This window comes from Thermorhabdus hydrogeniformans, assembly GCF_049310025.1.
In the GTDB taxonomy this organism is placed as follows: Bacteria; Bacillota; Thermosediminibacteria; order Thermosediminibacterales; family Tepidanaerobacteraceae; genus JBJYKD01.
The window spans coordinates 1-45,251 of sequence record NZ_JBJYKD010000026.1; the positions used below are offsets into that span (position 1 = coordinate 1).

The 45,251-nt window shown below is 51.8% G+C and carries 47 protein-coding genes and 2 riboswitches; of the genes, 2 read left to right on the forward strand and 45 right to left on the reverse strand.

The features are described from left to right. Positions 1 to 744: 744 nt before the first annotated feature. From dapA to dapB, 4 genes are all read right to left on the reverse strand, one after another. A complete protein-coding gene (dapA, locus tag ACKX14_RS11910; protein ID WP_422447912.1) occupies positions 745 to 1,629 on the reverse strand; it encodes a 4-hydroxy-tetrahydrodipicolinate synthase in 885 nt (294 codons plus the stop codon). 118 nt (positions 1,630 to 1,747) lie between these two features. Further along, positions 1,748 to 2,971 (reverse strand): aspartate kinase, encoded by a 1,224-nt coding sequence (gene dapG / locus ACKX14_RS11915; protein WP_422447914.1) that lies wholly within the window; start codon positions 2,969 to 2,971, stop codon positions 1,748 to 1,750. A 12-nt stretch (positions 2,972 to 2,983) separates the two neighbouring features. Continuing rightward, complete coding sequence (locus ACKX14_RS11920; RefSeq protein WP_422447916.1) at positions 2,984 to 3,991, reverse strand: aspartate-semialdehyde dehydrogenase; 1,008 nt, start codon at positions 3,989 to 3,991, stop codon at positions 2,984 to 2,986. A 78-nt stretch (positions 3,992 to 4,069) separates the two neighbouring features. After that, positions 4,070 to 4,879, reverse strand: coding sequence for a 4-hydroxy-tetrahydrodipicolinate reductase (gene dapB, locus ACKX14_RS11925; protein ID WP_422447918.1), 810 nt, complete (start codon positions 4,877 to 4,879; stop codon positions 4,070 to 4,072). 171 nt (positions 4,880 to 5,050) lie between these two features. Next, a riboswitch (Lysine riboswitch) is annotated at positions 5,051 to 5,225 on the reverse strand. Between the two features lie 150 nt (positions 5,226 to 5,375). Next, a riboswitch (cobalamin riboswitch) is annotated at positions 5,376 to 5,549 on the forward strand. A 94-nt stretch (positions 5,550 to 5,643) separates the two neighbouring features. Here dapB and ACKX14_RS11930 point away from each other — a divergent pair. Continuing rightward, positions 5,644 to 6,144 carry an ECF transporter S component gene (locus tag ACKX14_RS11930; RefSeq protein ID WP_422447920.1) on the forward strand — a complete coding sequence of 167 codons (501 nt, stop codon included), beginning with the start codon at positions 5,644 to 5,646 and terminating at the stop codon, positions 6,142 to 6,144. A gap of 58 nt (positions 6,145 to 6,202) precedes the next feature. Then, positions 6,203 to 6,943 (forward strand): alpha-ribazole kinase, encoded by a 741-nt coding sequence (locus tag ACKX14_RS11935; protein WP_422447922.1) that lies wholly within the window; start codon positions 6,203 to 6,205, stop codon positions 6,941 to 6,943. 55 nt (positions 6,944 to 6,998) lie between these two features. Here ACKX14_RS11935 and ACKX14_RS11940 read toward each other — a convergent pair whose 3' ends face one another. The 41 genes from ACKX14_RS11940 to ACKX14_RS12140 form a co-directional block, all read right to left on the reverse strand. Continuing rightward, positions 6,999 to 7,931: a hypothetical protein gene (locus ACKX14_RS11940; protein WP_422447924.1), complete on the reverse strand. Its 933-nt coding sequence runs from the start codon at positions 7,929 to 7,931 to the stop codon at positions 6,999 to 7,001. Positions 7,932 to 8,013: 82 nt separating this feature from the next. Continuing rightward, on the reverse strand, positions 8,014 to 8,436 hold the full coding sequence (gene fabZ / locus ACKX14_RS11945; RefSeq protein ID WP_422447997.1) for a 3-hydroxyacyl-ACP dehydratase FabZ: 423 nt from the start codon (positions 8,434 to 8,436) through the stop codon (positions 8,014 to 8,016). 28 nt (positions 8,437 to 8,464) lie between these two features. Continuing rightward, positions 8,465 to 9,544 carry a phosphodiester glycosidase family protein gene (locus ACKX14_RS11950; protein WP_422447926.1) on the reverse strand — a complete coding sequence of 360 codons (1,080 nt, stop codon included), beginning with the start codon at positions 9,542 to 9,544 and terminating at the stop codon, positions 8,465 to 8,467. Positions 9,545 to 9,617: 73 nt separating this feature from the next. Next, on the reverse strand, positions 9,618 to 9,932 hold the full coding sequence (locus ACKX14_RS11955; RefSeq protein ID WP_422447928.1) for a rod-binding protein: 315 nt from the start codon (positions 9,930 to 9,932) through the stop codon (positions 9,618 to 9,620). Positions 9,933 to 9,949: 17 nt separating this feature from the next. After that, the gene (gene flgG / locus ACKX14_RS11960) at positions 9,950 to 10,756 is read right to left on the reverse strand and encodes a flagellar basal-body rod protein FlgG (RefSeq protein WP_422447930.1); all 807 of its coding nucleotides are present in this window, start codon (positions 10,754 to 10,756) and stop codon (positions 9,950 to 9,952) included. An 84-nt stretch (positions 10,757 to 10,840) separates the two neighbouring features. Next, positions 10,841 to 11,608 (reverse strand): flagellar basal-body rod protein FlgF, encoded by a 768-nt coding sequence (flgF, locus tag ACKX14_RS11965; protein WP_422447932.1) that lies wholly within the window; start codon positions 11,606 to 11,608, stop codon positions 10,841 to 10,843. Between the two features lie 33 nt (positions 11,609 to 11,641). Next, positions 11,642 to 12,643, reverse strand: a complete 1,002-nt coding sequence (gene mreB, locus ACKX14_RS11970) for a rod shape-determining protein MreB (protein WP_422447934.1) — start codon at positions 12,641 to 12,643, stop codon at positions 11,642 to 11,644. Positions 12,644 to 12,738: 95 nt separating this feature from the next. Continuing rightward, positions 12,739 to 12,987 carry a sporulation transcriptional regulator SpoIIID gene (gene spoIIID, locus ACKX14_RS11975; RefSeq protein WP_422447936.1) on the reverse strand — a complete coding sequence of 83 codons (249 nt, stop codon included), beginning with the start codon at positions 12,985 to 12,987 and terminating at the stop codon, positions 12,739 to 12,741. A 193-nt stretch (positions 12,988 to 13,180) separates the two neighbouring features. Continuing rightward, complete coding sequence (locus ACKX14_RS11980; protein ID WP_422447938.1) at positions 13,181 to 14,623, reverse strand: PIG-L deacetylase family protein; 1,443 nt, start codon at positions 14,621 to 14,623, stop codon at positions 13,181 to 13,183. Positions 14,624 to 14,769: 146 nt separating this feature from the next. Further along, the gene (locus ACKX14_RS11985; protein ID WP_422447940.1) at positions 14,770 to 15,798 is read right to left on the reverse strand and encodes an ABC transporter permease; all 1,029 of its coding nucleotides are present in this window, start codon (positions 15,796 to 15,798) and stop codon (positions 14,770 to 14,772) included. Continuing rightward, positions 15,776 to 16,744, reverse strand: a complete 969-nt coding sequence (locus ACKX14_RS11990) for an ABC transporter ATP-binding protein (protein WP_422447942.1) — start codon at positions 16,742 to 16,744, stop codon at positions 15,776 to 15,778. Before ACKX14_RS11990 ends, ACKX14_RS11985 begins: the two co-directional genes overlap by 23 nt. 2 nt (positions 16,745 to 16,746) lie before the next feature. Further along, positions 16,747 to 17,925, reverse strand: coding sequence for a COG1470 family protein (locus ACKX14_RS11995; RefSeq protein ID WP_422447943.1), 1,179 nt, complete (start codon positions 17,923 to 17,925; stop codon positions 16,747 to 16,749). Positions 17,926 to 18,097: 172 nt separating this feature from the next. Then, on the reverse strand, positions 18,098 to 19,060 hold the full coding sequence (locus ACKX14_RS12000) for a peptidoglycan DD-metalloendopeptidase family protein (RefSeq protein ID WP_422447945.1): 963 nt from the start codon (positions 19,058 to 19,060) through the stop codon (positions 18,098 to 18,100). A 111-nt stretch (positions 19,061 to 19,171) separates the two neighbouring features. Beyond that, a complete protein-coding gene (gene spoIID, locus ACKX14_RS12005) occupies positions 19,172 to 20,182 on the reverse strand; it encodes a stage II sporulation protein D (protein WP_422447947.1) in 1,011 nt (336 codons plus the stop codon). Positions 20,183 to 20,287: 105 nt separating this feature from the next. Continuing rightward, positions 20,288 to 21,538: a UDP-N-acetylglucosamine 1-carboxyvinyltransferase gene (gene murA, locus ACKX14_RS12010; protein ID WP_422447949.1), complete on the reverse strand. Its 1,251-nt coding sequence runs from the start codon at positions 21,536 to 21,538 to the stop codon at positions 20,288 to 20,290. 24 nt (positions 21,539 to 21,562) lie between these two features. Continuing rightward, positions 21,563 to 22,309, reverse strand: coding sequence for a YwmB family TATA-box binding protein (locus ACKX14_RS12015; RefSeq protein WP_422447951.1), 747 nt, complete (start codon positions 22,307 to 22,309; stop codon positions 21,563 to 21,565). Between the two features lie 51 nt (positions 22,310 to 22,360). Beyond that, positions 22,361 to 22,630, reverse strand: a complete 270-nt coding sequence (locus ACKX14_RS12020; RefSeq protein WP_422447953.1) for a FoF1 ATP synthase subunit delta/epsilon — start codon at positions 22,628 to 22,630, stop codon at positions 22,361 to 22,363. Next, complete coding sequence (gene atpD, locus ACKX14_RS12025; RefSeq protein ID WP_422447955.1) at positions 22,620 to 24,110, reverse strand: F0F1 ATP synthase subunit beta; 1,491 nt, start codon at positions 24,108 to 24,110, stop codon at positions 22,620 to 22,622. Before atpD ends, ACKX14_RS12020 begins: the two co-directional genes overlap by 11 nt. A gap of 14 nt (positions 24,111 to 24,124) precedes the next feature. Continuing rightward, positions 24,125 to 24,937 (reverse strand): ATP synthase F1 subunit gamma, encoded by an 813-nt coding sequence (gene atpG, locus ACKX14_RS12030; RefSeq protein WP_422447957.1) that lies wholly within the window; start codon positions 24,935 to 24,937, stop codon positions 24,125 to 24,127. A 208-nt stretch (positions 24,938 to 25,145) separates the two neighbouring features. Then, positions 25,146 to 26,762, reverse strand: a complete 1,617-nt coding sequence (atpA, locus tag ACKX14_RS12035; RefSeq protein WP_422447959.1) for a F0F1 ATP synthase subunit alpha — start codon at positions 26,760 to 26,762, stop codon at positions 25,146 to 25,148. 20 nt (positions 26,763 to 26,782) lie between these two features. Beyond that, positions 26,783 to 27,310: a F0F1 ATP synthase subunit delta gene (locus ACKX14_RS12040; protein WP_422447961.1), complete on the reverse strand. Its 528-nt coding sequence runs from the start codon at positions 27,308 to 27,310 to the stop codon at positions 26,783 to 26,785. Next, positions 27,298 to 27,825, reverse strand: a complete 528-nt coding sequence (gene atpF, locus ACKX14_RS12045) for a F0F1 ATP synthase subunit B (protein WP_422447962.1) — start codon at positions 27,823 to 27,825, stop codon at positions 27,298 to 27,300. Before atpF ends, ACKX14_RS12040 begins: the two co-directional genes overlap by 13 nt. Before the next feature lie 16 nt (positions 27,826 to 27,841). Beyond that, on the reverse strand, positions 27,842 to 28,108 hold the full coding sequence (gene atpE, locus ACKX14_RS12050) for an ATP synthase F0 subunit C (protein ID WP_422447963.1): 267 nt from the start codon (positions 28,106 to 28,108) through the stop codon (positions 27,842 to 27,844). Between the two features lie 81 nt (positions 28,109 to 28,189). Further along, positions 28,190 to 28,858 carry a F0F1 ATP synthase subunit A gene (gene atpB / locus ACKX14_RS12055; RefSeq protein WP_422447964.1) on the reverse strand — a complete coding sequence of 223 codons (669 nt, stop codon included), beginning with the start codon at positions 28,856 to 28,858 and terminating at the stop codon, positions 28,190 to 28,192. Beyond that, positions 28,828 to 29,220, reverse strand: a complete 393-nt coding sequence (locus tag ACKX14_RS12060) for a hypothetical protein (protein WP_422447966.1) — start codon at positions 29,218 to 29,220, stop codon at positions 28,828 to 28,830. The genes atpB and ACKX14_RS12060 overlap by 31 nt, the downstream gene beginning before the upstream one ends. 267 nt (positions 29,221 to 29,487) lie before the next feature. Then, complete coding sequence (locus ACKX14_RS12065) at positions 29,488 to 29,859, reverse strand: LysM peptidoglycan-binding domain-containing protein (protein ID WP_422447968.1); 372 nt, start codon at positions 29,857 to 29,859, stop codon at positions 29,488 to 29,490. Between the two features lie 348 nt (positions 29,860 to 30,207). After that, positions 30,208 to 30,834, reverse strand: a complete 627-nt coding sequence (locus ACKX14_RS12070) for a V-type ATP synthase subunit D (RefSeq protein WP_422447970.1) — start codon at positions 30,832 to 30,834, stop codon at positions 30,208 to 30,210. A 2-nt stretch (positions 30,835 to 30,836) separates the two neighbouring features. Continuing rightward, positions 30,837 to 32,219: a V-type ATP synthase subunit B gene (locus ACKX14_RS12075; RefSeq protein ID WP_422447972.1), complete on the reverse strand. Its 1,383-nt coding sequence runs from the start codon at positions 32,217 to 32,219 to the stop codon at positions 30,837 to 30,839. After that, a complete protein-coding gene (locus tag ACKX14_RS12080) occupies positions 32,212 to 33,984 on the reverse strand; it encodes an ATP synthase subunit A (protein WP_422447974.1) in 1,773 nt (590 codons plus the stop codon). The genes ACKX14_RS12075 and ACKX14_RS12080 overlap by 8 nt, the downstream gene beginning before the upstream one ends. Then, positions 33,981 to 34,316 carry a V-type ATP synthase subunit F gene (locus ACKX14_RS12085; RefSeq protein WP_422447976.1) on the reverse strand — a complete coding sequence of 112 codons (336 nt, stop codon included), beginning with the start codon at positions 34,314 to 34,316 and terminating at the stop codon, positions 33,981 to 33,983. The genes ACKX14_RS12080 and ACKX14_RS12085 overlap by 4 nt, the downstream gene beginning before the upstream one ends. Beyond that, positions 34,303 to 35,307 carry a V-type ATP synthase subunit C gene (locus ACKX14_RS12090; RefSeq protein ID WP_422447978.1) on the reverse strand — a complete coding sequence of 335 codons (1,005 nt, stop codon included), beginning with the start codon at positions 35,305 to 35,307 and terminating at the stop codon, positions 34,303 to 34,305. The genes ACKX14_RS12085 and ACKX14_RS12090 overlap by 14 nt, the downstream gene beginning before the upstream one ends. Before the next feature lie 4 nt (positions 35,308 to 35,311). Then, on the reverse strand, positions 35,312 to 35,914 hold the full coding sequence (locus ACKX14_RS12095) for a V-type ATP synthase subunit E (RefSeq protein ID WP_422447980.1): 603 nt from the start codon (positions 35,912 to 35,914) through the stop codon (positions 35,312 to 35,314). A gap of 13 nt (positions 35,915 to 35,927) precedes the next feature. Then, positions 35,928 to 36,407, reverse strand: coding sequence for a V-type ATP synthase subunit K (locus ACKX14_RS12100; RefSeq protein WP_422447982.1), 480 nt, complete (start codon positions 36,405 to 36,407; stop codon positions 35,928 to 35,930). A 74-nt stretch (positions 36,408 to 36,481) separates the two neighbouring features. Beyond that, complete coding sequence (locus ACKX14_RS12105; protein ID WP_422447984.1) at positions 36,482 to 38,416, reverse strand: V-type ATP synthase subunit I; 1,935 nt, start codon at positions 38,414 to 38,416, stop codon at positions 36,482 to 36,484. Beyond that, the gene (locus ACKX14_RS12110) at positions 38,403 to 38,726 is read right to left on the reverse strand and encodes a hypothetical protein (RefSeq protein WP_422447986.1); all 324 of its coding nucleotides are present in this window, start codon (positions 38,724 to 38,726) and stop codon (positions 38,403 to 38,405) included. Before ACKX14_RS12110 ends, ACKX14_RS12105 begins: the two co-directional genes overlap by 14 nt. A 126-nt stretch (positions 38,727 to 38,852) precedes the next feature. Further along, entirely contained in the window at positions 38,853 to 39,074 is a 222-nt protein-coding gene (locus tag ACKX14_RS12115) for an AtpZ/AtpI family protein (RefSeq protein WP_422447988.1), read from the reverse strand. 200 nt (positions 39,075 to 39,274) lie between these two features. Continuing rightward, on the reverse strand, positions 39,275 to 40,150 hold the full coding sequence (locus ACKX14_RS12120) for a copper amine oxidase N-terminal domain-containing protein (protein WP_422447990.1): 876 nt from the start codon (positions 40,148 to 40,150) through the stop codon (positions 39,275 to 39,277). Between the two features lie 379 nt (positions 40,151 to 40,529). After that, a complete protein-coding gene (locus tag ACKX14_RS12125) occupies positions 40,530 to 41,621 on the reverse strand; it encodes an anti-sigma factor domain-containing protein (RefSeq protein WP_422447991.1) in 1,092 nt (363 codons plus the stop codon). Positions 41,622 to 41,626: 5 nt separating this feature from the next. Continuing rightward, entirely contained in the window at positions 41,627 to 42,331 is a 705-nt protein-coding gene (gene sigI / locus ACKX14_RS12130) for an RNA polymerase sigma factor SigI (RefSeq protein WP_422447993.1), read from the reverse strand. 192 nt (positions 42,332 to 42,523) lie between these two features. After that, complete coding sequence (locus tag ACKX14_RS12135) at positions 42,524 to 43,780, reverse strand: uracil-xanthine permease family protein (protein ID WP_422447995.1); 1,257 nt, start codon at positions 43,778 to 43,780, stop codon at positions 42,524 to 42,526. A 679-nt stretch (positions 43,781 to 44,459) separates the two neighbouring features. Next, positions 44,460 to 45,215: an SIS domain-containing protein gene (locus tag ACKX14_RS12140; protein WP_422447999.1), complete on the reverse strand. Its 756-nt coding sequence runs from the start codon at positions 45,213 to 45,215 to the stop codon at positions 44,460 to 44,462. Between the last annotated feature and the right edge of the window lie 36 nt (positions 45,216 to 45,251).

Sequence of the window (45,251 nt, forward strand, 5' to 3'; positions counted from 1 at the left end):
TTTTCTTCAGTTTTATTTAATTTTCTTTGCTGTTTTATGGTTGACAAATGAATTTTTTATTTATGCAACGCTAGTGATCAAAAATAATAGCATTACACAGTTTTTATGTCAACATAATGTTAAATTTGTCCGTGTCAAGATGGATTATCAAGTCCTATTTTTTATATAAAAAACGCCCTCTGACAAAATTATTCATAATTGACCTTATTTGCAGCATTATAAAGCTCCCTTACTCAATGTTAAGGGATGGCTTCGCCCGAACTTCGTTGGCCCTTGACCTCTCACTTATTCGCTTTACGTAGTGGCTGTAAGGTCAATCAGGTAATGTAATATTAACTTTTTCTTTGGAAATAGGTATTACTTTATTGGATTCATAGTGTGTTGGCAGTATCATGACTGCTGTAGCGTCATTGGTGAAATCCATTGCGATGCTGATGTTGTTTTTCAAGCTCAAACGGAACTTAAATATTACTGTTTAAAATGTGGGTGTGTCTCCTTTTTCAGAGAGGATAAGGCTCTGTAGGGATACAGTCTGAGCGCTTGATTGAAGGATCATACCCTTAAATCTTCTCCCTTTCTCTCTGGGGGAGAAGGCACAGCTAACGGTCGCCGCTACCAGCCCCACGTCAGACTTTTTCTGTAAAAGCCCGCCCGTGCCGGGCGCACGTACAATCCGGCCAGTGATATTGTCACCGGCCGGATATTTAAATTTCAGCCTCTGTTTACCAGGGGCTTTTTACGGGCTCATTTGAGTATGCCCTGTTCTATTAACACCTTGCGGAGCTTTTCCGCCTCATGTTCCGCCAGCTCACAGAGCGGGGGCCTCAATTTACCCGTTTTGAAGCCAAGCATACCGAGCGCCGCCTTTACCGGGATGGGGTTCGTGGTCATGAACAGCGCCTTAAAAATCGGGAACAGGCGCCCATGAATTTCCGCCGCTTCTTTCACCCTGCCCTCCTCATAGGCAATTATCATTTCGCGCATTTCTCTTCCGACGATGTGGGAGGCGACACTCACCACACCGCGGCCGCCCAGGGATAATATGGGCAGGGTCAATGAATCATCCCCGCTGTATATGGCGAAATCGGGCCCGGTGTTTTTCCTGATGGTCGTAACCTGGTCCATATTGCCGCTTGCTTCCTTGACTGCCACAATGTTCTTTATCTCCGCCAGCCTTGCCACCGTGGCGGCCTCCAGGTTGCAGCCGGTCCTGGAGGGCACGTTGTAGAGCATGATGGGCAGTGAGGTTTCCCTTGCCACCGCCGCAAAGTGCCGGTACAGCCCCTCCTGGGTGGGTTTGTTGTAATAGGGCACCACCAGCAATACCCCGTCCACCCCAATTTTCTCCGCCGCCCTGGTCAGTTCTATAGTCTCTTTTGTGTTGTAATTGCCGGTCCCCGCTATGACCCGGGCCCTGCCATTTACCGCGCGGACCACGGTTTTAAACAATTCCAGTTTCTCTTCCTTCGAGAGGGTAGGCGACTCTCCGGTGGTCCCGGCCACCACCAGGGTATCGCTGCCGTTTTCGGCAAGATGGACCGCCAGCCTCCCGGCTTCCTCGAAATTCACTTCGAGATCATCGTCAAAAGGGGTCACCATAGCCGTTATGACTCTACCGAAATCAACCAATTTTTCCACCATCCCTTTAATATAATTTTATATTTTATCTTCATAATGATTTTTCTGAAAACCCTCCGCCGGCGGCGGACTGCCGCCTGCCGCCGCTAGGTTTTACAAAAAACATGTCTTATTTACCCAGATTAAATTTCCTGTGCAGTGCCTGCACCGCCTTTTCCATTTTGGCCTCTTCCACCAGGCACCATATGGTGGTGTAGGAATCCGCGGATTCCAGAATCTCAATCCCCTCTTCCGCCAGGGCCTCCACGATGTTTGCCATGACTCCAGGGACGCCCGTCATCCCCGCTCCCACAACGGCCACTTTGGCGCAGCCCTTTTTCACGGCCACCGGTATCTTCATGTCCTCGATTATCCGGACCGCCCGCGAGCTGACTTCATCTTTTACGGTAAACACCATTGCTTCGGGAGAAATGTTGATGAAGTCGATGCTTATGTCGGCCCGGGCCAGGGCCTTCAGCATTTTGACCTGCAGTGTTTTGTCTTCAAGCGCGCCGGTATTTATCCTGAGCTGAGTCAAACCGGGAATCTGGGTTATGCCGGTAATTACCCTCCCGTTTAATATTGTGGCCCCTCCCTCCTTAAACACCCCGGCGCCTGTAACCACCGTCCCCGGTTCATCGTTGAAAGTGCATTTTATCTTCAGCGGGATGTTTTTTTGCATGGCAATTTCCACAGCCCTGGGATGCACCACCCTGGCGCCTTCATGGGCCAGCTGGCAGATTTCATTGTATGTAACAGTATCAAGGGTTCTGGCATCGCTCACTATCCTGGGGTCCGCCGTCTTGATGCCGTCTACATCCGTATAGATTTCCACCGCCTCCGCATCCAGGGCCACTCCCAGTGCCGCGGCCGTGGTGTCGCTCCCGCCCCGGCCAATAGTGGTGATCTCGCCGTCCTCGGTTATTCCCTGGAAGCCGGCCACCACCACGATCTTATCCTCCTCAAGGTGCGTCAGTATCCTGCCGGGGTCCACCCTGCGTATGGTCGCATTTCCGAACCGGTTGTCGGTGATAATGCCCGCCTGGGCCCCGGTTAAAAAGATGGCCTTGAATCCTGCGGCCTGCAGGGAACCGGTTAAAACGGTGCCGGAAATGATTTCCCCGCAGGAGAGGATAAGGTCCATCTCCCTCGGAGATACATTTGAACCCGAAGCTTCCAGAAGACCCTTCAGGGTATCGGTGGCATAAGGGGCGCCCCGCCTCCCCATGGCGGAAACCACGACCACCAGCCGGTAACCCTGCTTTCGGGCATTAATTATTTTTTCTATCACCCGCCGCCTCGCTTCGGGTGTGGCCACCGATGTTCCTCCAAATTTCTGTACCAGAATCTTCATTTTTGCCCCCACCTATATCAACCCGTAATTCAATAACAATTCGGCTATCTGGACCGCATTGGTGGCGGCGCCCTTCCTCAACTGGTCCGCCACAACCCACATGCACAGCCCGCTGGGGCAGGATATGTCCTCCCTGATGCGGCCTACGAATACCTCGTCGCGATTGGAGCAATCCGCAGGCATTGGATAAATCGCCTTTCCGGGGTCGTCCATCACGACCACCCCCGGCGCCCTGCTCAGTATCTCCCTGGCCTCCGCCGGGGAAAGCTTTCTTTCGGTCTCAATGGTAACGGCTTCGGAATGGCTTCTCAGCACCGGCACCCTGACGGCTGTGGCGCTAATGAGAATGCTGTCGTCGTGGAACATCTTCCTGGTCTCATATACCATTTTCATTTCTTCCTTTGTGTAGGAGTTTTCCATAAAAACATCTATGTGAGGTATAAGGTTAAAAGCTATCCGGTGCGGAAAAACCTTTGGCGGCATCATGTCACCGGCCAGCACCGCACCGGTCTGTTCTATCAGCTCGTCCATCGCTTCCTGGCCCGCGCCGGATACGGCCTGATAAGTCGAAACAATCACCCGCTTAATCCTCGCGGCATCGTGGAGCGGCTTTAAAGCCACCACCATCTGAATGGTGGAACAGTTGGGGTTGGCGATGATGCCCCGGTGCCACCTGACGTCGTCGGGGTTTACTTCCGGCACCACCAGCGGCACCTGGGGATCCAGGCGGAAATTGCTGCTGTTGTCGATGACCACGGCGCCGCGCTTTACGGCTTCGCCTGCGAATTTTAAACTGGCCTCTCCTCCGGCAAACAGCGCGAGGTCCACGCCGTTAAAGGATTCCGGGGTTGTTTCTTCGATTTCGTATTCCCTGTCACCGAATTTTATCTTTTTCCCGGCCGAGCGCCTGGTGGCCAGCAATTTTAAATTTCCTACGGGGAACCGGCGCTCTTTGAGCACTTCCAGGATGGTATTCCCCACAGCGCCCACCCCGACTACAGCTACGTTCAATTTCTTCATTTCTCATATCCCTCCAGAAGTTGTTGCATCAATTTATTTTATTATAAATACCTGAAAAAGGTGCTTGCCAAAAGACCGTCAGAACTCCATCAAGTTTTCCAGCCCGATAACCACCCCTTGAAGCTCCCGGACTTTCCTTACGGCCAGGAGAACACCGGGTACAAACGACACCCGGCTGGTGGAATCGTGCCTTATGCTCAATATCTGACCCAATCCGCCGAATATCACTTCCTGGTGGGCTATCAGCCCCGGAAGCCTGACGCTGTGGATTCTTACGCCATTCAGGCTTCCTCCGCGGACGTTGGGTAATTTCTCCAGCTCGGGCCTTTTGGCCTCTTCCACATGCCCCCGTTCGCGGTTAATTAGTTCCGCCGTCATCAGTGAAGTCCCCGATGGGGCGTCGAGTTTGCCGTCATGGTGAAGTTCGATGATCTCAACATCCGGGAAGTACCTGGCGGCCATTCTGGCCATCAGCATCATTAAAACCGCGCCAATGGCAAAATTGGGCGCCAGGAAAGCACCGGTACGGTTTTGCTCACACCAGGCCCGCAGTTTTTCAATATCCGACGGAGCCAGTCCGGTGGTACCTATAACAGGCCTCACTCCGTTGAAAACGGCCACCCGCGCGTTTTCCAGGGCAGCCTGGCTGTTGGTGAAATCTACCATTACCTCGGCATCGGTTCTTTTGATAACCTGTTCCAGGTCTTTTTCCACAATTATTCCTGTTTGTTTTTTCCCCACCAGTTCTCCCAGGTCTTGCCCCGTGCCCGCCACGTCTACGGCGCCCACCAGTTCCATATCCTCCTGTTCCAGAATGGCGGAAGAAATTTCCCTCCCGACCCTCCCGGCCGCGCCTGTCACGATGACTTTAATTTTACCCGCAACCATGACACTCATCCTTTCCAAGTTTTTTATATATTTATATGCAGACCGGTAAACAAACAGCAGCCCATTTTCCGCGATCAGGCGATTTTGTTCCGAATAAAAAATCATAAAATTAAAACGATTATGGCACCAGAGCTCATAACCGTTTTACACAAATTAAAAAAATTCCCACGGTTGTGAGATAGCGCTCCACCAAATAACACTCTGGTGACAGTGCCGCACCTCTTAAATGCGACCCCAGCCCGGGAACGCGGGAATTCCCGGACTTCGGCGAACGCCCCTTTCCCGCCGGATCATCGCCCCCAACTCACCGGCGGTACTCTTGGCTATCGCAACCTCTACCTCACCCCTCTGCCGACAGGGGTATTAATTTTTATTATATTATCATTAACTTCCATGCCATGTCAAGCTTTTTCTCGGCTCTTTTTTTTAATATTGCAATGATTTTCTTATTTGTTGACACAACCGACAGCTTTTTTATATAATAATATCAGTAAAATTGCAGCAACCCTCTCGAGGTGCCCCCTTGGGGGAGAATAGGGAAGACCGGTGAAAGTCCGGCGCGGTCCCGCCACTGTAAAGGGGAGCGGCTTAATGTATCCACTGGGAAACCGGGAAGGATTAAGCGGCTGTGAACCTGAGCCAGGAGACCTGCCTTGAGAGGTTTTGATTCCGGGGATGATGGTAAAGTCCGCGGTCTAATGCATGTTAGACTGCGGGCTTTTTCATTTGTGTTAAAAACAATAAATACAGGAGGGTTCAGGATCATGCAAAAAACAAAAAATCTGGTTTTGACGGGAATGTTTATTGCCCTAAGCGCCGCGGGGGCCGCCATCAAGTTGCCAAGCCCCACGGGGACGGTTGCCTTCGATTCGGCCCCGGGGTTTCTGGCCGCCCTTTTTCTGGGCCCCGGATACGGTGCAGTCACCGCCGCCCTGGGGCACCTTTTTACCGGTTTTTTAGCCGGATTTCCCTTGACCCTGCCCCTGCACTTGATTATTGCCCTGGAGATGGCCGTTTTCGCCTGGGTGTACGGCCGGCTCAAAAGATTCAGCCTTCCACTGGCGGTGGTCGCAGCCACGCTTCTAAACGGGATAGTGGCGCCGGCCAGTTTTATCCCGCTGCCGCAGTTTGGCTTTGGTTTTTTTGCCGCCATGGTTATTCCGCTGCTCTCGGCTTCTTTTGCCAACGTGGCCTTGGCCGCCCTGGTTTACAGGGCCGTGGCGGCGGTTTTCAAACCGGATGAAGCATCTCTGTCAAATAGATAGATGTGAAACCACTTTCTACGCAAAGATAAAACCATAGATTACACTGGAGGGGAAAAAGTTGGCAGAAAACAAAATCCTGCCCTCAAACCGGGATGTGTGCATTGTAGATATTCCGGGGGACTTCTATCTCACGATAGCATGCGATTCCGCGGGGGGGATTGGTGAGAAGCGGAGGGATGTGGTGAAGGTACCGGCATCCGTGGTGGGGAGGTTCACCTGCCGGGTGGCCCTGATGGAAACCCTGGCCGTTGGGGCCGCCCCAAAGGCGGTGGCGGCCGCCGTATGCTGCGAGCCGTCACCCACCGGGGAAAAAATCTTGGCGGGAATCAGGGAGGAATTGTGCGAAGCCGGCCTGGACCTGCCCGTGGTCATCAGCACAGAAAAAAACATCCTCACCTGTCAGACAGGCCTCGGCGTCACGGTAACCGGAATAGCAAAAAAAAGCGACCTGCGCGTGAACAGAACGCGGGCCGGAGACAGGCTTTACTGTGTCGGGATGCCCAGGGTGGGAGACGAGGTAAAATTAAACGACTCCCGGATCGCCGACACAAATCTGGTAAGAAAGCTTTCCCAGATTCCATGCATACATGACATAATTCCCGTTGGTTCCAAAGGCATAAAAGGCGAAGCGGAGCTCCTGGTGTCACATCTGGGTCTTTCACTGACCTGGCAGGATAATGTGCCGCTGGACATAAAAAAATCCGCCGGCCCGGCCACATGCGTCCTGGTTACCAGCTCCGAGGATTTAAAACTTACGTGTTCCCAGCCGGTATACTTATTGGGCGTCATTGATGTTTGAAGGCCATAAGCTCCCATCGGCCTGCACCCATCTACCTGCGGGTTTAAAACTGCTGTTACTGCTGCATTTCCATGGACTTTATCGCATCCTGGATATTCTTTTCCGCGATTTGAGCCTTGATTTTTATTAGGTTCGGGTCCTTTTCGGCAAGGGCCTGTTGGAATTCTTTCAATGAAAATTCCACCTTTCCGGCGGTATCCATATTTTTAAGCTGAGCCTTAACTATTTCCCAGCCGGCAAGAGCTTTGGCCATTGCCGACGACGCCTCGCTTTCCTCGTTGTTCAAAGCCCTGTACAGCGCGTTTCTTATATTGTAGAGGATATTTTTGGCTTCGGGGGGCGACTTGGTTTTGAACAGTTTTTCAAAGGAGACGGTTTTTTCGTAGAGGTCGTTAGCGGAAAGCAATCCCTGATATAAATCCTGCCGGGTAAGGGTCATGGTGAGCCGGTTGAGGTTGGCGCTGAAGGCGCCCACCATGTCGGGGGTGGCTCCGTTTTTCATGGCTTCGGGCTGGAAGCTGTTCCACTGAGAGTGTATCTGGGTGACGGCCTGTTCAAATTTGGCCCAGTCGGGTTCCGACTCCTGTCCCGCCTGCCCCTGCATGCCGCCCTGGCCGCTCTGCTGGCCACCCTCCTGACCCCCTCCCTGACCTTTGCCCTGAGATTGCCCGCCTTTCTGTCCGCCCTGCCCACCGCTTTGCCGGTCGCCCTGCTGCCCCTGACCCGCCTGCCCGGCTCCCCTCCCCTGAGACGTGGGAGAGGGGGCGGCCTTTTTCAAATACTCTTTTTCAAAATCCTTAACAAGCTTTTCCACATCTGCCTGGAGTTTTTGCAGGGCTTGAGACTCCTTCTTTTCGGAACCGGAACCTCTGGAAGGGGATTTTGCCGGCTTCCTTGAACATCCGCCGGTTACTGCAAAACTCGAAACTGCAAGCATCAACGCCAGCAGATATATGAAAAATATCCTTAAGGCTTTTTGACAGTTCATATAATCACCCCTGACGTTCACCTTAAGAATATTTTTCCCCTTCCATGCGTCTTTATCCGTTGACCCAGACCCTTTTATTTATTTACTTGAGGGCAAACATGAGCTCCCCTTCAGCCGCAAGTTCCCCATCCACGGTGGCCCTGGCCCTGCCTTTACCCACCGGGCCTTTGACTCTGGTAAGTTCCACCTCCAGAGTCAGGCAGTCACCGGGAACCACCTGCCTTTTAAATCTCATGCCGTCGATACCGGCAAAAAGGGCTATTTTACCCCTGTTTTCCTCAAGGCTCAGTATGGCGCAGGCACCTACCTGAGCCAGAGCTTCCACTATAAGGACACCGGGCATGACCGGCTTTCCCGGGAAATGTCCCTGAAAAAAAGCCTCCCCCGCCGAGACGTTTTTAATCCCCACCGCCCGTTTGCCTTTCTCCAGCTCCAGAATCCTGTCTACCAGCAAAAAGGGGTAACGGTGCGGTATTATTTTCTGAATTTCTTCAATACCGAGCAACACTCATCTTCCTCTCCATTTAAGTCTCTCAATTCCACAGCCTTCCCTTAATAACGACACCGGTGCCTATGGGCCTCGGGAAACCCAGCGACGGCCTGTTCACAATCCTGCCGCCGTAGTACATGGTGGCCGAAGCGCCGCCGTCCAGGGCCGCCGCCTGCCTCACCCCCATCCCGAGCAAAAAAGCGGACAGCCGCTGCAGGCTTACGCCCCTGCCCGGCCCGGTGCCTTCGACGGTTACAAAAATCACCCTGCCGTCCTCCGATAACCCGACGGCGCTGCGGGCCACCGGAATGGTCGTAAGCCCTATCCTTTTCTCCCACCGCTTTATCGTCACCTTCCCGTCTTTTATCATGTAAGGCCCCGTCTCAAAGGCGTTTTTCATATCTTCTGCCGAGACCCCCGGCGGATAATCCACCGCAACACCCGATTTTAACGGCACGTCTATTTTTATTTTTGGCAAAATAAGGTTTTTTAAAAAAGATTTTTCGCCGATATACAGAACTTTGCCGCCGGACGGTATTTCCGTAAAAGACCCTTTGACCACACCCCGCACTCTATTTTCGCTAATTATCACATTATACCCGAGGGGCTTTTGCCGGGTGGTGGAACCGTAACGGTGAGTATACAGAACAGCTTCCGTGGAACCGCCGGAACGGTTGAGGCCGTCTAAATAAAATCTTTCCCCGTTTATCTCCACGTAAGCCCTGGCCTTTACCGGCAAAAGCCTGGGCCTGCCCCGTCTGTCGATGAAAAACACCGGGTCTTCCCCCGTGGGCATGGTTATCCACTCGCCGTCTATGACCACCTGGCCCACAGGCTGGCCGTAAGAGTGGAAAAAACCCCCGTTTATCGCCGCAATGGCCCCTGACCTTTCAGCCATTTCTTCCAGGGTTTCAAAGCCAAAGACCTGGTCGAGGGAGAGCACGGGTTTAATGGTAAACTCGGGGCTGGCAGGGTCTATAGTAATTACGTAGGCCTTTTCCCGCCCGGAGCCGGCGGCGATTTCCATTTCTTCAAAGTTGAGAGCGTCCCCGGACACATATCCCCTGGTCATGAGGTTGGCCAGGAGTGCGGCCATCAAAAAAACGGTCTTTAATTTAATCACCCTCCCGCCAGCGCGTCTTTTATAAACGCCGAGGACGGACTTTTTTAAGCCCGCCCTCTTGAAAAAATTAAATTTAGATGTATTTTGACAGCTGCGTGTAAAGCTGGTCCGCCAGACCTATCCCGCCGCCCCTGGCCAGTTCCACGGACAGGGCTTCGTCGTGCATGGACTGGATTATGTCGTAGGATACTCCCTGCTCAAAAAAACCGTTACGGGGAACAGTATCCCTCATTTTCTTTAAGAGGTAGTTCATAAAAATGGCCTCGAATTCCCTGCAAACCTCTTTCAAGGCTTCCCTGGAATTCGCTGCGCCGCCCGGCCGCTGTGCCTCATAGGCAGCAAGTTTATACGCTCCGGGAATACCCGTATCGCGACTCAACATATCCATAATAATCCAGCGCTCCTCTACCTGCGGAGATTGTTGGCTTCACCCAGCATTTCGTCTGCGGTCTGGATGGCCTTGGTATTTATCTCGTAAGCCCTCTGGGCTGTTATGAGGTTAACCATTTCCTCCACCACCTGGACGTTGGACATCTCCAGGAATCCCTGCAGTATGGAGCCGTATCCCGGTTCGCTCGGATCCTGTTTCAGCTGGTATTCGCCTGAAGCCGCCGTCTGTTCGAAAAGGTTGTTTCCGGCGGCCAGCAGTCCTTCCGGGTTGAGGAACTTGACAATGCCCACCATGCCCAGCTCCTGAATGTTGCCGTTCTCGTCTTTGCCGGTGATGAGCCCGTCGCCCGATATGGTTATGTCGCTGTAACCTTCGGGTATGGTTATGTAATCTTCGTCGGCGCTGAGCACATAGTATCCCTCCGAAGTCACCAGGTTCCTGTCGGTGCCGTCAATGGCCACCTTGAAGGAGCCGTCCCGGGTGAAGGCCCTGGTGCCGTCAGGCCTTTCCACCATGAAAAACCCCTCGCCGTCTATGGCAAGGTCGAAGGTATTGCCCGTCTGCTGGAGATTGCCTTCGGTAAAGGTCCTGGCAGTGGCGGCCGGCCTCACGCCGTGCCCCACCTGGATTCCCACCGGGGTCCCCAGCCCCATCTGGTAGACGTCGGGCCTCCTCAGTGTTTCATAAAGAAGGTCTTTAAATTCCACGCGGCTTTTTTTAAAGCCGGAGGTGTTGACATTCGCCAGGTTGTTTGAAATGGTATCCACATTGAGCTGCTGCGCCAGCATGCCAGAACTGGCGCTCCAAAGCGCCCGCATCATAATACATCCCTCCTTGAATTTAGGACGCCGCCTCGGTCGTTCGGCGGCAGAGGGCCCCCGCGATGCGGTCCGGCCCTTTGAACATTATATTCGAGCAATGTCGTTTACGGCCTTGCCCAGGGTTTCGTCGGCGGCCTGAACCGCCTTCTGGTTGGCTTCATAAGCCCTGAAAGCCGTTATGAGGTCCACCATTTCGGATACGGAGTTGACGTTGGAGCCTTCCAGTGCGCCCTGGATGATCCGGGCCTGCGCCGGCAGCGGCTGAGCCGCGGAGACGTACAGGTTGTCCCCCTGCTTGGCCGGAGGCGCCTGCTGCGGAAAGGCCACCACCACAAGCCTTGCCACAAAGTTTCCGTCAGAAAATATCTCTCCCCGTTCGTTTATCGTAATATCACCGCTGCGGCCCAGTGCAATGGGGCCGTTTTCCCCCAGAACATAATAGCCCTCCCTGGTAACAAGAAATCCATCCCTGTCCAGGGTGAAACTGCCGTCCCGGGTGTAGCGCACGCCTTCCCCCGTCAGGACTTCGAAGAACCCTTCGCCCTCGATGGCAAGATCCAGCGGGTTTGAGGTGGTCTTTATCGGTCCCTGGGAAAAGTTGGTATTTATTTCATCCACCGTCACCCCCGTCCCCAGCACACCTATAAAAGGCCTCCAGTCTACAGGTTTTCCCGGCGGGACGGTCTCCGGGTCGTCGAGCCTGTACAGCGCCATTTCGGGAAAAGCCCTCATTATGACCCTGTCTTTCTTAAAACCTGTGGTGCCGACATTGGCTATATTGTTGGATATAACGTCGGTCCTCTCCATGTTGGCCAGCATGCCGGAAGCCGACGTATAAAGTCCCCTTAACATGTGTTCACCTCCCCTTTTTGCAGGATTAAAATTCTATCTGGTATAAACGGCGCCGGAACCCAGCTTGTCCAGGTTCTCCAGGGCCCTGCCCGCCCCCAGAGCCACACATGAAATCGGATCTTCGGCCACGGTAACCGGTATACCGGTCCTGTGGGAAATCAGTTTGGCCAATCCTCTCAGGCACGAACCGCCGCCGGTCATGACTATGCCCCGTTCGCTGATATCGGACGCCAGTTCCGGCGGAGTTTTTTCCAGGATGCCGAATATGGCGTTGATTATCTGTTCTACCGGCTCCTGGAGGGCTTCGCAGGTTTGCGCGGCGGTTATCCTGACGTTCTGGGGAAGGCCGCTCACAAGGCTCCTGCCCCTTACCTCTATGGAATCATTTTCATTACCCGCCTCCGGAAAAACGGTGGCGACGTTGATTTTGACCTCTTCGGCGGTCCTTTCGCCGATCATCAGATTGAATTCCTTTTTTACGTACCTCACAATGGCCTCGTCAAACTTATCCCCGGCCACCCGGATGGATTCGCCGCATACTATGCCTCCCAGTGAAAGCACCGCGATATCGGTAGTCCCCCCTCCGATATCGACGACCATGCTCCCGAAGGGCTTGGATATATCTATCCCCGCGCCTATGGCGGCGGCCACCGGTTCCTCGATGAGAAACGTCTGCCGTGCTCCCGCAGCCGTAGCGGCTTCGATGACGGCCCTTTTTTCCACGGTGGTGATCACGGCCGGCACACATATCATAACCCTCGGCCGGAAAAGCCTGCGAGGGATCACCTTGCTCAAGAAATACTTCAGCATGATTTCGGTAGTGGTGTAATCGGCAATGACCCCTTCTCTTAAAGGCCTGATGGCCACAATATTTCCAGGCGTCCTGCCGATCATGCGCCTGGCTTCCTCCCCCACGGCCAGCATCTTGCCCCTGTCCCTGTCCATGGCCACCACGGATGGTTCCCTCAGCACAATCCCCTTGCCCCTGATATAAACCAGTATTGACGCCGTTCCCAAATCAATGCCTATATCCATGAAAAAAATGTAACCTCCTGATATTTTTAACAACATTTCAAGGATTTAAATTCTACATTTTTATTGAAATTCCTTCTTTTGGACTTAAAAGTTTGTCACATGTTCAGATACTTTTTCTTGGTGGCCCTACCTCCCCTTATATGGCGCTCCGCTTTGTTGTATTCCAGAACCTCCTTTACAAGCCTGGCTTTTTCAGAATTTATTTCCGGCAGCCGCTCGGTCATGTCCTTGTGCACCGTGCTTTTGGAAACCCCGAAGACTTTGGCGGCCTGTCTTACGGTGGCTTTGGTTTCAATAATATATGCCGCAATCTCCATAATGCGCTCCCTCATGTAATCCTTCACGGTGATTCCCCCTACAAGCAATTTTAGTAAATATATATGAAGGTCCGCCCTATATTAGAAGACAAAAAATAAAAGAACCTGCCATTTTCAACTGAGATAACGAGCGATTTATCATAGCAGGTTCTTTCAGAAATTCGGAAGCGCTCTGCCCGCCAGTCGAAGCATGATACTGAATGATTCTTAAGTACCAGCTTTATCTGTTCGGAGTCTCTCGAGTATTTGACGGTGTCACCATTCTCCAGGCCGTTTTATCTATTTTCCTGCCCATATCATACGTTTCGGCATTTAAAAATACCTTTTCGGGCATTAAAAACTTATTTTTCGGCATTTTCACCCAGAGCTTATTTTTGTAAAAGTCCGCCGTTATATCTTCTATTTTTATGAGTTTACCGGAGTCGTTTACCGCCTCAACCCGGTATCCACTTATGACATACTTTAATTTTCTGAGTCTATCCCCGCTGTAAATAAATCTCGCATTTAACACGTAAGTTGTTCCGGCGGAAATATTTTGCCTGGTCTCAATGCCAAGGTAATAAAAATCGTTGTCGGCAAAAAAAGCCACATTTTTTATATCATCTCTGCCTTTTATCATTAGCAGCGGATTGTCTTCGACACTGGAACGGATAACCGTGTACGGCATTTCTCCATCCTTTGCAAAGTCCGCACCTGACCGGGAGTCAACGGCGAAACTTCCGTCGACGTAAGTGCCGAAGAGTTCGTTCCTGCGGATAAAGGCATCCAGAAACTCAGGCATAACTTTATACTGAGATTTATACTCCAGCATGGCCCTGTGCTTTGTTTCTATTTCTTCTCCGTCAAGAGGGTATACATGCCAGTCGGTTCCCACAGATTTCAGAGCCACGGGAGGGAGGAGTTCCGCCCCCGGTGCATATAAAAGCGGGTCGGGCCATTGGTAATGGTGGACCAGGTAAGTGTAAAGCCTCGGTTTATAATTTAATTCCTCCACGGCAAATTTTACAAAGTTGCTGGTGGCCCAGTGGTCGGGATGCATGTCGTCCGGATCGGGATAAAATATGTCTGTCGGCCTGTATTCGGCAAAGATCTCCATCAAATTTTTGACGACATTTTCTCCACAATACGGTGCATTTTTTTCAAAGCTGTTCGAGTACGGCGAACGGGAGTAACCGTTTCTTGCCTTATAAAGTTGCGTATGATCCCAGTAGCCGTCCCACAGAGCGGCCAGGCTCCCGTCACCGTATCCCAGAAAAACAACATCCTTTGAAGCAAGCCCCAGATTCGCCAGGGCATTAATGGCCTCCTGCTGGCGGATTTTACCCAGTTCAATATAGTCCGCCGGTTGTGGCCGACGCACCCGGAAAATCTTTTCCGCTGCCTTCCTGAAGCCATCACCGTTTGTCATTATAACGACTTTTACGGTTTTCCCGAGTTTCTTTTCGCGAAAAATAAGGCCGCCCGCGCCTATGGTTTCATCATCCGGATGGGGCGCTATAACGAGAATCCTGTCACCGGTAGTTACGCGAGATTCGGCAATATTTGACATGGCCGGAACGCCCACAGTATAATATGCCTTTGAAAAAACATACGACGTTATTCCGAACACGTAGATAACCGCAAAGAATAGTAAAACTAAAGTCAGAATTTGATTTCTTCTCATTGCCTATCGCCTTTTTAAATAGCATTCCTTTGAATTTTTAATAGTCTTTTATGATCCTTTGCACATAATTTTATCATATATATCAAAAAAAATATGCCGGATAATAAATCCAGCATTGCAAACCGCCGTCCATTTTCCCCATTTCTCTACGCCCGGATTTCCTGGCGCAGGAAAAGGGTGTAGGTTATGCCGAAGATAACCAGTGTGCCGGCGACGAGGCCTGTAAGGTGCGGCCACACCAGAAGCAGGCTCTGCCCCAGGGGTAAAAAACCGGGAATGGCGCCGTAGGCCTGTTCCAGCAGCACCGGCCCCAGCGTCCTCACACCGGGGGACAGAAGGGTTACAGCGGCTTCGCTGTACAGCGTGGAGGGAGACAGCCTGCTCAAGCCCTGTGCCAGCCGTGCATTATAAAGCTGGGTCATGGCATCGGACCCGTCGGTCACTGGGTAAACAGCATCCGCCACCATGCCGGCCAGCAGAGGAACGAAGATGGAAAAGAAGAGCCACAGGGCAATCCCGCCCAGCGCCGACGTGGCCGCCTGGCGAAACATGAGGGAAAAGAGCATCGCCAGCGCCAGCCAGAAGGCCATATACACCACACTAAAGGCGAGGTACAGCAGCAGCCTTAAAACCTCTTCTCCCGTGGGCGGCACTCCTGTCAGGAGAATGCCCATGCCCGCCACAAAGCCTCCAAGGGCCAGGGTCATCAAGGTCAGCACAAAAAGCCTCGCCAGGAACTTGCCGTTAATCACGTCGTCCCTGTATATGGGCTGGGCCAGGAGTCTGGTCAGAGTCCCACGGTTTTGCTCGCCGTTAATGGCGTCAAATCCCATGGAAAGCCCCACCAGAGGCCCCAGCAGCGAAAGGAACCAGGTAAAGGGCGGAAGAGAATTCCCGGCAGTTGTGAAGAGGCGGATCAGGATGAATTCCGCCGCGGGACCTTCGGTATTGGCCCTTATGTTCAGAGCCGCCGAGTAAAAAGAAGCGATTCCGGTGAGAGTTATCAGGAAAAACAGGATGATGAACCTGATGCTGGAAAGCTGGTCTGCCAGTTCCTTCGCGAATACCGCTTCCAGCCCCGCCGAAATCCGTCTTTGGCCGGATGCGGCGGAAGCCCTTCCTGTTAATTTTCCTATTTTATTTACAACATTTCTAACGGGCAGTGCCGGGAACATCAACTCTCGCCTCCCCTTCCTGGAAATAACGGCGGTAAATGTCGTCAAGGTCGCAGCCGCGGACCTTTAGATGGTATATATCCATATTCCTGGCCACAAGTTCTCTTGCTATCCCGGGCGCCAGGCCCCGGCTCGAGCATGTGACCATGACCGTGTCCCCCTGTCTTTCTACGGCTTCCACGCCGGGTACGGCCTTAACCGCATCCTCGGGAAAAGCCTCCGGAGGCCCGGCCCGGAGTTCTATCACTTCTTCGCCGCCGAGTTCTCCGGCAAGCTCGGATATCCTGCCGCAAGCCACCAACCTCCCCTTTACAAAAATCCCCACCCGGTCGCAGACGGCCTGGACCTGGTACAGGAGATGGGAGGATATGAGTATGGTCTTGCCTTCGCTTTTACCGAGTTCCAGTATGAGATCCAGAAGTTCCTGCGTCCCCTCCGGATCGAGACCCAGGGTCGGCTCGTCGAGAAAGACCACCTCCGGGTCTTTTAAGAGCACGTCAGCTATTCCCAGCCTCTGGCGCATACCCCTGGAGTACTCCCGGACCCTGCGGTCCGACGCTTCCTCCAGACCCACTTTAACCAGAAGCTCTTCTATCATTTTTTCCGCCCGCTCCCGCGGAATTCGATTGAGTCTGGCGGTGTAGCGGAGGTTTTCACGGCCGGTCATATCATCGTAAAACCCCATGTTATCGGGCATATATCCCGCTATTCTCTTTACCTCGAGAGGCTGCTGGACTGGGTCGAATCCAGCCACTCTGATGCTGCCGGAGGTGGGCTCCGAGAGGCCCAGCAGCATCAGGATGGTGGTGGTCTTTCCCGCGCCGTTGGGCCCCAGCAGTCCGAAAATCTCGCCTTTATAGACCGTCAGATTCAGGCGGTCCACGGCGGTAATGGAACCGTAAACCTTTGTGAGGTCCCGGGTTTCGATCACAATCTGTTCCTGCATGGTTATCGCCGCCCGTACTTATTGAATGTCCAGCCCACCCAGGATATTACCCCGACCACTATGAGCGCTCCCACCAGGCCCCACAGCGTGGAGGTGTGAACGGTCACCCGTATGTCGGCATTGGCGGAGGTTTCACTGGCTGAAGCGGTAAGGCTTACCACATAATCTCCGGCGATGGCCTTGCCGTCCGGGGTGATAAAGGCCGTTACCTGCCGTTTTTCTCCGCTTTTCAGCCGGTCTATGCCGGCAGGGTCGAAAGTAACGGCCCAGCCCGGGGGCGCGTCGGCGGAAAAGCTTATCCCCTGCAGGTCAGCGCTTCCCTTGTTCTCAATCTGCAGTGTCAGGGAGCCCTTGCGCCCCGCCGTCACATCGGCGTTCAGGCGGCCGGAAGGTGTGGTAAGGTCCAGGCGGTATGTGCCCGAAATCACCACTTCCAGGTCTGCTTTGGCGGTCTCGTTGCCGGACACAGCCGCCGCCGTTATCGTATACTTCCCGGCCTTCACACCTTTGGGAGGCTCAACGATTATGTCCAGGTCCTGCGACCTTCCGGCTTCCAGGCTCAGGCTTGTAATCTGATTGCTCTGGTAAGCCGGCTTGAAGGACACCTGCCAGCCCTCCGGAGCCCTGGCCCCGAGGCTGTAAAAACGCGCCCGGCCGCTGTTGTTGTACAGCGTCGCCCGGAAATTGAAACTGGCCGTATCGGGCCCTGAAAGCGACGGGTATTGCACCTCCATCCTGTCGGCCCCGCTTTCGCCGGAGCTCACCCTGAGGTTTATGGGCAGTCTGGCCCGGTTATTCGCGCTTGCGGCCTCAACCACCAGGTCATAGCTGCCGTTTTTTGCCTCCTGGGGTATCTGTACCCGTAGTTCCGCCTGACCCTGGCCACCTGCGGGCACATATACCCTGTGGACTTTCATGCCGTCGCCGTAAATCCCCGCCGTCCATCCGGCGGGCTTTGAGGTTATTTTGAGGTCAACAGAGCCGGACAGGCCGCTTATGGTCAGCGGAAAAGTTATGCTGCCTCCCGGCTGGACGGTCACACCGGGATAGGAAGTAGAGAGCGACAGATTTCCCGCGCCGTAGGCGGTCGCTGCCACAAATATAAATAAAATGAGGAACAGAGCCGCCGGCAGGAGCACTTTCGCCGGCTTAACACCCGCCGGCCGCAATAACTTTAACACGCATCATCACCCACCCCTCTGTTTAATTTTCATACATATTCCTTTATATTTTAAAACATAAAGTTGCAAAAATTGTGAGGATTTTGTTAGGATTTTGAGAGAAAAGACCTTCAAGCTGAAATAAAAAAAGAGGACCGCAGTTTATGGTCCTCTCTTTTAAAATGAAAAAAACTCAATCGATTTCTGGCAGGAACCGTTGGGGGTCGATGCTGCTGCCGCCTTTTAACACTTCGAAGTGCAGGTGCGGAGGATCTTCTATTTCGTAAGGCGCCGTCTTGCCCACCGCCCCTATCACCTGGCCTTTTTTTACACCCTGGCCCTTCTGGACGAGCTTGTCGGACGCCAGGTTGCCGTAAACGGTCTTTATCCCCCCTCCGTGGTCAATGACCACCACCACCCCCAGCCGGGGGTCGTCTTTCCTTATCTCCACCACAGTGCCGTCCATTACGGCCTTAACCGGTGAACCCTGCTGAGCCGCTATGTCTATGCCGTGATGTGCGTTCCACTGCTCAAGGGTTTTGGAATAAACCAGCCTGTCGACGGCGTAATCCGTTATCACTTTTCCCATGACAGGCATGGCCATGGCGGCAAGGGCCGGTTCTGCGCCCGCCGGCAAAACCGAATTTTCTTCAGCCCGGTTTTTTTCGCCACCCGTCGCGACTTCGTCGGCTCCAACGGATAAGGCGCCGCCGGATGATGCGGCGGATTTTTCTCCGGGTTTCTCCTCCTCTTTACCGGCCTTTAAGGCTTGGTTTATCATGGAATCCCGTCCGCTCTCATTTCCGGCTTTTTCAGTCGTATTTTCGTTTACGCTGCCGGTTTTGTCTCCCGTTTCTTTCACGCCGTACTGTTTTCTTACTTCTTCCTCATCCAGGTGCTTTTCATTCATGTTTATCTCCCACTCCCGGGGCTCACGGCTTTTTGCTCCACCGCCGGGCAGCCCGCCGTGGTAGGCCCTGAACAGCCAGAAAGCTCCGTTGGCAAAAATCAGGACCGCCGTGATGAGAGCAACGGCAGCGCCCGTCTTAGACATCTTTTTAAAATGTCCCGGCAGGCTGATTCTCCCGGACGGTCTCAAAAATTTCCCGGCGGATTTCAATAAGGAAAATTTCACCGGCCATTTGAATCGGTACATAAAATCACCTCATAAATAGTTTGGCCAGAATTTTCCTTATTTATACAAAACTTTCCTCCCTGCCGCCGGGCGAAAAATCTCCCCGAGAAATCATCCCGCAATTTTTGCAGTCTACATTGAACCGGTATTCATTTTTTGAATTTCCACCCCGGTATAATAATGCTTGAGGATATCCACGTAGTTTAATCCTTTCCTGGCCATGGCGTTGGCGCCGTACTGGCTCATGCCCACTCCGTGTCCGTATCCCACACAGGTGAATTTAATGCTTTTGCCCGTGCGTTCCCATTTTATATCGGTAGAGTTAAGATCGAAAAGCATGCGGAATTCTGTGCCTTTTATAACTTTGTTGCCAACCTGCATGCTCTTTATCCGGCCGCCTTCACTTACTTCCAGCACCTTCCACTGGCGTTCGGGGTATTTGGGGTCTATCACCATGTCGGGCCATTTTTCCCGCAGCTTGCTCACTATTTCCTCCACAGGCACCTGCTTTACCTCTATAAACCGCGGGGAGGTCTCCTCGCCCGAACTTGTGACGCTCCTGAGATAGGGCACGTATTTTTCCCAGACGTCTTCGGAATTTTCGGTCTTTCCGTTGCTGGTGGAGAAAAAGAGGGGGTCAATGGGCTGCCCCCGGTAAAAAATTACCATGCCGGCGGTGGCCTTTACCGCCTGTCTTATCTTGCTGTAATAGTGGTAATAGGAAAAAATCCCCCATTTTTTCAGCATGTCGCCCTTTGTTATCCAGGCCTGGCAGTGGGTGGGGTCGTCACAGACGTCGGCCTCCGGATGGAGGCTGCAGCCGCTTCCGCCCGCCTTTTTCCACCTTTTATAAGTATACGTCCTGGCCGCCACCGCCTGGGCCTTCAGCGCCTCCATATCAAAACCGGCGGGCATTTCACCGGCCACCACGCCGACAACATACTCCTCCAGGGGTATGTACTCTATTTTCTTCCTGGAATTTATGTAAAGGGCGATACTATCCGCCCCGCCTTTTTGCCCCGCCTCATCAGGCCGGACAGGTTTTTCAGGTGCCAGAGGCCCGCAGCTCTTGACCACCAGCCCGGGGATGACTATGACCACAATAAAGATAAAAAAAATATAATAATACCCCGCCTTTTTCATCATATCCCTCCGGCTTCCGGCAACCTCCCTGGCGCCGGGTTTTTATGCGGCACCGGATACAGGCCGTTCACATATATTTTATTAGCCGCGCCGCCGGGATATGATTCATTCCGTCCTTTTTATGGCCGCCCCGAGACCCTTAAGCTTTTTCACGATATCCACATAGCCCCTGTCCACATGGTGGGCGTTCATAACCGTTGTGGTGCCTTCGGCGGCGAGGCCTGCAAGGATCAGCGCCGCCCCGGCCCTCAGGTCTGTGGCCTTTACCGGAGCGCCGGAAAGCTTTTCGACTCCCTCTATGACCGCGCTCCTGCCGTCGATTTTTATGTGAGCGCCCATGCGCCTGAGCTCTTCCACGTGCATGAAGCGGTTCTCAAAAACCGTTTCGATGATCATGCTGGTGCCTCTGGCAAGGCTGAGAAACGCCATTACCTGCGCCTGCATGTCCGTGGGAAATCCCGGATATGGCAGCGTCTTCACATCGGACGGGTTGGGCCTTCCGCCGCCTATAACCCTCAATCCTTCCGGTTCTTCGACGATTTTGACCCCGCACTCGTTCAGCTTCGCTATCACCGGTTTCAGGTGTTCGGAAACCACGTTTTCAATAAAAATGTTTCCTCCGGTTATGGCACCGGCTACAAGGTATGTACCGGCTTCTATCCGGTCGGGGATGACGGTATATGAAATGCCCTTGAGCTCTTTTACGCCTTCAATCTTGATTATGTCGGTCCCGGCACCGCGCACGTGAGCTCCCATGGAATTTAAAAAGTTGGCGAGATCGATGATCTCCGGCTCTTTTGCGGCGTTTTCTATAACGGTCTGGCCTTCGGCAAGGGCGGCGGCCATCATTATGTTTTCGGTGGCTCCGACACTGGGGAAATCGAGATAAATGGTGGCTCCCCGGAGCCTCTCGCACTTTGCTTCCACAAAACCGTGCCCCAGCTCGATTTCGGCCCCAAGTGCCGCAAAGCCTTTCAGATGCAGGTCAATGGGCCTTGAACCGATGGCGCACCCGCCGGGCAGTGAAATCCTGGCACGCCCCTTTCTTGCCAGGAGCGGTCCCATTACCAAAAAAGAAGCCCTCATTTTCCTGACCAGGTCATAAGGGGCCTCATGGGAATCTATTTTTTGGGAATTTATCCTGATTGAATCGGCCTCCCGGGAAACTCTGGCTCCCAGGGAAACAAGAACCTCTCTCATTACTTTTACATCTTCCAGTTCAGGTGCATCCTCTATTATACAGTCCGATTCGGTAAGCAGCGAAGCTGCAATAACGGGCAACACCGCGTTTTTAGCGCTGCTAATCTTAACGGTTCCTTTCAGGCTCCTGCCGCCTTCTATAACGAAACTTGACAAGTCCTTTCCCCCCGAAAAAGTTAGTTAGTATTCCACTGAAATCACCGGTGTTCCCATCCACAAATAAGTCTTGTCGTCTTCGGAATTATATCTCACGGCTATATTGATGTTGTAGTTTTCTCCCAGAATTTCAACGCCTTCCGACAGCAAGGGACTGTAGCCCACCAGACTGGTGGTGGCGTTATCCTCCATTTTTTGCAGATTTGTCGCTTTCAGGCTTGACGTGATTTTTTCAATGATCCGGTCCTGTTCCACCTTATCCAGTTTACCATTGAAGCTGGCGGTAATACAAGTGGTAATTCTTGACATGCCGCCGCTTAACACAACGGCTTCTTTAATTTTCGACTTCAAGCTTTTAAACGCGTCAAAATCTTTGCCTGTAGCCGTCACCACCAGGTAGGTTTGGGGCTCCTTTTCGTATTCTTCGGGCAACTTTACCGTTTGAAGGATTATCTGCAAATAGACTCCCGATTTTAGCTTCCCCTTTGTATTTAATATTCGATACATTTCGTCAGATTCCTTCGTGCTTTTGAAATTCTGTCCGTTTCCATCGAATACGGCGATAATGCGGTCTTTTATCCGCTCCATCTGTTCAAAACTCAAGAAATCCCGGTTGATGATCGACCAGTCCACCATATCCACAAGCTCGAAATTCGCGCCCGAAACGGAAAGCGCCGCTTCCAGAGGATCCTTTTGCGTGGACCCGACGGTGACCGCCTGGACCGCCAGTAAAAATATCATTCCTAAAATCAGTATTTTTAAAAACTTCATAATACGCCCCCGCCTTTCTTTTTATTATGATTATTGCCAGAATCCGGCCGGTTATGCCTCCGCCCCGGGATCGACCTCCTCAAAATTCCCAGCCACGATGCTAACCCCGCTGGGCCGGACCTGTAAAACACCTGAATCTACTTTATAATATTCTCTAAAATTTTCACCCACCACAGTAATTTTGCCGGACCTCAATGCGGTAATGAGGGGAGCATGCCCGGAAAGCACGCCCAGGTCCCCTTCCACTCCCGGCAGAATCAGCTTTTTTGCCCTTTTTTCCACTTTTTTATGAGGCGCCACGATTTCCACATCAAACGGCACGCTTCTTTCTCCCCCTGATTTTCTCGGCTTTTTCGAAGACTTCGTCGATGGTGCCCACCATGTAAAAGGCCGATTCGGGCAGGTCATCGCACTCCCCTTCTATTATCCGGGCAAAACCTTCTACGGTATCCTTCAGTTTTACGTACCTTCCCGGCGTTCCGGTAAAGGCTTCCGCCACAAAAAACGGCTGGGTCAAAAACCTCTGTATCTTCCTGGCCCTGGCCACCGTCAACCTGTCTTCCTCGGAAAGCTCGTCGATGCCCAGAATGGCAATGATGTCCTGCAATTCTCTGTACCTCTGGAGGATTTCCTGAACACCCCGTGCCACGGCATAATGTCTTTCGCCCACGATCCTGGGGTCCAGAATCCTGGAAGTGGAATCAAGGGGGTCTACGGCCGGGTAAAGCCCAAGCTCCGCCACCTGCCTGGAGAGCACGGTGGTGGCGTCCAGGTGGGCAAAGGTGGTGGCGGGAGCCGGGTCTGTCAGGTCGTCGGCGGGTACATATATGGCCTGCACCGATGTGATGGCTCCTTTTTTGGTGGACGTGATGCGCTCCTGGAGCATGCCCACGTCCACAGCAAGGGTGGGCTGGTAGCCCACCGCCGACGGGATTCGCCCCAGCAGGGCGGACACCTCCGAGCCGGCCTGGATGTACCTGAATATGTTGTCGATGAAGAGGAGCACGTCCTGGCCCATCACATCCCTGAAGTACTCGGCCATGGTGAGGGCCGTCAGGGCCACCCGCATCCTGGCTCCGGGCGGTTCGTTCATCTGGCCGAACACCAGGGCCGTCTTGGCCAGTACCCCGGAAGACTTCATCTCCAGCCAGAGTTCATTTCCCTCCCGGGTCCTTTCCCCCACCCCCGCGAAGACCGAATAGCCCTGACGCTCGGTGGCTATGTTCCGGATAAGTTCCATGATGAGCACAGTCTTGCCCACCCCGGCGCCGCCGAAAAGGCCTATCTTACCGCCTCTGGAGTACGGCGCCAGCAGGTCCACCACCTTTATGCCGGTCTCAAAGACTTCCTCCCTGGTCTCCTGTTTTTCAAAGGGCGGCGCCGGGCGGTGGATGGGCCAGCGCTCCCGCACTTCTATTCCACTTTTGTCGTCGATGGGTTCCCCCAGCACGTTGAAAACCCGCCCGAGGACTTCTTCCCCTACGGGGACCTCTATGGGCTTTCCGGTGTTCCTCACTTTCATTCCCCTTATGAGCCCGTCGGTGGAGGACATGGCTATGCACCTGACCGTGTCGTTCCCCAGATGGTGCATTACCTCCACAATCACTTTCAAAGGTTTCCCCTCATTCTGATCCCGGGGGCCTTCCTGCGGCCGCCCGAGCCTTTCGGCGATTACTTCCAGGGCGGTGTATATGGGCGGGAGATCTCCCTCCGGGAACCTCACATCCACCACAGGCCCCACGACGGAAATTATCTCCCCCATATCCCGTTTTTCCACGTCAATCGCCCGTGTTTCCGGCATGCTTTCACTTCCCTCTAGTGCAGGTAGTTTTCGGCGCCGCTTACTATCTCGGTGATTTCCCTCGTTATCACGGCTTTTCTTTCGGTGTGAAACTTCAGGGTCAACTCTTCCAGCAGGTCGTCGGCGTTGTCGGCTGCACTCTCCATAGCCCTCATCCTGGAGGCCTGTTCGCAGGCATAAGAATTCAGAAAAAGGCCTTGAAGGGTTGATTTCACGTAAAATTCCAGTATCAAATTCAGGAGTTCTTGCGGCGAAGGCTCAAAAATGATTTCCTCCTTTACCTTTCGCCCTCTTTCCAGAGGCAACATTTTCACGACCTCCGGAATGAGCTTTGCGGGGCTGATAAACCGGGTATAGGCCGTGTACACCGCGGAACCATTTTTATGGGCTTCAAAGACTTTTCCCGTTATCTCTTCCAGGACCGTCGGTGGAAGTTCCTTTTCCATGTTCGTGTACCAAAGCAACGGCGAATGGCCTTTTTGAACAAAAAATTTCCTTGCCTTTTCACCTATGGTTATTATGTCTTTTGCCTTCAAGCCGTCAATTTTTTCGCGGGCCAGCCTTAAAACGCCGGCATTGTATCCCCCCGCAAGGCCCCTGTCCGACGCCATAACGATAACCAGGGGCGGGCTTTCACCGGCGAACTTTTCACCGGCGGGGATGAGTGAGACAATATCCCGCAGCTTCTCGAGAAAATAGTTGTAATCCTGCACACTTTTCTGGACGCCTTTCAGTCTGACGGATGAAATCATGTACAGAGCCCCGGTGATTTTTTTCATGTTTTTTATGCCCGAAATCCGCCTTTTTAAATCCCTTACTCCGGACATCCGACCATCTCCGTCTATAAACCGCATCTTCGCAGCCTTATACTTTTTGAGACATTCTCATTTTCCCGGCTATTGGTCCTCCCCCTCACCTGACATCCCTCGCCGGCTTCCGGCATCCGTTCATCAGTTTTGCTCTTCCAGTTTATTCCTCTTTTCAACATCCGCTACTACACTTCCAACCTCTCACCTCGGACTCGCTTCTCCCCCATCACACTTCCCGCCTTTCACCTCTCATCAGCCGGTCCCGGACCTTATCTTTAATGAACTCCGCGTTTTCGTCATCCCTCTGGTGGAGTTCTTCGGGGGATTCTTTCCCGCCGGGTATAAACCTCTCTTTAAATTCCGAAATAACCCGCCTTATTTTTTCCTCCAGCTCGTCGTCCAGGTCCTTTTTCTCCTCTATCTCCCGGACCAGTTCGGGGTGAGAGGTTTTGACAAATTCCAGCATTTCCTTTTCGAACCTTTTCACATCATCTATGGCCACATCGTCCAGGAAGCCGTGGGTGACAGAGTACAGCGGTAAAATCTCGCCGGATAGATCCAGCGGCTCGTACTGGTTCTGTTTTAAAACCTCAACTATGCGCTCGCCCCGGGCCAGCCTGCTTTTTGTCTCGCTGTCAAGCTCCGTCCCGAACTGGGCAAAAGCCGACAGCTCCCTGTACTGTGCCAGCTCCAGCCTTATCCTCCCGGCCACCTGCTTCATTATCCTGTACTGGGCGGCTCCTCCCACCCTGGATACCGACAGGCCGGCATTGATGGCGGGCCGGACTCCCGAGTAAAAAAGCTCCGTCTCCAGATAAATCTGCCCGTCGGTGATGGAAATCACATTGGTGGGGATATAGGCCGAAACATCCCCCGCCAGGGTCTCCACAATGGGCAGGGCCGTCATGGAGCCGCCGCCCATTTTTTTGTTGAGTCTCGCCGCCCTTTCCAGAAGTCTTGAGTGAAGGTAAAAGATGTCTCCGGGGAAAGCCTCCCGGCCCGGCGGCCGCCGCAACAGCAGCGACATGGCCCTGTAGGCTATGGCGTGTTTTGAAAGGTCGTCATACACTATGAGGACGTCCTTTCCGCCGTACATGAAATCCTCCGCCATGGCGCATCCCGCATAGGGGGCGATGTACTGCAAAGGAGCCAGTTCGCTGGCTGCTGCCGACACCACTATGGTGTATTCCATGGCCCCGTTTTCCCGCAGGGTCTCCACAAGCCTGGCCACGCTGGAGCTTTTCTGTCCTATGGCAACGTATATGCAGTATACGTTTTTCCCCCTCTGGTTTATGATGGCGTCCACGGCGATGGCGGTCTTGCCCGTCTGCCGGTCTCCTATTATGAGCTCCCGCTGGCCGCGCCCTATGGGTATCATGGCGTCTACTGCTTTGATGCCCGTCTGGAGGGGAGTGTTTACCGGCCGCCTTTCCACAATGCCCGGCGCGGGGTATTCAATGGGCCGGGTCTTTTCGGTCTTGATGGGGCCCCTGCCGTCAATGGGCTGTCCCAGGGCATCCACCACCCTGCCCAGCAGCTCTTCACCCACGGGGACTTCCATTACCCTGCCGGTAAGGCGCACCTCATCCCCTTCTTTTATTTCGGTGTCGGGTCCCAGCAAAACACACCCCAGAGAGTCTTCTTCCAGGTTCAGCGCCATGCCGTGCACGCCGTTTTTAAAAACCAGCAGTTCTCCGGCCATGGCCCGCCTCAAGCCGTAAATCCTGGCAATGCCGTCGCCCACGCTGGTCACATATCCAATTTCGTCTACTTCCAGTTCCCTTTCATAACCGCGGATTTTGTCCCGTATGACGCTGATCACTTCGTCTGCCGTCAGGTTCATAAGTCCCGCTCCTCTTTAAGCTACACCATCATGGCTTTTAACCTGTCAAGCTGGGCTCCGATGGTCCCGTCTATTACCTGAAAACCCATCCTTATCATTACCCCGCCTATAATCTGCGGGTCCACGATGTTTTCGATAACGACATGGGTGTTGAAAAGCCCGTCCAGTTTGGCCTTGAGTTGTTCCCGCTCTTCTTCCGTAAGGGGGACCGCCGTAACCACTCTGGCGTATCTTTCTTCCCTGTACTTACGGTAAAGATTCGAGTATTCTCCAAAAATTTCCTGCAATATATTTTGCCTGTTTTTGTCAATTATAAAAAAAATAAAATTTAACATTTCCTGACTTATTTTTTGGGCCAGAGCCTCTCGTATCACATTTTTCTTGTCCTCCCGGGAAATTCCGGGATGTGTCAGAAAAAAACGGAAGCTCAAGTCGGACTTTAGCAAATGGCTTATGAGCCACAGCTGGTTTTTGAAATCCTCGATTTTCTGCATTTCTCTCGCCACCGAAAACAGGGCTTCGGCATATACGGCGGCTACTGCAGCCACTCTCTCTCATCCATCCTTTCTATCACACGGTTTATAATCAGGTGGTGTTCCTCCGGGGATAGTGTTTCCTTTAATATGCTGGAAGCCAGCATCACGGACAGATCGGCCGCCTTTGCCCGGATCTCGGAAAGGGCTCGACTTTTCTGCGCCTCTATCTCTTCCCTTGCCCTGGCGATTAAATCACCGGCCTCCTTTTTCGCCCTTTCTAGCATGTCGGTGCGCAGCGCCGCGGCCTCATCCCTGGCCTGCTGGATGACGGCTCTTGCTTCTTCCCGGGCGTTTTCCATCCTGGCCCTGTATTCCTCGTAGAGCTTTCTCGCCTCTTCTCTTTGCTCTTCGGCCTCCGTAAACCGGGCTTTGAGGTCCTCCCTGCGCTTTTTTAAAAATTCCCCCACTGGTTTATAAAAAAACCTTTTGAGGAAATAAAAGAGCACTGCCACGTTTATTAGTTGAAAAGCCGCGGTGTAAAGATTTATCAGCATGGCGCATCCTTCTCCAACTCGATTTTTGGGCAAAAGATGCCACCGGTTTTTACAGCAATCTCACCAGTGGGTTTGCAAAAATGAGGATAAGCGCGATGATAAGCGAATAGATGGCGCTGGTTTCGGCCACCGCATCGCCCAGCAGCAGGGTCCTGATGATGTCGCCCTGGGCCTCGGGCTGCCGGGCCACCGCCTCGGCAGCCTTTCCGGCCGCGATTCCCTGGCCTACGCCCGCACCTATACCGCCTATCATGGCCAGCCCGGCCCCCAGAGCCGAGAAGGCCAGAATCAGAGCTTTACCGTCGATTCCGGGCAAATAATATCTCTCCCTTCCGCAGTGGTTTGTAAAATTTTGGTGTTTTTTCGCATCGGGGATATCTGCAGGCTTTTCGCCTGTTTACTCCGCCGCCGTGGCTATAAGGGTCATGGTGAGCATGACGAAAATGAACGCCTGCAGAACTCCTGCAAAGATGTCAAAGTAAAAGTGCAGAGGGACGGGAACAACCGCCGGGACCACCGAATATACAAGCCCCATTATGACCATGCCTCCCAGTATGTTGCCAAAAAGCCGAAAAGCCATGGAGACGGGGTTCGCCACCGCTCCTATGATATTCAGAGGAAACATAAACGGGAGAGGCTCGAAAAAACTTTTTATATAGCCTTTGATTCCCCTGCTCGATATGTTCTCATACTGGGTCAGCGCAAAAGTAATACCCGCCAGGGTCAGGGTGGTGGAAAGATCTGCGGTAGGAGGTCTGAGGGTAAAAAGGCCTATCATGTTTGCCGTCAGGATATAAAGGCCGAGGGTGCCCATATAGGGTACAAACCCCTCTTTCCCCTCGCCCATGGCGGATTTCACAAGGCCCTCTATTGCCTCGTAAAAAACTTCAACCGCATTCTGAAATCTGCCGGGGAATTGTTCGAGGTTTTTGCCGGCTGCAAATCCCAGCGCCATGAGGACCAGCATAATGCCCCAGGTCACCACAACGGTTTCGGTAACCGGCACCGTTCTTCCGAATAAAGGCACGGTGAACACTACTTTCGGAAAAAAACGCAATTTTTCCACCTCCCAAGGATAGTATTTGAAAAGATCGCGAGTTTTATTACCATCATCCCGGCAATCGAAGATGCGAAAGCGTCACCTCCAATCCGAAGTGCGGCGGTCAGGGCTCTAAAATACACCAGCAGCCGCGCAATATATCCCGCGTACACCACGAAAAAAAACGCCTTACTCCGGACGGGGGTCATTAACAGGATAATGTTCAGGTACAGGATAAAAAAGTTTACAGCAGAAGCCAGAAATCCTATAGCGAGACCGGCGGCCCACCTGCCGCTTCCATCCATAATCAGCGAGAGCAGCATCACCCCCAGAAAGGAAAGCAGGCTCCCTTTTAATATGCTTTTTAAATCGCGGCGCAGCTTTTCCAAAACGTCCACCTCGACTTGGCCGGGAGTTTCAGCTTCCGCCTCTCCGGCCGCCGCATCGCGTGCCAGGGCGGGAAGTGAATGATACCTGTTTGCCTTTTTTAATTGCCCTGTTAATTATTATTTTTTATCCGCCACCCTTTTATAAGCGCCTTTGAAAAAAAACAAAAAAAAACCTGGTACCCCCAGGTCTTCCACAGACTCAAACGCCCGCTCTAGGTATTGGAAAAAAACATTTTGAGAAGTTTCCTGCTCCGTTTACCATGAGCGTTACCTGGTAAATTCCAAAACCGGAATTCTCAAAATCTGGCCCGGGTATATCACGGCATTGGGTCCCTCCAGATTGTTGGCTTCGACAATGGCGTCCACAGTGCTGTCAAACCTCCGCGCAATTTCGGCCAGCGTGTCTCCCCTCTGCACCACATACAGAATCTGCCGCATGCTGACCGACATGTGCATTGTATAAAATGGATGGGTCTGGTCGTAGCCGGTCCTTTCCCTCGGGATAAAAAGTATCTGGCCTGGAAATATGGCAAGATCATCTCTAATGACATTGTTTTCCACCAAATCTCTCACGGTGACATTGAATCTGGCCGCTATGGCGCTAAGGGTGTCTCCGGGCTGGACGATATATGCTATCATTTTTTATCCCTCCTTTTGATACTATATTATTCATAATATAAAGAAAGGTGCCGTGGACCCTGCTGAGTTTTCGCCCGGCATTGAAATATTTCGGCCGCGTCTTCATTTTCAACAATGAGGATAGCCATGATTTTGACGTAAGGGCAAATATTCACAGTAAAAACTGCATAAACTTAAGGGATTGCACCGCCCGAACTTAGCCCTGGTAAGTTATTGTACAAAGTAAAAACCCCTCAAAGCGAATTTTTCAGCTTTAAGGGGTCATCTTATCTTCACCCTGTGCCGTCATAGACTTGGCACCAGATTTTTTTCTCCGGGTTTTTCCACTTCGCGCCGCGGCGGTCGTTTTTATCCGTTCATCACCATTTCCTTTATCTTCATAAGCCTCGTGATGTTTCCTCTTTCATTTTCGTCGAGCTTCATGGTGATGTACTTTATGGTTTCCTCCAGGGCGGGAATCATGACGTATTCCAGGGCGTTAACCCTGCGCCGGGTTTTTTCTATTTCGTCGGCCATGAGCTGGCACGCCTTTTCGATCTCCGTGAGCTTCAGCATTTTCGGCAGGATTCCGGAAAGTATGGTTATGGCGCTGTCCAGTTCGCCGGAGGTGGCGGCAAAACCGTAGGAGTATATATTGTTCCCTTCCTCCCGGGAAATCTCTATCTTTGGCACATTTACGCTCATTATATTGGTCCTGGATACGTTTATATTAACCCTGGCGGCGGGAACCATGAGGCTCTCCTCCACCACTTCCCGCGGCATCTGGCTGCGGGCCATGGTGAAGCTCTTGAAGGCGCTTTCCAGTTCCCTCTCCACTTCTTCCCTGAGCTGCCGGTTTTTCTTTACCATATCGATGAACTTTTTGATAAGCTCGTCCTGTTTGTCTTTTAACAGCTTGTGGCCTCTCCGGGCTGTTACCAGCTGTTTTTTTAATCTTGTAAGCTCCATCCGGGTGGGATTTACCCTGAGCAGCATTTTTATTCTTCTCCTTTTTCAGGCAGGTATTTTTGTATATACTCGTCCCTGATTCTCTTGAGTTCCGCCTTGGGCAGTATGGTCAGAAGCTCCCACCCTATCCTGAGCGTCTCTTCAATGGGCCTGTCCTCGTTTTCTCCCTGGGAAACGTATCTCTTTTCGAACTCGTCGGCAAATCTGGCGTAAAGTTTATCCACGTCAGACAGCGCCGCCTCTCCCAGTATCACCGCCAGTTCCTTCGCCTGCTTGCCGCGGGCGTAAGAGGCAAAAAGCTGGTTCATGGTATCCGCATGGTCTTCCCTGGTCTTGCCCCTGCCTATACCTTTATCCTTCAAGCGGGAGAGCGAAGGCAAAACGTCTATGGGCGGCAGGATTCCTTTCCTGTAAAGCTCACGGCTCAGTATAATCTGGCCTTCGGTTATATAGCCCGTAAGATCGGGGATCGGGTGAGTCTTGTCGTCCTCGGGCATGGTGAGGATGGGGATCTGGGTTATGGACCCCTTTTTACCACGGATACGACCCGCCCTCTCGTAAATGGTGGAAAGGTCGGTGTAGAGGTAACCGGGGTAACCGCGCCGGCCGGGCACCTCTTTCCTGGCGGCGGAGACCTCCCGCAAAGCCTCGCAGTAGTTGGTCATGTCCGTCAGAATGACAAGTACGTGCATGTCCTTTTCGTAAGCCAGGAACTCGGCACATGTCAGAGCCATACGCGGTGTGGCTATACGCTCGATGGCAGGGTCGTTGGCCAGGTTTATAAACAGCACCGAGCGGTCGATGGCTCCGGTTCTCCTGAAGTCGGATATGAAGTAGTCGGCTTCCTCGAAGGTTATGCCCATGGCCGCAAATACAACCGCGAATTTACTCTCGGTCCCCAGCACCTTGGCCTGTCTGGCTATCTGGGCGGCCAGCTGGGCATGGGGAAGACCCGAACCGGAGAATATGGGCAGCTTCTGCCCTCTTACAAGGGTATTCAGACCGTCAATGGCCGAGATCCCCGTCTGGATAAATTCCGACGGGTAGTCCCTGGCGGTGGGGTTTATGGGACTGCCGTTTATGTCCAGCTTCTTTTCGGGGATTATCCTGGGGCCGTTGTCCTTGGGCCTTCCAAAGCCGTCAAACACCCGGCCCAGCATGTCGATGGAGACGCCGAGCTCTATGCTCTTTCCCAAGAATCTTATCCTGGCATCGTTTATATTGAGCCCCGTGGAACCTTCAAACAGCTGGACAAGGGCTTTGTCCCCGTCCACTTCCAGCACCTGGCCCCTTCGGATTTCTCCTGCGGAGGTCTCGATCTCAACAAGTTCGTTGTATTTTACACCCTCCACATTTTCCACCAGCATCAGGGGTCCGGCGATTTCCCGGGCTGTCCTGTATTCCCTAAGCATATACTGTCCCCCCTTCTGCAAGTCTTGCAATCTGTTCCTTCAGTTCTTTTTCTATATCGTCAAAGGTATCGAGGGCCTTTTCGTCGATAAACTTGGCTCTGGCTATTTTCTCCCTTACCGGCAGTTTTTCTATCTCCGAGAAGGGTACCCCATGGTCTATGGCCTTCTGGGCCTCCTCATGGAACAGCAGGATCAGTTTGAGCATCCTGTACTGCTTTGCAAGGGAGGTATAGGTATCCACCTCGTGGAAGGCGTTCTGGTGCAGGAAGTCTTCTCTGATGGATTTGGCCACTTCCAGGACCAGCCGGTCTTTTACGGATAGAGCGTCAATACCTACCAGCCTTACTATCTCCTGGAGACCCGCCTCTTCCTGCAGGAGCCTCATGGCCTCGGCCCTCAGGTCTTTCCAGCCGGGGCTTATATTCCTGTTCATATATTCTTCCACCGTATCGGAATACAGCGAATAACTGGTGAGCCAGTTGATGGCCGGGAAGTGTCTGGCGTAAGCCAGGGAAGCGTCAAGCGCCCAGAACACCTTTACAACGCGCAGGGTGGCCTGGGTTACCGGCTCCGATAGGTCTCCGCCCGGCGGCGAAACGGCTCCCACCACCGTGAGGGCGCCCTCGCGCTGCCCGCTTCCAAGGCATACGACCCTGCCGGCCCTCTCGTAGAACTCCGCCAGCCTCCTGGACAGATACGCCGGGTATCCTTCTTCGCCGGGCATTTCCTCCAGACGGCCCGACATCTCGCGAAGGGCTTCGGCCCACCTGGAGGTGGAGTCGGCCATCAGGGCCACGCTGTATCCCATATCGCGGAAGTATTCCGCAATGGTGATGCCGGTATATATCGAAGCTTCCCGGGCCGCCACGGGCATGTTGGAGGTATTGGCTATAAGCACCGTCCTCTTCATGAGCGGTTCGCCGGTCTTCGGGTCCTTGAGCTCCGGAAACTCCAGGAGCACGTCGGTCATCTCGTTGCCGCGCTCGCCACACCCGATGTACACCACTATCTCGGCGTCGGCCCACTTGGCCAGCTGGTGCTGGACCACCGTCTTGCCGCTGCCGAAAGGTCCTGGTATGCAGGCGGTCCCGCCCTTTGTGACGGGGAAAAAGGTGTCTATAACCCTCTGGCCCGTGGCCATGGGAATCTCGGGAGGCAACTTTTCCTTGTAGGGCCGGATTTTCCTCACCGGCCACTTCTGCATCATGGTCACATCCACAATGTCACCGGTTTGTGTCTTGACTTTGGCCACGGGTTCGGTTACGGTGAACTCTCCTTCCCGGATTTCGGCTATAACACCGGATATGCCCGGCGGCACCATGATCCGGTGTTCGACTATCACCGTCTCCTGGACCGTGCCGATTATGTCGCCGCCCGTGACGATGTCACCAGCTTTGACGGTGGGTTTAAAGGCCCACTTCTTCTCCCGGTTGAGCGCCGGGACGTCTATCCCTCTTGTTATAAAGCTTCCCGCTTTGGCCTCGATGGCGTCAAGCGGTCTCTGGATGCCGTCGAATATCCCTTCCAGCATTCCGGGCCCCAGTTCAACGCTGAGGGGGGCGCCCGTGGAAATCACCGGGTCCCCGGGGCCAAGGCCCGAAGTCTCTTCATAAACCTGTATTGAAAGCTTTTCGCCGCGAACTTCGATGACTTCGCCTATGAGCCCCTGCCTGCCCACCTTTACCACGTCGAACATCCTGGCCTCGGGCAGCCCCGTGGCCACTACGAGGGGGCCGGAAACCTTCACCACTACGCCTTGATTCATTCCTCTCCCTCTCTTTCAAATATGATATCTACTCCGATGGCTTTTTCTACAGATTTTTTCACTTCCGCTATTCCGATTCCAAGGGTTCCCCTGTTACTGGGGATTAAAGTTATCGCTGGTACCATTTTATCCCTGAAAAGCGCGATTTTGTCCTGTATGTTCTGGGCCGCCTGTTCGGTTATGAATATCACGGCATAGTTCTCCCTCGCCAGCTTCATCAGAGTATTTGCGGCTTCGCTGTCGTCTATGACGGGAAAGATGTCCACTCCCAGAGACTTGAAAGCCAGGACAGTATCCCTGTCGCCGATAACTCCTATTTTATACGTAGACATCTCTCAACCTCTCCTTTATGGTGTCCGAAGATATGCCGTTTATCTTTCCCACCATTAAAATCCTGAGGTTCTTCACCTCGTTTTCCCTGGCGGCCAGATATCCGACAACAGGTTCTATACCAAAGGGCTTATACAATCCCTTCCTGGCTAAGGCAAGCAAATAGTCGTCCGAAAGCTTTTCAAAAGCCGCCGGACTTCCCGTATTGGCCCACCGGGTAAGCCCTTCCTCCACCACCTTCCGGTAGGGTGTAGACGAAAGGGCTTCTATTACATTTTGCATTGGCTCGTTAAAAAGCCGCACAAACAGGTCCCGACTCAGGGTACCGCCGGGCAGCAGCGCCCTTTCAAGGGATTTAACATCCGCCTTTATCTGCATTAACCTTCCCAGTATCTTTATATTGGTGAGATCCACCATGGCCTCAAAGTAATTTTTTAGGAAACCGTCGCCCACATCCTCCACGAGCGCTGAAAGTTCCTCAAAAAGCGCCCGGTCCAGCAGCAGGTCCACCTGCTGGGGGTCCTGAGTGGCCTCATATAACTCGACGGCTTTTCTGAAGGCCATTTTAATGCTTTCGGGAACCATGGCGGCTACATCCTCGCCGGCAAGTTTTTGCATTTCCTCCGGCGAAATTTCGCCCAGCGGGGAAAAATACTCCTTTCCCTCAGTCCCTATGATCCTGCTTTTTATGACAACCTTCAAATTGTGATAATCGTTTTTCAGGGTAAAGAACCTGACCAGCCGCTTATCTTTCACTGAATCCTTTACGGTCCTGTATGTCCTCTTGATGCTTTTTTCAAGGACATTTTCAAAGTCGTAGACATTTTCCATTTCTCCTACGTCCGTGCCGTAGTCGGTATCGCTCAAAACTTTAAGGGCTTCTTCGGGGCCTTCGGCTTCCAGAATTCTTTCCATGACGGCCCTGCCGAGGAGTTTGGTCTCCAGAGCCTTAATCCGCGCCGACGCGTATAGGAAATCCAATTCCCTGGCCATTACATCACTCCTCGAAAAGAATTTTTGCTATTTCCGTCTCAAGCTCTTCTCTCTGCATTTTGATGAGGGAATCGAAGGTGCAGTTGACCTCCAGGTCTTTCGATCTTAAAACAACCCCCCCGATCATGGGACGCGTCTGGCCGGAAAGTTTGAGCATACCGGCTTTCCCCTGAGCCTTTAAGAGCCGGTTGGCCTTCTCCACCTGGTCCGGGGTTATTTTTTCCTTGTCTTTTTCGGAAATGATTACTTCTTCATCGCCGGTGATGGCGCTTTTTACAAGCATGTTTACAACCAGGTTCTGATAATCCTTCGCCGGCAAATTTTCCAGCTCCCTCTGCGCCTTTTCAAACACCTCGTCTATTATCTGCTGCTTTACCTCCAGCAGGGCCTTTCTCTGCTCCAGCCTCGCCATTGAAAGTATCTTTCTCTTTTCTTCTTCGGCTTCTTTTCTCGCTCTTTCGGCAATCTGTTTTTCCACTTCGGCTGCGCGCTGACCGGCCCTTTCCTTTATTTCGCGGGCCCGGTCCCTCGCTTCATTGAGAATTTTTTCTCTTTCATCCCCGGCCTCCTGCAAGATCCTGTCTTTTATCTTCTGGATACCCTCCATGCCGGCCACTCCTTTAAAGCTTGATGCCGAAGAGCATGAGGATGGAAGCCAGGAGTGCCAGAACCGCGTAAGTTTCCACCATGGCGGCATAAGTGATGCCCTTTGCCAGCTCTTCAGGCCTCTTGGCAATGATGCCTATTCCCGCAGCGGCGGCTCTGCCCTGGGCTATGGCAGAAAGAAGGCCTACAAGAGCTATGGGGAGCGCGGCTGCCAGAATCAGCAGGCCCTGTAATGTCGTCAAAGGCAGCAGATTGCCTCCCAGTATGCCTATTCTCTGCATGATGACAAATCCCGTCAAAAGGCCGTAAATGCCCTGGGTTCCGGGGATAGCCTGTAAAATCAGGGTCTGGCCGAATTTGCCCGGGTCCTCGGTAACAACTCCGGCAGCACTTTCACCCACTATACCCACTCCTTTTGCAGAACCAATGCCCGGCAACAGCACCGCCAGGGCTGCTCCTAAAAGCGCCAGTACTTGACCTAAAGTTAGTTCCATTTTTTAACTCCTCCTCCAGAAATTCTTAAATTATTTATAAAAAATTGGGGATAATATTAATCAGTGAATAGTTTTTACACGTCTTCAAGGTCTACAAAGGTCGTTTTCACCCTCAGGGGGTCGAAGGCCCGTCCACCGCTGTCATAGAATTTGCTGAAGAACTCAATATACTGCAGACGGCTGCTGTGGACGTACGCCCCCAGCACGTTTATGGCTATATTGAAAACGTGACCCGCTATCATGATGATGACCATGAGGGCCATCCCGATTATATTTACTCCCACCAGCCTGGCCATGGTATTGATGACCACCGCGATAACTCCGGTGGCAAGTCCCAGCGCCAGCAGACGGGAATAAGACAGCACATCGCTCAGATAACCGGTCACGCCGTACAGGCTGATAAGACCGGATAAAAATTTCATTATAATGTTTTTCTGGGATCTCCCCTGGGTTAAGAGCAACCCAACGGCCCCGGTGAGGGCCACATACTTTGCGATGGAACCCAGCTGGGGAAAGGCCAGCATTATCAGGCCGGATAAAAACACTATCCACAACCCCTGGTCCATAAAGGCCGCCGCCGCATTGCCCGCCCGCACATTTTTATAGGCGCTGAGCAGCAGCCCGGTGTAGATCTGGATTACGCCCAAGACGAAACTCAACGCAAGCACAGCCATAGGGTTGTCCAGGGGATTTATCCAGAGAGGCTTTGCCTTTATGAGGTCTCCAAACCACCCGCCAAATACGGCTCCCCATATAAAAGTGGATATGCCTCCCAGGAACAAAAGCTGCACCAGCTTTTTCCCCAGACCCGCCAGTTTCAGCTTCCACAGGGCAAGGCCCGCAAGCAGCGAAATCACCAGGCCGTAGCCGGCGTCGCTGACCATCATGCCGAAGAATACGAAATAAAACGGCGCCATAAACACATTCGGGTCTATTCCCCTGGGGTCGGGCAGGCTGTAAAGCTCCGTGATAAGTTCAAAGGGCTGTACCAATTTTGGATTCGACAGCACCACCGGAATATCCTCATCCTCCGCCGGGTCCGCAAAATCAATATACACAGATTCGGTGGCTTTCAAAACTTCGCTTTTTACTTTTTCCACCGCCGTCTCGGGCACCCAAGCGGTGAGCAAGAAGGTCTTCTCGGTGGCCGCCATCTTCAACGCGCTGCCCTTTTTATCCCTTTCCACAGACCAGTAGTCGAAGAGGATTTCAAAAGTAAATCTGTGTTCCGAAAGGGCCTGGGCCTGCCGCCTTATGGCGGTTCTCTCGCTCTCTATATCGGAAAGCCTTTTCCGGTCTTCTTCCATCACCCGGCGCGGGATTCCTTTCATTCCGGAAAACTCCTGGACGCCGGCGGAAAGCTCCTTCATGATATTAAAAACCGCTTCTTTAAAGTCCCTGTGGTAAATGATGAGGCAGCAGGCGTCATCTCTACCCTCGCCAACGGTTTGAAGCTCCGCCGGAATCCCGCCCTCGGCGAGTCTTTTCCTGAAATCTTCCATGCTCTTTTTGGGCACAACCACCGGCAGAAACACCGTCTTATCGGTGGAACCCAGTTCCTCGAGGGGTATGTCGAGGGATTCCCACGGTGCGAGCATCTCCAGCCGGCTGTGCAGCTTGGATTCTTCGCCCTTCAAATGGGAAAGCCGCTGGTCCAGGTCGGAAATGGCCTTTAGGTTGGAAAAAACTTCCTCTTCACGGGATAGCAATTTTTGCAGTTCTAAACTGCTCACCCGCGGTTTTCCGTACAGAAGGGGATTTTTTTCTTTTACGTAGGGTTTCAGAAAGTCAATCCCGAACTTCAATTTATTTAATTTTAAGTCAATTTCCGACAACTCTTTTGATATGCTCTGGTAAAATCGGCTTTCCTGCACCTCCTGGTCCGCCGTTTCCTGTGCCGTCACATCAATTATTTCCACGGCTCCGGTCTTCTGCAGGGCGCTTAAAATCCCGTCCTGCTCTTTTTTCAGGCCCAGCAGGTGCATCTTTTTCATATTAACTATCGCCATGGGCCTTCACTATCCTCTCTGCAATCAAATCCACCGCCGTCTTGATCCTTCCGGCGGCCTTCTGCCTGAGTTGCTCAATGCTTTTCAAGTATTCCTTCTTTAAATGGTCCGCCTCAGCCTCCGCTTCGGCTCTCGCCTTCTCGATGATCTTAACCCTCTCATCCTCACCTCTCTTTTTTGCCTCCTGAATCAAGGCTTCCTCTTCTTTTCTTGCGGCGGCTATTATGGCCTTGGCCTCCTGCTCCGCCTGTTCTACAATTTCCCTGGCTTTTTGTTCAGTGGCTTTTACATCCTCGAGAATTTCCTTCAATCAATACCACCTCCCTCTCCGGTTAAAACTTTGTTAATGTTTAATTGTTCAAAGGGTAAAAGCTCTAACTGCGCCTTCTTTCGAATTTAAAAACAGTGTTAGTTACACGGCAGTTAAAGCCTTAAACTATTTTCGTCTCCTTTTAAGTTCAAAAGATATCATGCGGTAGATTCCGGCAATCCCGGAAAAAACCCCAAGCACTATCCCCAAAATTAAAAAAGCGCTACCGGTGGAAAACCTCTTGTCCAGATAAGCTCCAACGTATACACCACCCACAATAGGTAGTGCCATATTCAGGCCTATTTGAGTTAAAAACACAAGATATTGAATGCCTTTCAAATCTTTCATGTTATTAATTATATAGCATTGACAAAAAAATTTCAAACTAAAAATTTAATTAAATTATGTCTAATACTTGATTATTTGTGATAAAAGTCCGGCAGTGTCTTTTTTCACATGATGGTTTAAATTAATTAAATTTAAGAAGATAACAAGAAATGAAGCGGCATATAAATTATATGCCGCCTCTGATATTTATAATCTTTTTTCTATTGGACCGATTCTATCTGCTGGTCCTGCTCCGGCTCTTCGATGATCACAGTTCCTGTCTCCTCGTCCCACTCGACGGTGGAATTGAAGGCCTGAGCTATGAATCTAAGCGGAACTATGGTCCTGCCGTTTTCCACACCAGCGGGCACGTCCAGCGGTATCTCCTGCCCATCGACGACGGCTATTTTTGAGCCAAGTTCAAGAGTCACTGTCCTGCCGTCTTTTATTATTGTCACTATCTGGTTTTGCTCATCCCACTGGACCTGGGCTCCCAGGGCGTTCACTACGGCCCTCACGGGGATTAAAACCCTGCCGCCTTTAATTACCGGAGGTAAATCCGATTTCAGTTCTTTGCCGTTTACAAATACGCCCGCTGCATCATCTTTTATTAATTTCTTCAGCTCTTTGATTTGCTTTAATATTTGTTTTCTCTGCTCTTTGTCTTTGTAAACATCTTTCAACTCGGATTTGAGTTCACGAAGTCTCTCCTCAATAGCCAGTTGTGTGCCATCGCCCTGGTTTTGTGTTTGATTTTCGACCTGGTTCATCTCGCCCTCGTCATTTTGATTCTGAGTTTGATTTTCGACCTGGTTCATCTCGCCGTCGCCGATTTGTTCCTCTAATTTTTCCTTTAATTTCACTTCTTTCTCGCCTTTATCTTCTCTCTGGCCGTTTTCGGCTTCATCTTCTTCAATTTTTTCGCCCGGTGCCTGCGTTTCCATGACCTTCAACTTATCATTGGCTTTTTCTTTGCTCTCTATGCGGTTCCGGTATTCCTTCCCTCCGTGATTTTCACCATTTCCCCCGGCAAAAGCTGGGGCGGCGGTTATAATGATGAGAAGAGCAGCAACCACAACAGCCAACAATTTTTTCATAAAAAATTCCTCCTTCCTAAATTTTGTTATATATTTTCGGATAAGGAAGGAGGATTTTTAAGGTAGTTTATGAAATTTTTACTTTGTTTTTTTATCACTTCCAGATGATTTCCTGTCGAAAGAGCGCCCTCCGCCGGGGTCTTTCTGTGATCTTTTCTCCCCCCGGGGCCTATCGCCGTCATCTTTTGACGGTTTATCCGCGTACCCGGCAGATGTGTTTTTTCCCGGTTTGTTCCGTTCCCCTTCATCTCCGGCCGGGGACAAACTCTCGTCTGGGGTCTGATTTTTAATGGATTCGTTTACCGGGTCATTTACTTTAATATGATTATTCCCGTCACCTTCAAGTTTTTCCTGCCATGTCTGTTTTTGCTGATTGTTCTCAGTCTCCTTTTCCTGAAATCCCGGTGCCGGGGATCATTTCCTTTTTATCTTTTCTATCTTTTTCAAGGCTGCTTCTGCCCTCATCAACGGCCGGTGTCACCGGCGGTCGATGGGTTCCCCCGGCGTTTTTCCTATCCTTTTGATTTTCGGCTTTTTCATTTCGACTGTTCTCCTGGACCTTGCCGGGCTCTTTTACGGGCCACGGCTTATTTGCTTTACGGTCCTCCTCTTTTACAGCCGGCGGCTTGCCTCCCTTTTTATTATCGTTGACACCTTTGCGGTCGCCGGGCGAAGCTTTTTCAAGTTCGTCTATTAGCCGGGAAACCGGGGTTTCTCTGACTTCCTGGAGCGTAACATCCGGTTTTATTTTTTTGAGCTTCTCATACATCAGGAGTTTGCCCTGGGATATGTTGAGTTTTCTGGCTTCTTCATGTTTTTGAAAGGTCGTTTGTTCTACGATGATCTGAATTCCGGCGTCACCCTGCATTTGATTCGGTTTAACTTCCGCCCCCTCGCCTTCATCCGATGAGCTTTGCGCCTCCGCGGCCGCCGGTAACGCCTTTTTAATCTCTTCTTCGGCTATTTGTCTCAATTTTTTGTCAAGTTCCGGAGGTAGGTTGTTTCCAACACTGGAGACGGTCAGCATTACGGCATTCCGCGGCGGAGCCAGATAATTTTTTTCTATGGCGCGCTTCAGCAGGAGTTTCAAAGCCTCCTCCAGCTTCATATTCCTGAACACTCTGCCGTCGCCTAATATCGCCCTGCCCTCACCGTTAAGGCCCTCCGCTCTCAAAACCCTTTCGAACCTGTTGACGGAAAGCTCCACGCTGGGGTTAATATCCAGGCTGACATAAGTTACGGGTTTAAAATACCCGGCGACGCCCAGGCTCCCCAGGCCAAAGCATAACAGGAAAATAGCTACGGCCGCAATCCTCACGAAAGGCGCAAGAGAAACGAGGCGCCTCTCAGGGATCTCTATTTCATCACCCACACGGTAGCCCTTATATGTGTTATATATTCTTTTAAAATCGCCTCTCCTGTTCGCGACGATGATGTAATCGCCGTCTATATCCACAATAATGGCCTTCAAGGGATTTACCTCCACTGTATGTAGTCCTTTATGTACTGGTAGTCGCCCGATAATATCAATACCGCGGCTACTATATAATTCCGCCCCCGTTCCACAGTCTTACGGGGTATTTTTGTGGCTTTTACGATTTTTTCTACAGGTAAGTATTTCTTTTTTTTCATGTGCTCTAAAAGTTCCGGACTGGATATTATAAAATTTATCACATCCAGATAAGCCGCCCTTGTGCCCTCCTGCTTGGGAGAACTTCTGGCCACATCGGAAAAGGTTATGTTCCACCGGGCCAGTTCTTTTTTTATCTCCTCGAGCTCCATCCTCCTGAACTCGGCGAGCTGTCGCTCGTTGAACTGCTTTATGGCCTCGTCCGAGCTCAAATCCTCCACTTCCTCTTCCTCCTCGTCCCTTACCTGCTCCAGGTAAACCGGCGCCTGCCTTTTCTGCTCCTTCCTGTAATAGTCGATCAGCCGGTGTTTTATGGTAATCTTAGCGAAAGAAAGGAAATTTCCCTTGTTGATGTCATATTTTTGAATGGATTCATGAAATGCCATCAAAGCAATGCTCAGCTCATCGTCGACACCGTATTCCACGTAGCGTCCCACATAGCTTTGCACCGTGGAGGCGATGAACGGTTTGTACTCCTGTATCAGCCTGTTGACTTCTTCGATATTGTTTTTAATGCTTATGACCTTTTGGTTCAGGTTGCAGTCTGACATAATAACCTCCAAAGGCTCCCCGAGCATGCCGCTAAAAATGGGTTATCTCACATACACCACATGCTACATTCAATATTATATCATAAAAAGTATGGCACAGAATGAAAATAGCCCGCCGGATCTCAAAGAACCGGCGGGCCTCCAATAAGCCTGCAATAATAAGTTTTTTGTTTGAAAGACTTTGATGTGGCATCATGCCCTGTCTGTCTGCGCCTGGGGCAATTCTTTCGGAAGCACCTGGTTCAGTATGATGCCAAGGATTGCCGCAAGGCCCATACCTCCCAGCTGTATGCCTCCCCAGATCTTTACTACAGCCCCTCCTATGCCCACCACCAGTATGACACTGGAAATCAGGAGGTTTCTCGGCGTTTTGAAGTCCACCCGGTTTTCCACCACCGTCCTCACGCCGATGCTGGCGATCATGCCGAAAAGCACGATGGAAATTCCGCCTATCACCGGCTCGGGTATGGTCCTGATGGCCGCCCCCAGCTTGGGCACGAACGAAAGGATTATTGCCATGACCGCGGCTATCCGCATCACTTCCGGTTTCCATACCCGGGTCAGCGCCAGCACACCGGTGTTCTCGGAGTAGGTCGTGTTTGCCGGGCCGCCGAAAATGCCCGCCAGGGAAGTGCCGATACCGTCGCCTATCAGCGTCAGGTGAAGGCCGGGGTCTTTCACAAAATCCTGTTCCACTGTGGCACCCACCGCCAGGATATCGCCCACATGCTCCACCATGGTGGCGATGGCCACCGGTGCGATGAGGCCTATGGCGGCCGGGTTGAACACCGGCCACGTAAACCGCGGCATTCCGACCCAGGCGGCTTCCACCACGGGTTTGAAATCCACTATCCCCGCCGCCAGCGACACGGCGTAGCCCGCCACAATACCGCTAATCACCGGCAGCAATTTCATAAATCCCCTGACATAAAGATTCACATATGCCACTACTATTAAAACTATGAGGGCGATTAACCAGTTTTTACCGGCATTGCCTATGGCCACGGGGGCCAGATTCAAACCGATAACCATTATGATGGGTCCCGTTATTACCGGCGGCAGCAGTGATTCCATAAACTTTGGCCCGAGGAAATACACCAGCGCCGCCATTATGACATACAGCAATCCTGCGACTATGATTCCTCCCTGAGCGGCGGGGATGCCCATTTCTTTTACAACCAGCGCCACCGGAGCAATGAATGCGAAGGACGAGCCCAGAAACACCGGTACCTTCCTCTTTGTGACCAGATGAAACCACAGCGTCCCTATGCCCGCCGTGAACAGCGCCACGCTGACGTCAAGGCCCGTCAGCAGCGGCACCAGCACTGTGGCGCCGAACATGGTGAAGGTATGCTGCAAGCCCAGTATTAAAAGCTGCACGGGCGGCAGGTAGTCGCCGGGACGCACCGGATTTCCCGCTGTAGCGGCCGTCTTTCTGGAATGTTCCATATCATTATGCCTCCTTAACAAGGTTTTATTAAAGTTTAGTTTTTATGGCAATTTTATGGCTATCACAATCAGTGCATTTAAATAGCCCCTGCCGGCAAGGCGGCAGGGGCTTCATTCATCAAAAAACCTTTCTCCGTCAGGCGGGAGAAAGGTTCTGCTCTTCATGCACATCGAACTTCACCTTACCAGCCTCACAGGACCAGTTTAAAGGTAACCGTAACCTATCTTTAATTTTCTTTTTTACTATACCACACGTCGCGAATCCTGTCAATAAGCACGCGCTCAAAGAGGACTTAGAAGCAGAGCGTCCTGGTATGGACTGTTTTTGACATTTCTGTCAATCATATTATTTCTAAATAAGCTTCTCGACGATGTTTAATTTCGATTGTTAAGAATAATTCATACTTCCATTTGAGGCCCAGCTCCTGAGCAGCCTTTTCGATAGGTTCTGAGTCATCACTTTCAGCTCTTTTTAATGCTTTAATTTCATTTTGACTTAACTCTTCGTCTTCTTCTTCGACCTTTTCTAGAGCTTCTAATAATGCCTTCTTCCGCTTTTCATATAAGTATTCTGCGTAATCAAGAAGCTGAACTGTCCTTTTCAGGAAGTATTATTAAGTATTAATAATAAAAACGGCCTGGCTGTTATTCATAACGAATAATGACCAGGCCTTTCATATCAGAACTTTATCCTATCTTTGTAGATTTGCATAAGCTCTTTATTATGTGCGTCTGATCCATCAATATTCCCGCTTATGAATATGGGGGGTTTAAATCCCTTTTCATACATTATCTCCACTGCCCTAGCAAACACAGCATTCAATATCGTTGCTCCTATTACCGTGGAGCTTGGCGCAAACGGTTCTGGAACACCATCCAGCTTTAGCGCTGCATCTCCCGGTACTCCATGGTTATCTATCACTATATCTCCAAATTCATAGAGATGCTTACCGCTGGAATGCCTTGAAGGCTGAGATCTTGAATAATCCATGGATGTTATTACTATAACCTTTGCTCCTCTTTCTTTTGCATACATAGCCATCTCTATAGGCACAGGGTTTCTTCCTGAATTGGATATGACTATCACTGTATCCTCTTTCCGTATGTCCTGATACTTTGCCAGAATAAAACCATAGCCCTCAAACCTCTCTAAGTCTGAACTTTTTGCTGCCCCTTCATGAAGCATCAGACCTGTGTCCAGTATAGGGTGAACAGGGACAAGGCCACCTGCTCTGTAATACATTTCCTCGCAAAGTATATGAGAGTGACCACATCCGAATATATGAACTATCCCACCATCCATTATACTTTGCGCTATAGCAGATGAAGCCTGTTCTAGAGGCGTAAATTCCGATTTTAATATTGCATCTAGTAGGTTTTTTATGATATCAAAATATGATTCCAGTGTAAAAACTCCCCCTTTTCCCCAATCCATATTTAACCAAATACGGCTTGAAAAATAAAAACTAAC

Bases quoted from the DNA above. Each gene is read 5' to 3' on its own strand.
- atpD (WP_422447955.1), bottom strand. From the start codon at position 24,110: ATGCCGGAAACACGGGCGATTGACGTGGAAAAACGGGATATGGGGGAG.
- dapB (WP_422447918.1), bottom strand. From the start codon at position 4,879: ATGGTTGCGGGTAAAATTAAAGTCATCGTGACAGGCGCGGCCGGGAGG.
- ACKX14_RS11980 (WP_422447938.1), bottom strand. From the start codon at position 14,623: ATGAGAAGAAATCAAATTCTGACTTTAGTTTTACTATTCTTTGCGGTT.
- ACKX14_RS11955 (WP_422447928.1), bottom strand. From the start codon at position 9,932: ATGGATATGTTGAGTCGCGATACGGGTATTCCCGGAGCGTATAAACTT.
- ACKX14_RS12115 (WP_422447988.1), bottom strand. From the start codon at position 39,074: ATGAAAGATTTGAAAGGCATTCAATATCTTGTGTTTTTAACTCAAATA.
- ACKX14_RS12140 (WP_422447999.1), bottom strand. From the start codon at position 45,215: ATGGATTGGGGAAAAGGGGGAGTTTTTACACTGGAATCATATTTTGAT.
- atpG (WP_422447957.1), bottom strand. From the start codon at position 24,937: ATGTCCGGAGTAAGGGATTTAAAAAGGCGGATTTCGGGCATAAAAAAC.
- ACKX14_RS12120 (WP_422447990.1), bottom strand. From the start codon at position 40,150: ATGAAAAAATTGTTGGCTGTTGTGGTTGCTGCTCTTCTCATCATTATA.
- sigI (WP_422447993.1), bottom strand. From the start codon at position 42,331: ATGTCAGACTGCAACCTGAACCAAAAGGTCATAAGCATTAAAAACAAT.
- atpA (WP_422447959.1), bottom strand. From the start codon at position 26,762: ATGAACCTGACGGCAGACGAAGTGATCAGCGTCATACGGGACAAAATC.
- ACKX14_RS12105 (WP_422447984.1), bottom strand. From the start codon at position 38,416: ATGGCGATAGTTAATATGAAAAAGATGCACCTGCTGGGCCTGAAAAAA.
- spoIID (WP_422447947.1), bottom strand. From the start codon at position 20,182: ATGAAAAAGGCGGGGTATTATTATATTTTTTTTATCTTTATTGTGGTC.
- ACKX14_RS12080 (WP_422447974.1), bottom strand. From the start codon at position 33,984: ATGAATCAAGGCGTAGTGGTGAAGGTTTCCGGCCCCCTCGTAGTGGCC.
- ACKX14_RS11940 (WP_422447924.1), bottom strand. From the start codon at position 7,931: ATGAACTGTCAAAAAGCCTTAAGGATATTTTTCATATATCTGCTGGCG.
- dapG (WP_422447914.1), bottom strand. From the start codon at position 2,971: ATGAAGATTCTGGTACAGAAATTTGGAGGAACATCGGTGGCCACACCC.
- ACKX14_RS12095 (WP_422447980.1), bottom strand. From the start codon at position 35,914: ATGGAGGGTATCCAGAAGATAAAAGACAGGATCTTGCAGGAGGCCGGG.
- ACKX14_RS12090 (WP_422447978.1), bottom strand. From the start codon at position 35,307: ATGGCCAGGGAATTGGATTTCCTATACGCGTCGGCGCGGATTAAGGCT.
- ACKX14_RS12000 (WP_422447945.1), bottom strand. From the start codon at position 19,060: ATGTACCGATTCAAATGGCCGGTGAAATTTTCCTTATTGAAATCCGCC.
- ACKX14_RS11920 (WP_422447916.1), bottom strand. From the start codon at position 3,991: ATGAAGAAATTGAACGTAGCTGTAGTCGGGGTGGGCGCTGTGGGGAAT.
- ACKX14_RS12100 (WP_422447982.1), bottom strand. From the start codon at position 36,407: ATGGAACTAACTTTAGGTCAAGTACTGGCGCTTTTAGGAGCAGCCCTG.
- flgG (WP_422447930.1), bottom strand. From the start codon at position 10,756: ATGATGCGGGCGCTTTGGAGCGCCAGTTCTGGCATGCTGGCGCAGCAG.
- ACKX14_RS12015 (WP_422447951.1), bottom strand. From the start codon at position 22,309: ATGAAGTTTTTAAAAATACTGATTTTAGGAATGATATTTTTACTGGCG.
- ACKX14_RS12085 (WP_422447976.1), bottom strand. From the start codon at position 34,316: ATGTCTACGTATAAAATAGGAGTTATCGGCGACAGGGATACTGTCCTG.
- ACKX14_RS12070 (WP_422447970.1), bottom strand. From the start codon at position 30,834: ATGCTGCTCAGGGTAAATCCCACCCGGATGGAGCTTACAAGATTAAAA.
- ACKX14_RS12135 (WP_422447995.1), bottom strand. From the start codon at position 43,780: ATGGAACATTCCAGAAAGACGGCCGCTACAGCGGGAAATCCGGTGCGT.
- mreB (WP_422447934.1), bottom strand. From the start codon at position 12,643: ATGGATATAGGCATTGATTTGGGAACGGCGTCAATACTGGTTTATATC.
- ACKX14_RS12065 (WP_422447968.1), bottom strand. From the start codon at position 29,859: ATGATAGCATATATCGTCCAGCCCGGAGACACCCTTAGCGCCATAGCG.
- ACKX14_RS12075 (WP_422447972.1), bottom strand. From the start codon at position 32,219: ATGCTTAGGGAATACAGGACAGCCCGGGAAATCGCCGGACCCCTGATG.
- flgF (WP_422447932.1), bottom strand. From the start codon at position 11,608: ATGTTAAGGGGACTTTATACGTCGGCTTCCGGCATGCTGGCCAACATG.
- ACKX14_RS11990 (WP_422447942.1), bottom strand. From the start codon at position 16,744: ATGCAGGAACAGATTGTGATCGAAACCCGGGACCTCACAAAGGTTTAC.
- ACKX14_RS11985 (WP_422447940.1), bottom strand. From the start codon at position 15,798: ATGTTCCCGGCACTGCCCGTTAGAAATGTTGTAAATAAAATAGGAAAA.
- ACKX14_RS11930 (WP_422447920.1), top strand. From the start codon at position 5,644: ATGCAAAAAACAAAAAATCTGGTTTTGACGGGAATGTTTATTGCCCTA.